Raw genomic sequence first — 57671 nt, forward strand, 5'->3', positions numbered from 1 at the left:
ATGAATACCGAGTTTCTCAAAGAGCCGCTCATGCAGTAAGTCATTGTGTAGATAAATACCCAAAACTCCTTGAACCATACATCAGCCAAATGATTGAAAATCTGAAAGCAAATCCCAAAGTAGCCATCAAAAGGAATACCGTAAGGCTTTTGCAAAAGCAAGAAATTCCTGAAGAGTCTCAAGGCCTTTTGCTGGATAAGTGCTTCGAATATTTAACATCAGCCAAAGAAACTACAGCTGTAAAAGCATTCTCAATGACCATTGCACACAACCTTACAAAAATCTATCCTGAGCTTAAATCAGAACTTAAAATCGTAATCAAAGACCTGATACAGCATGCCACTCCCGGCGTGATAAATAGAGGTAAAAAAATTCTTGCAGATTTGGGTTAAGCAAGCTCGTCGAAAAATGAGCATCTAAAATGAAAATATACATACATATTTTCATTAAAAAATATAAATTACTCTTCTAGCCTAGTCACTAATTTCTCAAAACAATAAAGCTAAATGCTCAATCAAGGCAGGACTGAACTGTTGAATGAAGTAGAGAAGCTCAAAGGAGAGCTAAAGGAGCTACATAATAAGTATGATCTCTTACTTGAGTCATCGGCAAGTTATTTTGTCATCTTTGAAGAAGGAAATGTAATTGAGTTTAGTCCCAAGGCAGAAGAGAAATTTGTTTTTGCCAGCGACTTTTCTGACAAGACCATCGATGAACTGATGCCGATCTTTCAGGTGAGTGGTGAAAAGAGTAGCAAGACTTGGGAAGACAATTTCAAAGTAGCACGCAGAGGAAAATCAGATACTTTCGAATTTGAATTTTTAGATAGGAATGGGCAATCGTTTGCCACTATTGCATCCATAAGTAAAGTAAAGGACGAAAGATTCTTAGTGCACTTCGATTTGGTAGAAGACACGGAGAACCTAGTTTCTACTTCTAATACAATCACTGATAGTGCTCCCGTTTTTATAAAAATTACAGACGAGAAAAATAAGGTCACCTATTTCAGTAAGGGCTGGTTCGACCTTCTAGGAACCAAAGATGAAAAATCTTATAGTACATGGATGGAAAAGATTCATCCGGATGATTTGGCGGCTTATAGTTCCACCGTTGATTTTTCCGTTTCAAAGAAAAAGAATTACGAATATTCATTTAGGATAAAAGACACAAACGGAGAATATAGATGGCTCTTAGAGTCAGGCACTCCCCGATTCTCTAAAAACAAAAAATTTATTGGTTATGCAGCTGCGGCTATCGATACCACTGAGCGAAAAACACTTGAGTTAGAAGCCACAAGAGAAGAAGCCATTTCTGAATCAGAACTTAAAATTCAGGAATCGCTTGATGAATCGGAGGTTGTAGCCATGACCACCAATACGGAAGGCAGCATTACCTTTTGCAACAATAAGCTACTGGAGACCATGGGGCTAAAAAAAGCGGACATTGTTGGTGCCAACTTATTTGATATCTTCATTCCGGACGCTTCGACTAAAATTAATCAAAAGAAATATGGTCAGATCGCTACCGATGGAAAGTACAATGGAACATTAGCAGGCAAATTTTTCACCAAAGAAAAACAGGATATCTATGTTAGGTTCAATGTCATCCTTCTCAAGGATAGTTTTAATGAGGTGTCTGGAATCAATCTGATTGGTGAGAATGTAACAGCCCAAAACAGAGTAAAAAAGCAACTAGAAAAGAGTAATGATCAACTCAAGGAACTGTTTGATAACTCGTATGATTTGATTCAAACATTTGATCATGAAGGTGTTTTCCAATTTGTAAATGAAGCCTGGATAGAAAAATTAGGTTATAGAGATAAACTGGAAAATATTCGATTCAAGGATTTGGTGCACCCCAAAAACTGGCAACAGACCGTTGAAAATCTTGATAAAATCATTAAAGGAGAAGCAATCGATCGATTCGAAACCGTTTTTGTTTCAGACATGGGTAAAAACATTTTTGTTTCTGGTCGAGTAAATTGTTCATTTGATATCAACGGCAATGCTCAATTTCGCGGAATATTTTATGATATCACTGAAAGAATCCGTGCTGAAAAAGCTCAAAGTCTCTATTACAAAATTGCAGACTTCAATATTGAGGGGCCTCAACTGGAAATATTATACTCAAAGCTGTTCGATGAGTTAAAGGGATTGTTGAATATCAAAAACCTTTCTATTGAACTCAATTTGACTGATAAGTCTAATGCTTCAGCGCCTTATGTGCGTTCGGAATTCAAAGATTCAATCGAACTTGAAAATCAAAAAACTGTCAATGATCTTATCGCCAAGCAAATGGTAGGTGATACGAGACAGCTGATTATTTATGAAGAGCAAATCAAGGAAGAAGTAGTTAAAAAGAAAAAGTCCTACAAAGGCACATTCCCAAAAGTCTGGCTTGGAGTACAAATTACTGTAGGCAACTCCCCTGTTGGCTTGCTCAGCACGCACTCGTACGACGACAGATCTGATTTTGGAGCTAAGGACTTAGAGCTCCTCTATTTCATTGCCAGCCAGATATCATTAGCCATAGAAAGAAAAATCAACGAAGAAAAGATTGTTGACCAGGCTGCAAGATTGAAGGCTATTTTTGAAAGTAGTAGTCATCAAATTTGGTCTGTAGATGACACGTACAACTTAACATCATTCAATAGCAATTTCTCCGACTGGATGAAAGATAGTTTTGACGTTAATACAGTTGTCGGTAAAGACTATGCAAAAGAACGGAAGAAATTGTCTGACTCGGTTAATAAGCTTTGGGAGTCTAAATACAATCAAGCTTTTAAAGGCAAGGCTTTAAACTTTCAAAACGAAGTAAAAATTGGAAGAAAAAATACTTATTGGTCGGAGGTATTTATCAACCCAATTGTAAAGGAAGATGGCACGATAGAAGAGGTGTCGGTTATTTCTAATGACATTACAGAAAAGAAAAGTTCAGAACTTGCTCTCTCAGAGAGTGAAGCCAAGTTTAGAGAAATATTCGAATCCATACAGGATATTTATTTCAGATGCGACCTAAATGGCAAGTTGCTCATGATGAGTCCATCCGCAACTGAGTCACTCGGACTTCATCCAGAGGATGTGTTAGGAAAGAGTATCACACACTTTTTCACCTCTGAAGAATCAGCGGAATCCATTTTAAAGACCTTACTTAAAGAACACAAATCACAAAATTTAGAGGCTTCATTTCATACCGAAGAAGGAGAGAAAATTGATTTCTTGTGTAATGTCAGAGTCTTGTTCAGAAACAAACAAGCAGTTGGTTTTGAGGGAGTTGCTCGTGATATTTCAGAAATCAAACGCGCCTATGAAGAACTCTCAAAGGCAAAAGAATTCGCCGAAAAATCTCTGGCTATCAAAGAACGTTTCCTTGCCAACATGAGTCATGAGATTCGTACGCCAATGAACGGTATCATTGGTATGATAGATCTCATTGGAAGTACTGATCTCGATACAGAACAAACGGATTATGTAAAGACCATCAAAAAGTCTTCTGAAACATTGATGGACATCCTTAATGACATTCTCGACCTTTCAAAAATTGAGGCTGGGAAAATGGAGCTTAAGCAACGTCCGTTAAAACTGCTTGGAACATTTCAAAGACTATATGATCTATTTTCGAAAGAAGCCAATGCCAATAACATCTATCTAAATTATAACCTGGACAATAAGGTACCTCCGGTGATTCTTTTGGATGAAACTAGATTGCTTCAAGTGTTATCAAACCTGATTAGCAATGCCATTAAGTTTTCAGACGGCAAGGGAATTATCGATATCAGCTTAATCCTCAAGAAGAAAGAAAAAAGTAAGTGTACCTTCAAAGTTCAGGTTAAAGACGAAGGAATTGGCATTCCAAAAGAACAAATAAAGAACCTATTCATCAATTTTAACCAGCTCGATAACTCAAGTACAAAAGTGTACGGAGGAACTGGTTTGGGCCTCGCCATTTCTAAGGAGCTTGTCAGGTCCATGGGTGGTGATATTGGTGTAGTTTCTACTCCAGGCTTAGGCAGCACCTTCTGGTTTACTTTTGAAGGAATAATTCCAGAAGGCGAAGAAACTGACAATTCCCATGAGTCAGATGAGCCAATGGAAATTACCAAGGAGTTTACGTCTGTGGTTCCTCGAATTTTAGTAGTAGACGACAACAAGGTAAATCGTACCGTGGCCAGTCAGATTTTGGAAAAGTCAGGTTGTCATGTTCATTTAGCTTCCAGTGGACCAGAAGCCATTGAGGTTGTAAAAAACAATGAATTGGATTTGGTCTTTATGGATATTCAAATGCCTAAAATGGATGGTGTAGAGACCACACAAAACATAAAAAAGCTTGGTATAAAGAACTTACCTCCTATTGTTGCTATGACCGCTTACTCCATGGAGGATGATAGAAACAAGTTTATGTCACAAGGGCTGGATGACTATGTCGCAAAACCTATCCGAGCAGTGACCATTATAGAGAAAGTAAAAGAATACATTCAATACGACACTTCTAATGTCGCTGTCCAAGAGCAAAAAGATAATGACACAGATTTATTAATCAACAAAGAAACCTTGGAACAACTCTCTAAGTTTGGAGGTGCCGAGCTTTTAGAATCAGTACTGTCAGACTTCGAATCAGAAGCCAATGAGTTGATTAAGAATTGTATGGTTCACTTTGCAGACGATCAAATTGAGGAGATCAGAAAGGAACTTCATACTTTAAAAGGGAGCGCTGGAACTCTTGGGATAGAGAAATTGGCCAATCATGTCATCAAGTTAGAACTACAACTTAAATCGGCAGATACTACCAATTTAAAACCTCAATTGGACACGATTCAAGAATGTTTTATCGAGTTTAAAGAAAATTACAAAAATATACTTCAAATGTGATTGATTTGTTTTTAACTTGACGCCTTGTTTTAGTGCTTGAGGAAGCAAGTCATATAATAATCCTTCTATGAAAAAAATAATTATTGCAGAGGACAGTTCGGTCATTCAAAACTTAACCAAAAAAATACTCGAGATTCAAAACTTTAGTATTACTTCTGTAAAGAATGGTCAGGAAGTTTTAGACAAGCTGGATGCAGAAGATTATGACTTGATTTTAATGGATATTAATATGCCTAAAATGGATGGTATGGAATGTGCCAAAGCCATAAGGAAAATGGCAGACCCTATTAAATCCAAAATTCCAATTTTGGCCATTACGGGTAATGCAAAAAACTACTCCATCAATGATTTTAAAGAAGTTGGAATTAACGAATACATTCCTAAGCCATTGAACTTTGATATCTTAGTTGATAAAGTTAAAGCATACATTTCAGCAGATGATTAAATACTCCAAGCACTTTCTGAACAAACTGGAAGATCTATTTTCAGAGTCGGACTATGTGCTTCGGTATGAAAAAGGAAACTTCCAATCAGGTTATTGTGTGCTTAAGGACACCAAAGTGGCCATTGTAAATAAATTCTATACTTTGGATGGTAAGATTAACTGTTTGCTAGAAATACTCAAAGAGGTAAAACTTGATACCACCAACCTCAACGATAAAAACAAGGCCTTATTGAAAGAGTTATCTCAAACTGCCCTTAAGATTTGAAACTCACTTTTCTTGGCACCGGTACATCGCAAGGCATTCCCGTCATTGCGTGCAAATGTGAAGTATGTAGCAGCGTAGATTTTCATGACCAACGCTTGAGATCCTCAGTGCTGATCGAAGAAAATGACACTAATCTTCTAGTAGACACCGGGCCAGACTTTAGACAACAGATGCTTACCAATCGCGTAGATCATTTGGATGCTGTACTGTATACTCATGAGCACAAAGACCACACGGCAGGACTAGATGACATTCGCAGTTTCAACTTCAAACAGAAGATGGATATGCCCCTTTATGGCAGGCCTTCTGTGCTCAATCAGATAAAACATGAATATGCTTACATGTTTGCTGAATCCAAATATCCTGGAGTGGCCAGCGTGACTTTGAATCCAATCGAAAATGAACCGTTTGAAATCAGTGGAGTTGAGATTACCCCAATTGAAGTCATGCACTATAAACTACCTGTTTATGGATTTCGAGTCAAGGACATGGCATACATCACCGATGCCAAAACGGTTTCAAATATAGAAAGAGAGAAACTCAAAAACTTGGATGTGCTGGTCGTTAATGCCTTACAAAAGAAAGCACACATTTCGCACCTTACCTTAGATGAAGCCGTGCAATTTATTGAAGAAATAAAACCTCAAAGAGCATATATCACACACATTGGTCACTATATGGGTACCCATAGAGAGGTTCAAAAGGAACTGCCCGAAAATGTATATCTGGCCCATGATGGTCTAACTTTACAAGGGTAAATGCAATTCAATTATTACTTTCTGAAAGCACTCTCCAAGGAGTTAGATGGTCACTTGACTGGAAAAACCATCGACTCGATTTTTTCGCAAAACAAAGACGAATTGATTATGTGTTTTTCCGACCGAAAGTCGGAATTTTATATCAAGGCCAATTTAGAAAGTCAATCCTCACTCCTCTCATTTCCACCCTCCTTTGCCAGGGCAAGGAAAAACTCGGTGGATTTGTTCAACGAATTATCTGGACATACTGTAGTTAAAATAAGACAGTTTGAAAATGAAAGGTCTTTTTCAATCCAATTTGAAAACGATTTTGAACTCTTGTTTAAACTGCATGGCCGCCATTCCAATGTTATTTTGTTTCAAAGCAACGAACTGTTGTCACTATTCAAAAACAATATTGAAAAGGATCAACAACTGAAACTGGACGACTTAAACAGACCCATCGATCAAAGTAAAGAAGCTATCAAAAAAGCCAACTTTGATTTATTTCAGGTTTACCCAACATTTGATAAGCACATAAAGAATCACCTTAAAGCCAAAGGTTTTTATGAAGAAAACCAGCCCTCGGCATCCAAACTAGATGTACTTGAGTCGTTGCTCACTGAGCTCAATGATTCCAATTTTTATTTACTGAAAGAAACACCTGAGTTACGGCTTATAAAGCCAGAAGAGGAGCACAATTTATTTAACAGCCCAGTTGAGATTTCGAATCAGTTGGCACGTTCTTTTTTCACCAATCAGGGATTCGCACAACTAAAAAATAAGCTGCTGACCCAAGTCAATAAGGAAATAAAGAAATGTGAATCCTATATCAGTCAGAACAAAAACAAACTAACAGAAATAGAAAATCGTCGAGGTTATGATGAGTTGGCTAATATACTGATGGCTAATCTGCATCTCAAAATTGATCCATCGAAGAAGGAAATCGAGTTATTCGATTTCTATGCTAATGAACAAATCAAGATTAAACTAAAACCTAATCTATCACTTCAGCACAATGCTGAAAACCTATACAGAAAGGCCAAAAATCAATCCAAAGAGGTCGAGGTTTTGAAAAAAAATATCCACTCAAAAGAAAGAGCTCTTGAACAATTGATCGAGCGCAAAAATGCTATCTCCACAATTGAAGACAGCAAGGAGCTAAAGACATTTGAAAAGTCGAATACAAAATCAAGCACCAAGGAACAGCCACCATTCATAGAATTTGAAATTGATGGATTTCAGGTATTTGCAGGAAAAAACGCCAAAAACAATGATTTGCTCACTCAAAAGTTTGCGAGAAAAGATGATCTCTGGTTACACGCCAGAGATGTATCTGGCTCGCATGTCATCATCCGAAATCCGAACGGAATGAAGATTCCCATTCGCGTGATAAAACAAGTGGCTCAGATTGCCGCTTGGCACTCAAAGCGTAAATCAGATACACTGTGCCCGGTGATCTATACACAAAAGAAATATGTTCGCAAACCCAAAGGCAGTTTGCCAGGTCAGGTTATACTCTCGAAAGAGGAGGTAATATTGGTGGAGCCTAAAAGAAACCAATAAAAAAGGTCCATTGCATAGCTCATGTAAATTGAGTAATTTATGTGTTGATACATTTATTATTCAACTAAACCACAGTATTATGAACAACCTACCAGTTGCTGGAAAGTACATGTTCGCCATACCCATGGCAATTTTCGGAATTTTTCATTTTATGAATGCCAACGGTATGGGCGGAATGGTGCCTTCTTTTATACCCGGAGGTGTATTTTGGGTTTACCTAACGGGAGCCGGATTAATAGCTGCCGCTGTTGCTATCATCATAGGTAAAAGAGCAAAAATGGCCACCCAATTGTTAGGCCTTATGTTGTTGCTTTTTGCTTTGCTAGTTCACCTAGTAGCTGTAACCAATGGTAATGACTCAAGTATGCCAAGCTTACTTAAGGATATGGCATTGGCCGGAGGGGCATGGTATATGTCAGGCCATTTATCTGATTAAAAATTCAGGAGGCTCATGATTCTAGTGTACCAGAATCATGAGCATATCTTTTTCAGATCCCATCATTCTTGATTGCTCTTCTTTATAGGAGATATCTCCTTTCGAAGTCTTCATTTCTTCTACAAAGTTGGCATCCACTGCATCCGGTTTTGGGTTGGTACGGATATAATGAGCCAGGCCAGTTAAGAACCCTCCGGTATAATAACCTAAAGGTGCCTTGGTATTACCTACCAATTTCAAGAAAGCATTTGTTTCAGGATTGTTAATTACGTTCACCTTGTACTCGGTCGAACTGCCTTCTACAAGCTCCCATTTTCCGCAACCGAATGCACTCATGATGTCCAAACAAGCATGCCACATACCATTAGTATCAGAACTGACTATACCTGTAATTTTTTCTTTCCAGAAATCTGAATTTAAAACTTTACCTAGAATAAAGTATGCATTTGCTTCAGCGCTTTCTATGAATATTTTCCTTATATGCCCTACTCCACCTTTACCCAATTTCTTCTCGGCTTGCATCAATAATTTGATCATAACCAAGGGATAATAATTGGCATAAATTTTTGTCCATGTCGATCCGAAATACTCGATTAGTCCTTTATCTGTCGCCAATCCAGTGAGATGTAAATCTCTGATTAGCTCAATGACTTTAAAATCATTAATTCCACTGGTGTCTGTCAATGATTCATCCTCTTCTTGCAATTTACCCACTGAAGGTGACGGGTTCAGCGTTCTTCTTCGTCCTCTAAATACTTCAAACCTACTTTTGTTATCGCCTTTGGAGATACACAAGGTCTGTTTCCCGTCGAAAGTACCAGAAGGGACTTCGTATATTGCTTCTACAGCTCCACACAAAAAGCCACAAACAAAATACCCTACACCAGCTTGGTTTTTGGGACGTTCACCAAAGTATTTGAACCATGCAGATGCAAAATGATCTGAGATCAATTCAGCATGCCCTCCTTTATTAGAGACAGATTTCATGGAGAGCTTACCAAACCCACAATGAGCGAAATAGTTTTCTACAAACTTCTTTCTATCCTCCTCACTCATTTTTCGCTGATCCTTGAAAAACTTAGAAAATTGGGCGTAACTAAGCACTTGAGCAGAAACAACCAACACAGGATTAAGATCAATCTTCCCTCCTAGTTTTTCTATTTCCTTTAAAATACTAACATTGAAATATTCACTCTGCAGTGATAAGGGCTCTTCAGCGAATTGATAGGTACTTTTATCTTCAAGATAAGTATCAAGAATCTCCATTTATTCAGGCTTCATTTAAGTCAGATAGATAAATTAAGCGCATAAGGCCTAATTCAGCAAGTTTGAAGCGAAGTTATTATAAGGGGCTAAGAAAAAAAATAGTGATTGAATATAATCAAAAGACTATTTCAAATCGTCAGAAAGTATGTATAAGTCAATTACGGCCTTGGTACGAGCCAGCAGCTCTCTTAACAATGCCCAAAGATGCGATTTCTTATCTGGAGTTTTAGCTACAAAACATTGAGCATGCAGCCCCATTTTTTCAGCAATAAAGAGACACCTATAAGCATGATACTCTTGTGTAATCAATATACACTGATCGTAACCATAGACATTTTTCAGTCTGGACAAAGATTCAATAGTTCTGTTACCATATTTGTCGAGAATTAGCAATTCAGGGTCAATACCTTGATCAATCAAAGCTACTTTCATGGCCTCGGCTTCATCATAATAGATTGAATCCTTTGAGCCACTCAATACCAATTGTTCTACCTTACCAGTACTCAACAGTTGTTTTGCAGATTCAACTCGATTGAAAAAGAAAGGATTGGACGTGCCATTCACCTGATGCTGACTAGTTCCAAATACCAGCCCTACTTCAGCACCAGTAAGTTGTCGGCTATCTTCTACGATACCGTGGTGTGTGGTGGCTACAATCCAAACATTACATATCGTGATGAAAGCGATAGTGCACAGAATGAGCCATTTAACAGTTCTTAGCATTAGATATTAATCTTTATTTTCTTCAAGAGTTTTTTTAAAGGTTCGGAGGTGGATATCAACGTTCGGTACCATCTTTTGATACCATTCCAGCTTCAACGAAAAAATTTCTTCTGGTGTTAAGCCTATTTCTTCGTTGTTCCTAATCTGTCGATTAAAATCTTCCAAGACAATAGCAGCACTTACAGAAATATTGAAACTCTCAGTAAAACCATGCATGGGTATTTGGACAAAACCATCTGCATTTTCCTTTACGTAGTCGCTTATACCAGTTTCCTCTGCACCAAACACAACGGCTGTTTTTTGAGTAATTTGAAACTCCCGATAGTCTTTAGCATACTCATGGGGAGAGGTTGCCAGTATTTGATAACCTTGATCCTTTAAATGATCAAAACAGACTTCCATGTTTTGATCAGTTTGGTTGTATTTGTGTAGTGTGAGCCATTTCCCTGCGCCTCTAAGCACATAAGGATTATAATCATAGGCATTGCGTTGCTCGACCACATGAATATCTTGAATCCCCAACCCTTCGGCTGTTCGCATCACTGCACTTGCATTGTGCGCTTTAAACAAGTCTTCGAGTACTACTGTTAGATAACGCGTGCGTTGCCCTAGGACATCTTCAAATAGCTGTTTCTTATTGTCTGTAACGTATTCAGACATATAATTCAGCCATTGCTCCTGATATGCACGGTTATTCAAAAAGTCCAAGCTGTGGTTTGTCTTCGTCGTCCTCGTCTTCAGATTTTGAACTACTCAAGTCAATCGAGCTACCGACATCAAAACCTTCTTTTTTTGTTTCTTCTTGTTCTACTTCTTTCTGCACCTCAGCTTTTAAGCCTTCCAATACTTCCGGATCTACGGCAGGTTCATCTTCTTTATCTTGCTCCTTATCAGCACTTATTTCGACCACTTTGGAAACATTCTGTACAGGAAACTTATTACCTATTGACTTCCAACCCTTTTTATCAATCAGCTCTGCCAAAGCAAACTCTTTTTCACTCTTGGCTCGCTCTCCTTTTTTCCTATAGGTTATTTTCACCTTAGGATCATCCACAACTGAGATGTGTAGCAGCTTCGAGTTTGGTGATTCGTTAATAAATGAAAATGCCTTTCCTACAGTTAGGGTCTCTATAGTAAACCGTTTGACATACACTACTTTAGACTCTCCATCTTGATGCAATACACTAAGTACCTGATCCGGTTCAAACTTATGAATACTAAAGATCTGCCCTTGATTATAGTGATTAGATAATTCAAAAGAGGTCAGTTCATAACTACCGTCCTTGTAAAAGACAATGACATAATCTTCGGCATTAAAATTACCTAAGTGGAAGCCGCGTTCGTCACGATTTAGTCTACCAATAGTATCATCATACCAGATATCCGTACCTGCCAGTGTTGATTTTCCAGCTGTTTTCAAATCGATCTTGCGAACTGGATATTTCGTCAGGATATTCCCTCCTGCTCCACGTCCTTTTATATCAATCTCAGCGAAGTCGAAATCAAATACTTTCTTTCTAGCCTTAGCTCCCGCTGTCAAATATACGGTTACCACCTCAGCTTCACCATTTGGATTGGCAGTGAAGTAATGCACTTTAGAGCCCTTTTCACTCTTTGTCAAATTGTACTCCTTGTCGCGTGTAACAGAGGTCACATTAAATCGCTTGATCATGGTACGACCTGACTTTCCATCCAGATAACACAGGTTATAAACCATCCGTTCGTCTCCTTTCTTAAAGACACCAGCGTAGATGATGTCTTTACCTACAAAGACTTTGTCTTGAATCTTAGTGACCACGCAACGGCCATCTTTCCTAAAAACGATGATATCATCCAAATCGGAACAATCAGAAATAAACTCATCCTTTTTCAAACCATAGCCAATAAATCCATCTTTGTAATTGGCGTATAGTTTGGCGTTGTTCGCAGCTACTGCTGTAGCTGCAATGGTTTCTATGGAAGATATTTCCGTTCTTCTTTCTCTGCCTTCTCCATACTTCTTCAATAGGTTATTAAAGTAGGCTACGGCATAATCTATGATATTGGCTAGGTGGTGTTCTACTTGAGCTAGTTCCTCCTGAAGCTTCCGCATTAATTCGTCTGCCTTGAACGAGTCAAACTTTGAAATGCGTTTGATTTTTATTTCCGTCAAACGAACAATGTCCTCTTGTGTAATTTCTCTATAGAATTGTGGCTTGAATGGCTCTAACCCCTTATCTATGGTTTCAATAACCGCCTCCCAGGTTTCACATTCCTCGATATCTCGATAGATGCGATTTTCAATGAATATCTTCTCTAGTGAAGAAAATAAGATCTTCTCAAGTAACTCCCCTTTTCTGATCTCTAGCTCTTGCGTAAGCAAGTCCACGGTCTGATCCGTGTTCATCTTGAGAATCTCATGCACATTGGTAAACATGGGCTTCTCATCCACGATTACACAAGCATTAGGCGAAATAGACACCTGACAATCTGTAAAAGCATACAGTGCGTCAATAGTGATGTCAGGAGAAACCCCTGGCGCTAACTGAACCAGAATTTCAATGTCTTTAGCCGTATTGTCAACTACCTTTTTGATTTTGATTTTACCCTTATCGTTGGCTTTGATAATGGATTCAATCAAACTGGTAGTTGTGGTGCCAAAAGGTATGTCTTTGATGACCAATTGCTTTTTGTCGTACTCTTCGATTTTCGCACGAACCTTGACTTTACCCCCTCGGTGACCTTTGTTGTATTCCTCTACATCAATCATCCCTCCCGTTTGAAAATCAGGATACAGCTTGAAGCTTTTCCCTTTCAAATGTTTGATGGAGGCATCGATCAATTCACAAAAATTGTGAGGTAATATTTTGGTAGATAGTCCTACTGCAATCCCTTCTACGCCTTGCGCCAGCAATAATGGAAACTTAACAGGAAGCGTAACTGGCTCCTTCTTTCTACCATCATAAGACAATTGCCATTCGGTCGTCTGAGGATTATAAAGAATATCAAGAGCTAATTTTGAAGGCCTGGCCTCAATATATCTGGAAGCTGCTGCTCTATCACCTGTACGCACATCTCCCCAGTTACCTTGCATATCAATCAACAGATCCTTCTGACCCAAGTTGACCATAGCATCACCAATTGACATGTCACCATGTGGGTGATACTGCATGGTACTTCCAATGATGTTTGCCACTTTGTTGTACCTTCCATCATCCATTTCTTTCATCGCATGAAGAATCCGACGCTGCACAGGCTTAAGTCCATCGTTGATGGCTGGTACAGCTCGTTCAAGAATTACGTATGAAGCATAGTCCAAAAACCAATTTTCATACATACCCGATACTGGAATGACATCGTGTATAGGTTCGTCAGATTGATTTGGACTGTTGATGTTATTGTTTTCTTCCATTGGTTAAACTAGTTCTTCCTCTACTAAGTCTTTTTCAACTCTTAGTTTATCAATTATGAAATTTTGTCTGTCTGGCGTGTTCTTACCCATATAGAACTTCAAAAGGTCTTCGATTTTGGTATCCTTTCTAAGAATCACTGGCTCCAGTCTAATGTCTTCGCCAATAAATTCTCCGAACTCCTCTGGTGAAATCTCCCCTAACCCTTTGAAGCGTGTGATTTCAGGCTTGCTACCCAGCTTGTGAATAGCTTTCTGTCGCTCCTCATCACTGTAGCAGTAAATCGTTTCTTTTTTGTTTCGAACCCTAAACAAGGGTGTTTCTAGAATGAACACGTGACCGCTTTTTACCAGTTCAGGAAAAAATTGTAAGAAGTAGGTTAGCAAAAGCAAACGAATATGCATTCCATCTACATCGGCATCTGTAGCAATTACAATCTTTCTGTAACGCAGACCTTCAATACCATCTTCAATGTTTAGCGCATGCTGAAGCAGATTAAATTCCTCGTTTTCATAGACTACTTTCTTGGTGTGACCAAAGCAGTTGAATGGTTTCCCTCTCAAACTAAATACCGCCTGGGTCTGAACATCTCTGGATTTAGTGATCGATCCACTGGCCGAATCACCTTCTGTGATGAACAGCATAGTTTCAGACTTCTTGTCTTCATCTCCTTTTTTATCATCAAGGTGGATACGGCAATCTCTTAATTTCTTGTTGTGCAAATTGGCTTTTTTGGCTCTGTCGTTAGCCAATTTTTTGATGCCCGCAATTTCTTTTCTTTCACGTTCTGACTGCAAAATCCGTTTAAGCAAGGCGTCTGCAACAGCCTGATTTTTATGCAAATGATCGTCCAAGGCTTTTCGTACAAAATCTAGAACAAAACTCCTCATGGTAGGCCCATCCTGTGCCACGTTCAATGATCCCAGTTTGGTTTTGGTCTGAGACTCAAACACGGGCTCCTGCACTCTGACGGCAATGGCTCCTACAATACTGGCTCTGATATCTGCGGCATCATAATCCTTCTTGTAAAAATCTCTGATGGTCTTAACCACTGCTTCTCTAAAGGCGGCCAAGTGAGTACCACCCTGTGTGGTATACTGTCCATTGACAAAAGAATAATACTCCTCTCCATACTGGTTGGAGTGTGTCATGGCAATTTCTATATCATCTCCTTTCAGGTGGATAATTGGATATCTTAAGGTATCAACATCTGATTTCCTTGTCAGAAGATCCAGAAGACCATTTTCGCTATGATACTTTTGACCATTAAAATTGATGGTCAAACCTGCGTTTAGGAAGGCATAATTCCAGATTTGATTATCTAAATACTCCGGAATAAAGTGATAGTTCTTGAATACGGTATTATCTGGCTCAAAGGCAATCAATGTTCCGTTTCGTTCGGAAGTCTTAGCAATTTTGGCATCATTCGTCAATTCGCCCGTATTGAATTCTGCCAATTTAGTTTCTCCTTCACGGAACGATTGTACTTTGAAATAGGTGGATAATGCGTTTACTGCTTTTGTACCCACACCATTCAGCCCTACAGACTTTTGGAACGCTGAAGAATCATATTTACCTCCAGTATTTATTTTAGATACACAGTCTACTACTTTGCCTAATGGAATACCACGGCCATAATCTCTCACTTCAACACGATGATCACCAACCTTCACGTGGATGGTCTTACCATGCCCCATAACATGCTCATCGATACAGTTATCAATCACTTCTTTAACCAATACATAGATTCCATCATCGACGGCTGAACCATCTCCAAGTTTACCAATGTACATACCTGGCCTTAACCTAATATGTTCTCGCCAATCAAGCGACTTAATACTATCTTCATTATATTCTACACTAGCAGCCATACGTCTCCTATTCCTAAAGATTATTAATCAAAAACTAAAAATGGGGGTTTTACACTTTCCAAAATTGGAGGTGAATATAGAGCATTTGGAGTAAAAATTTCAACCTAAAAGACCACTCCAACTATCCGAAAATCAGCATTTTATTTGATTGATTATTTAAATCAATACATATAACTAATTGACAGACAGAACCTTTTTACCTCTTAGAAAATTGTAAATAAATAAACCAAAAAATCCAACCCGCCAGAAGGATTGGCCCAATGTATATCAACGCAACGTAATTGGTGATATCGAAATGTTCCGAGTTATGATACATGCCCACAAACATGATGGAGAAAATATAAATCACATTGATCACGAACGAAAGCCCGTTTAGCCAGTGGTAAATAGTTTCAGCCGTGGTCATATCTTCGAACTCCGACTTGCCAAGATTAAGGTGTCCCCTATTCATTCTCCTGTATAGTAAAATTGATCCGTTGGTCAAGATGAAAAGACCTAAGGCAGAATAAAAGAAATCCGCTCTATGCATAGATATGGTAGCATTACCTCCGGCATCAAAGAAAATTCCAATTTGATTTGGCAAGAAGGCATACACATACAATAAAACAGCAAGAAATACGAATATAGAAAGGGTGTAAAGTAGTTTGACAACTTTGATCATTAGAACATCAAATTTAAGCGCATATATAATAGACAGTCAAAGATAGATCAATCCTACGAAACGTCATTGAAATAAGAAGTGGACCTAAAGAATGTCAGTGATTATTTAAATCATGAGTAAATAAAATAATTAGTCAATGTATTTCGACGATTCAAAAACATGACGAAAATCAGTTTGTTGAATGATTAGAATTTCTAGTTATTTCAATTCATACTGATCATTAATTCCCAACTTTATTTCGAAATAAACTAAACCTCAAGTCAATATGCCTATTTCAAGTTTTCTAGCCATACCGAAACGAGATCAATTACCATTACTAACTGATCAAATAGCTTCATTCCCTGAATGTGATGCTTTACCTAGCTCGAATAAAGATCTATTGGTAGTGGTTACCGAAACCGAGGACTCAAAGGCGGAAGAAACACTTCTTGAAAAAATTCATGCCTTAGAGAGCCTTGAGCAATTGACAATGGTTTCAGGCTTTAATGACAATAACTAACTTTTATGTGTACATCTACTCAATCCAGAAGAGAATTTCTTAAAAAATTAGCAACGGCATCTGCAATGGCTGCCGCAGCTTCGATGTTTCCAGGTATTTTGTTTGCCGAAGAGCAAGAAAAGAACCTTCCAGAAGGTGATATTACGTGGAAAAAATCTCCCTGTCGATTTTGTGGAGTGGGTTGTGGTTTGTTAATTGGACTTCAAGACAAGAAAGCAGTGGCCGTTAAAGGTGATCCACAAAACTCTGTAAACAAAGGCCTATGCTGTGTCAAAGGGTATCATTCGGTAATGGCACTTTATGCAAAGGATAGACTAACCAAACCAATGATTCGTAAAAACGGAAAATTGGTGGAAACCAGCATGGAAGAGGCTCTGGATTTGGTGGCTTCGAAAATGTCAGAAACCATAGAGAATCATGGTAAAGATTCGGTATCCATGTATGGTTCAGGACAGTGGACTATTCCAGACGGATATGTCGCTTCAAAATTCATGAAAGGTGGTATTGGAACCAATAACCTAGAAGCCAACGCACGACTGTGTATGGCTAGTGCAGTGACTGGTTTTATGACGTCATTCGGCATGGATGAGCCCATGGGTTGTTACGAAGACATTGATCATGCCGATGTTTTTGTGCTTTGGGGAAATAATATGGCTGAGATGCACCCTGTACTGTTTTCTAGAATATTGGAACAAAGACAGAAAAGAAAAAATGTCAAGATTATAGACCTTACGACCAGAGTAACAAGAACGTCTGGGGCTACTGATAAAACCATTCTGTTTAAACCTCAAAGTGATTTGGCCATAGCCAATGCCATTTGCTTTGAGATTATTAAGAACAATTGGGTCAACAAACAATTCGTTAAGGATCACTGCACTATCAAAAAAGGCAAAACTGACATTGGCTATGGCTTAGAAGATAAATTCAGTTTCAAAGACAAGGCAGAAGACATCTCGTTCCATGAACTGTTTGAATTTCTAAAACCTTATGATCCTATGAAGGTTGAAGCACTTACTGGTGTTTCAGCTAAAGATTTGAAGTATTTGGCCGCTCAATACGGTAACGCTAATACGAAGGTGATGTCGTTGTGGTGTATGGGAATGAACCAGCACACGCGTGGTACATGGATCAACAATCTGGTCTACAACATTCATTTGCTTACTGGCAAAATCTCAACTCCAGGAAATAGCCCTTTTTCACTCACTGGCCAGCCAAGTGCCTGTGGTACGGTTAGAGAAGTGGGTACACTAACTCATAAGCTACCACATGGTGTGGTAATGAACGAAGAGCATAGAAAACATGCTGCAGAGATATGGGGAGTACCCGTAGAAAAAATACCCGCAAAACCTACCTATCATACAGTGGAGATGTTCAGAGCACTAGATAGAGGAGACATAAAATTTATGTGGATTCAAGTTACCAACCCAATGGTAACTATGCCAAAATTAAATCGATACCGAGACGCAACTAAAAAAGATGGCCGATTCATCGTGGTATCTGATGTCTACCCTACTCCTACTACAGATATTGCTGATGTCATTTTGCCTTCAGCTATGTGGATAGAGCGCGAAGGTATGTTCGGTAATTCTGAGAGAAAAACTCAACACTTTGATCAAATGCTTGATGCGCCAGGTGAGGCCATGAGTGATACCTGGCAAATCATTGAAGTGGCTAGACGAATGGGGCATGAAAAACTATTCCCCTGGTCAAAAGAAGAACACATAGAAAAGATATGGGCTGAATATGCACGTCATCATGAAGGCGCAAAACACGGCATTGCTCCATATGAGGTACTCAAGAAGCAGCCAGGTGCGCAATGGCCTTATGTAGATGGGAAAAGTACTCAATGGCGTTTTCATGCCAAATATGATCCAGCTGCCAAAGGTGATGGCTATGATTTTTATGGCAAGCCTGATGGCAAAGCCTGGATCTGGGCACGGCCATATGAAGCTGCCCCTGAGAATCCCGATGGCGAATATCCATTTTTACTCAATACAGGCAGAGTGATCGAACACTGGCATAGCGGATCAATGACCAGAAGAATTCCAGTATTGCACCAAGCGGTACCCCACTCCTATGTAGAGTTGAATCCTGGAGATGCAAAAGCTATGAAAATCCAAACGGGCGATAAAGTCAGATTGACGAGTCGACGAGGCACCATTGAACTTCCAGCCTCAGTAGATGAAAGAGGCCAGCCAGTAAGTGGTGAAGTATTTGTACCTTTTTTCGATGAATCCATGTTGATCAACGAATTGACTTTAGATGCCTTCTGCCCTATTTCGAAGCAACCCGATTATAAAAAATGTGCCATTAAAGTAGAAAAGGTATGACGGCATCATCCAAATACCCGATCATATTTTTTTGGGTTATTCTGATTATTGCGGCTTTCTTCATTTTCAATAAGAGTTTAGATGAAGATTTTAAGGGCATACCGGTCAAGCAACAGTTAACTCCACCTTTATCCAGTTTGGACAAAGAACACAATGTGTTTCGGATAGCATACAATCCAGCTACTGAAGTAGATATGGAGGCTCATCCTGAACTTGAGAGAAGTTTGAATTCTTACTATGACAATCGAGCGTATGCAGGAGCACCTCCTACCATTCCTCACCCCTTACTTTCTGAAAAAGGCATTGGTGATAAGAGCTGCTTACAGTGTCATGACAATGGTGGGTATGTGGCTAAATTTGAAGCCTATGCTCCAGTAACTCCTCATCCCGAATTAATCAATTGCAAGCAGTGCCATGTCCCAACAAAAACTACCCAGCTATTCAAACCACATCAGTGGCAAGCAGCGCAAGCTCAGCCAGTGAACAATCGAGCCATGCCAGGCAGCCCTCCAGTCATTCCTCATGATTTGCAAATGCGATCCAATTGCATGGCTTGCCACAGCGGTCCGGCAGCTCCAAAAGAAATACGAGTTTCACACCCTGAACGAAGCAATTGCAGACAATGTCATGTACCTGTGGTATCTAAGGCTCAAGAAATAACCAAAGGCTATGCTGCAAGTATGACCTGGAAAAGAAATAATGAAAATGAATAAGTATACTATACTATACCTATGGTGCATGATACTCTTTCAACAGTGCACCAGTCCTACCAAGAGCCTCGAAGACGAGGAAGCACACTTGCATGGAATCATGGATAAGGTAAATCATTTGGATAAGGACTCCATTTCCTATGAAGTGAGTTCATTAGACCATGTCGGCGACATTACTTTAGTTCCTGTAGTATGGCCAGAAGGTAATGACTTCCTGGTACCAGAAAGAACCAGCCAAATCGAGCTTTTCTCATGTCTAAATTGTCATGATCGATCGATTGAATCATTGAAATCAAGTGAGTTGTCAAAATACAAGAAATCACATTGGAACATATCCATTCATCATGCGCCAAGTGAAACTATGAATTGCTTGAGTTGTCACAATGATCAAAACCTCAACGAGCTGGTATCCTTAACGAAGGAGCCAATGTCATTCAATAAAAGTTACAATCTCTGCGGGCAATGTCATTCTCAGCAGAAGAAAGACTGGCTGGGTGGCGCACATGGTAAAAGAGTGGGTGGCTGGGCACCTCCCAGGGTGAGTATGACGTGCGTGAATTGTCATAATCCACATGACCCCGCATTCAAACCCAGATGGCCGTCTAGATTAAATAAAACTAAAATAAACCAACAAGAAAACGAATAACAATATGCCAGATCAAACCAACAACAATCAAGGCTGCGGAAAATCGACTTGTGGCTGTTCACAAAATAAACCTGATGGTTTTTCTCAGGTTTTCGATAAAAAATCAGACCGAAGAGATGCCATTCGGAAGTTATCACTAGGATTGCTTACAGGAGCGGGATTGGTAAACTCCTCCTGTAGCGTAACTGCCAGTGACACCAAAAAGGAAAAGGCTGAACTAAACTGGGAAGAATATTTCAAGGGCAATTTCCGACTGATGACAGAAGACGAAAAACAAGGAACTGTAGATCGTTTGACGAGGCTTTATGAAATTAATAAAGGTAGCACCATCAATTTGTCTGCAAAAGATGCTGAACCAGATGTGCTTTATGGGTATGCCTTCAATATTTCCAAATGCCAGGGCTATATGGATTGTGTGAATGCTTGTGTAGAAGAGAATAATCAGGATCGTGACTCTGAAATGCAATACATCCGGATTCATGAACATAAAAATGGTCAGATCAATTTTGAATTTGCTGATGATGATTACTATCATGAAGTACCGGCAGAAGGACACTTTTACATGGGTACTCAATGTTTTCACTGCGACAACCCACCTTGTGTAGATGTCTGCCCTGTGGGTGCTACCTGGAAGGAAAAAGATGGCATTGTGGTCATCGACTATGACTGGTGCATTGGATGTAGATATTGTATGGCGGCCTGCCCTTACGATGGCAGAAGGTTCAACTGGTCCGACCCAAAAGTATTGGAAGAGCAAGTCAACAAAGAACAGCACTACCTCGGTAATAGAATGCGAAAAAAAGGCGTAATGGAGAAATGCACTTTCTGCATCCAAAGGACTCGCACAGGCAAAAACCCAGCATGCGTTGAAGCCTGTCCTACAGGTGCTCGTGTATTTGGCAACTTGCTTGATCCAGATAGTGAAATACGATGGGTATTGGCCAATAAAAAAGTTTTTAGACTGAAAGAAGACCTGGGTACTGAGCCTAAGTTTTGGTATTACATGGACTAAGTGATTATCGAATGAATGCACTGACACAACTTATAAAAGACGGATTCAGAGAAGCTACGAAAGGCAATCTAACCTACCACATTTGGATGGGGAGCTTGACCCTATTGATGTTAATGGGAGCTTATTGCTACTACTTGCAAATTGATCAAGGACTATCTATTACTGGCATGAGTGACAGGGTAAGTTGGGGACTTTACATTTCCAATTTCACCTTTTTGGTGGGTGTGGCTGCCGCTGCTGTTATGCTTGTGCTTCCTACCTACATCCTTAAAGACATGGATTTCCATAAAGCCGTTCTTATTGGAGAAGGTTTAGCAGTTTCTGCTTTAATCATGTGTTTGGCATTTGTGACCGTAGATCTAGGTGGGCCAGCCAGAGCTTGGCATTTGATTCCGAAATTAGGTTATTTCAATTTTCCATCCTCTATGCTGGCCTGGGATGTTTTGGTACTCAATGGTTATTTATTCATTAACATCAGTATTCCTTTTTATATTCTCTTTACCAAGTACAAAGGCAAATCGCCCAATAAAAATATTTATCTACCAGGTGTGTTCATTTCCGTTTTTTGGGCCGTGGGAATTCACATGGTAACCGCTTTTTTATATGCAGGCTTGCCAGCCAGACCCTTTTGGAACAATGCCTTACTAGGCCCTAGATTTTTAGCCTCTGCATTTGCTGCTGGGCCTGCCCTAATAGTGATTGCTTTAGGGGTAATCAACAAATTCACCAAGTATGCAATAGAGGAAAAGACGGTCAAAAAAATCACGACTATCATCACCGTAGCAGCCCAAATCAATTTGATCATGTTGTTTTCCGAATTATTCAAAGAGTTTTATGCGCCGACACACCATAGTATTAGTGCCTATTACTTATTCTTTGGTCTGGAAGGTAAAAATGCCTTGATGCCATGGATCTATTCTTCGATTGGCATGAATGTCATCGCCACAGTTATATTGACTATTCACACTTTTAGAAGCAAGCCATTTTTTATGTATTTGTCTTGTGGATTATTGTTCGTAGCGATCTGGATCGAAAAAGGAATGGGCTTGATCATACCTGGATTTATCCCTGGACCGTGGGGCGACATTGTGGAGTACACCCCTACACTAGTCGAGATCGGTGTGACTTTAGGCATATGGGCGATGGGCATATTTATTTTCACCACCTTGGTAAAGGTAGCCATTCCTATTGAAAACGGAGAGCTAAGAATAAGGAGCTAGGAATTAGCATGAAGACCAATATTAGCCATTGGCCTCATCACTACTAAATACCTTTTGAATGATATCACTGGCGTACTGTAGCGGGTCTTTCCTGATTTTCTTTTCCTCTTCCCCTACCAAATGAAAGAGTCCATCCACTGCCTTCGTAGTAGCGTATTCATCAAGAGTTTCAGGTAGGTTGAGATCCTTTCCGACGTAATCATTAACCTTTACAGTTACCGGAACTAAAAGAATAGTTTCAGTATGCTCCCAACTCAAAAAATCAACAACACCTGAATAAATATCCGTGGCGGCTGTTTCACCTAACGCGGTCTTTATGTCGGGTTGGAAGGCCGTAATCAATGCAGAGCTTGTATTGGTTTTGAAGTAATCCGTGGCGGCTGTTTCGTTGCCCTGAAGTATTTCGAGTGCATCGATAAAACTCATGCTAGTAATTGCATCCACAAATATTGGAGTCGCTTTGGTTGCTGCCTTCTCCGCCCCTCTATTCATCGCGACCACCAACTCTTCAAACGGATCAGTATCAATATCAGGATTCGTGGCCACATAGGCATCCAATAAATTTTGATAAGAAATTACGCCCAATACTTCACCGGTTTCAATTTCGGATTGAAGCTTAGTTACCTCTTCTGGAAGTATCACTTTGATGGCTTCATTTTTCAAATAACCATCTACGGCAGACCCTGAAGTAACCGCACTATCTAAACCTGTATCTAAAGCTTCTTTCAGGCCAGACACAATTTCTTCATCTGCCAGACCCAGATCTAGAACGCTTTCTAGTTCATCGCATGAAACAAATAGGAAAGCCAGAACAGTAACCAAAAGTGGAAATTTCATAATAATCAATTTTGTGTTTCTCTAATAGTTATAATCAAAAATAGAGTGATTTTGTTGTATCAAGCACGATAAAATAAAAGAATTAAATTCTAACTTCGATCCAATCAAACTATTACTCTTATTATTTCATGCAAGACAAGCTTATCATCCAAAGTGCACTTTCCGTTGGACTCCTTATCATTTATTCGGTTGCCAAGTTTCTCACGCGGCGGTATACCGAAAAATTTGCCACAAGTAGAAAATTCAAAAAAGGACGTGCTGCCGATACCGCTAAGATCATCAACAGCACCTTTACATTAGTATGTCTTATCCTGCTGGGTTTTATTTGGAACATTACCTTCGAAGGTATTGCCATCTATTTTGCTTCCTTTTTTACCGTCGCAGGTATTGCGCTTTTTGCGAGTTGGTCTATTTTGAGCAACATCACTGCCAGTGCTGTACTCTTCTTCAGTTTTCCTCATCGAATTGGTACAAAAATCAGAATAGTGGATGGAGACAATACCATTGAAGGAATTATTATGGACATGACACTCTTCTCCTTACAACTCGAAGTAGAAAAGAAAAAAACGGTATTTTACCCAAACAATCTTGCATTGCAAAAACCTATTATGGAAATTAAGGATTAGTATTTACTAACCTCCAACTAAGATAAGAATGAAGGAATTCCTCCAGTTTAAGCTTATTCACTTCGGTGAAATCAATATCATGGTATATCATATCCTCGCCATTGTGGGCGTGGTAGTAGCCACCAGGTTAGTGCTTTTTATACTCAGACGCTTCTTCAAAAGGCAGATCAAAATTGGCCAGTTTGATGAAGGCCGGGCTTGGGCCTTTTATCAGATCATAAAGTATGTGGTCATCGTTGCGGCTATCGCTATTGGTCTGGAATTGGTTGGCGTTAAGCTTACCTTGCTTTTGGCAGGTTCCGCTGCGCTATTGGTAGGCTTTGGGCTTGGAGTACAGCAACAATTCAATGATCTGGTCTCAGGTTTAGTTCTTTTGTTTGAAGGAACCGTGTCTATCGGGGATATCGTAGAACTCGAAGGTCTCGTAGGAAAAATTACAGAAATCAATATTCGAACTTCTGAAGTAGTCACGAGAGATGGCATCATTATCATTGTGCCCAACTCTAAATTGGTCAGCGACAAAGTGATCAACTGGTCTCATAACCGACAGTCTACGCGTTTCAAGGTAAGTGTGGGTGTCGCCTATGGTTCTGATGTAAAAAAAGCAACTCAACTGATTGAACAGGCTGCGGCCAACCATCCGGAAGTGGCTAAAAAACCCAAACCATTTGGACGATTCATCAACTTTGGCAACTCTTCTTTAGACCTTGAGATTCGGTTTTGGTCCAAAAACATGTGGGAAATAGAATCGATCAAAAGTGATATTAGGTTCGAAATCAACGAACTATTCAATAAAAACGGAATTGAAATACCATTCCCTCAAACAGATATTCACATTAAATCCAATCATACAAAATGAGCAAATTTTCATTGAAAGATAAGGTCGCCATTATTACTGGTGCCAGCAAAGGAATCGGCGAAGCCATGGCCTCCATTTACGCAGCAGCTGGTGCCAAAGTAGTCGTGTCAAGTAGAAAACAAGAAGCAGTTGATGCAGTGGCTGAAAAAATAACTGAAGCAGGATTTGAAGCCATAGGTGTAGCTTGTAATACTGGTGACATGGATGAAATAGGCAATCTGGTTGACAAAACACTGGAAGCTTATGGAAAAATCGATATCGTCGTGAACAATGCAGCTACCAATCCCGTTTTTGGTCCTGTCATCCAAACTAACACAGAGGCATTTGATAAGATCATGGATGTAAATGTGAAGGGGCCGTTTGAACTGGTCAAACTGTGTGTGCCTCATTTGAAAGCTGGTGGATCCATCATCAATATCAGTAGTGTCGGTGGCATTTCCCCAGAAGCACATTTAGGTATTTATAGCGTGAGCAAAGCAGCATTGATCTCACTCACAAAAGTACTGGCGAAGGAACTAGGACCACAAGGCATTCGCGCCAATGTGATATGCCCCGGCCTGATCAAAACCAAGTTTAGCGAAGCACTATGGAGTAATGATGATCTGACTAAAAAATTTGTTAAGCATCTCCCCCTTCAGCGCATTGGCGAGTCTGATGAAATCACGGGTTTGGCACTGTTCTTAGCCTCTGAAGCATCTTCCTATTGTACTGGTGGTGTTTATACAGCTGATGGTGGATTTACCATCTAAAACTTATATATTCGAATCCAATTTTTTAAGCGCATACTAATGACACTGAAAACAAAAATTATAGCTGGCCTGGTTGCCATACTTATTATCATGCAATTCTTTGGGATAGACAAAGAGAACCCATCGTATGATGTCAGCAACGATTTTATTGCCATAACTAATCCACCGCAGGAAATTTCTCAAATTATCAAAACTTCCTGCTACGATTGTCATTCTTATCATACTGAATATCCATGGTACACTAGTATAGCTCCGTTGTCATGGTGGATTGGAGACCATATCGAAGAAGGCCGTGAGCACTTCAATCTTTCAGAATGGGGTACTTATTCAGAAAAGAAAGCTTTGCACAAATTGGAAGAATTCTACGAAGAAGTAGAAGAAGGTGAAATGCCTTTACCTTCATACACACTTATTCATGGAGAAGCTAGTTTGTCCGACGAACAGGTTGAAAAATTAGTTACCTGGGTTAAAAGCTTGCCTGGAGTTGAATCTCACTAATAGCAGTCTCTTTCAATTGGCTAGTTTAATTAGTTTTAAACCACTGCATACGTCTGCACAACAAGTCGTGCGTGTCTAAATATTACCGACACCTAGTCTACATTTCTTGTTTCCAATGGAGATGCTTTTCTTCGATTTTTAGACCTATATAGGTAGGTCTAAAATTTAATCACTTCCTAGGAGTATGTGAATTAAGCTTTTCGCAACCCACTGGACACCATTGGCCTAAATAAATTATTTATACCATAAAACAGAAATTATTTACTACAATAAATATTTCAATAATTTCAAAAAAACCGCTGTAATTTTATTAATTTATCATTGATTTCAGTCGGTAAGAAAATTCCATCCAATTAAGATCATGAGATGTCGTATCCAATACTTATTGTAACTACAAACCAGAATATAATATTAGTTCTAGGCCAATTAGATGTCGATATTTAAAACTTCAGCTCTTCACTATTCTGCCATATCCGGTTAAATACCTGCCATTCTTCACTTCATTTTGGCATTTTTTTCAAGTCGATTATTATTCTTAATTATTTAATTATTTCGACTTGACATTTAATCTTAATGCCAATAACCTTGCGGAATTATTAAGTTATTTAAATCATAATTAAAAAATGAAAATTCATTTTTCTAAACTTATGGTCGTTATGCTTTCGACCATTGTCCTCTTGCCGCAGGCAAAAGCACAAGATGAAAATAAAAGCATGATTAGATATGGCCCCAAACTGGGTATGACCGTCAGTTCATTCAGCGATTCACAACCACATACCGGATATAATATCGGTTTCACTGTTGGCGGATTTGTTGAATATGGTGTAACTGACCAATTGTCTCTACAAGCAGAACCTGCATACCTCGAACAAGGTGGTAGTTATGTTCGCTTTATTGATGATAGTCGTTTCGGTACTGGAGCATTGCCTCAGCATGCCACTAGTTCGAGAACTACAGTTCGAAATATCGATTTGCCTCTTTTGGCTAAGTATCAGGTTGCGCAGTTTGGCGATTTGAAAACTACTGTTGTTTTAGGGCCTGCAGTATCATACACCATTAGTGCTACAGACGCCTACGAGACTACTTATATCGAAGATCGCAGTTACAGAACAGTCAACAATTCTCGAAATGTAACTAGTCAGTATGAACCTTTCACATTCGGTGTTACCGCTGGGTTTGGTGGTGAAGTAAACATTGGAGCAAATTCTCTTTTTATTGATTTCAGATACCGGTATGGTATTACTTCAACAAAAAAAGGCTATAGCTACATCGATCTCTACGACGTGCAGGGAGATCTAAGAACACATTCTGCATACGTCACTATTGGTATCAGCCTTTAACTGATGCCTAATCTTTAAATCATCTAATATTATTATAATGAAGACCAAAATTAATTTTTTAAAATATTCGTTAATTCTTTTCATAGCTGCATTCACAATGTCTTGTGGCGACCAATTCACCGAAGAAGATGCTTTAGAAGCTCAGCAATCTGTGGATTTGGCCTTATATATCTACAATGGTTCAACATTAGGTAACGAGCCTATTGAAGGCGCAACAGTTACAATTAATCAAGGTGGAGATCCTATGGAAGTAGTTTCTGATGCTAACGGGGTTGCTTTATTTCCTGGAATAGCCATAGGAAGCTATATCTACAAAATAGAAGCAGACAGTTTCATCACAAAAAACGGAACCAATTCTATTTCCACAAGTAACTTCCGAATCAGTCAGTTTACTCAGCAAATTTCATTAACATCTGCAACAGATGAATCAACTGCTACCATCAAGGGTACAATTTTCATTGACACAGATGTAACGAACGAAGAGAAAGAAACAGTAGCTGACCTAACGTTAAGATTTGACGTAAACCTTTCTGATGGTTATAGAACATACACCACTCAGACTGATGCCGATGGCAACTATTCTGTTACTATTCCTACGAAAGGCGTAAGCAGCAGCACGTATGTTAGGTTCTTTTACCCAGACTTAGAGTTAGACCAGACAATTGCTGTAAACAAGTTTGATAGTGAAACAGGTTCATTTCCAGAAGTACTTCCTAGAATTGAAACAATGGCAACGATATTTGGTGCCTCTACTGATGGAAACAATAATCCATATTTTTACGATAGTAATGTAAGGTCTGTTTATGCAATTGCTGATTCAGCACCTAGCGGTGGAACTACTGCCACAATCAGTGATGTATACCTTAACGCCGATGGCGAAGTGACTGGCATAGGCTTCAGTAATGGAGGAGACTATACTGGCGATGCTGATGGAGTAGTTAATGTACAAATTGTAAGTTTAGATGGTGGTACAGGAGCTTCGATTGAAATCAACCTTGGTGATCAGACTAATCTTTCTAGTGCTTACAGCCAATTTGGTACAGCTACGAGAACAATTACAGCAGGATCTGGATACCCAACTGATGATTACACGCTCAACAAGGTTGACTATAGATGGCCAAGTTTTTCTAACAACATTTATATTTATGCAGGTGATGTAAGAATCGTGAATGGTGACTACGGCACTGGCGTTTACCGCTCAGAAGGCGTTAATAATTAAAAATCACCAGTCTTAATAAATCATTACTAGAATGATACTAATGGCATCGAGTTTGACTCGATGCCATTTTTTTTATTGAAGTTCTCAATGCCGTACTCAAAGAATGGTAATTCATTTTTTTAAATAGACAACAATGATAGATTGATACTCATCCCCTTCGAACACAGAGCCCTGACGGTTTTTTGTTGTTTCTTTTTCGAATTCAAGATAAGGATCACACGGTCATGCTAGACCACCAATAATAGAAATGAAGATTAAAAAGTCCTTATAGCTTTATCCCTAAAGTCAAATAAAAGCTTCGACCATCAGATGGTATAATACCTGGACCTGGGTAGCCTGTAGCTCTTCGAGTAAAGTAACTATTATCAGTCAGGTTGTTCACTCCTGATTCCAGACGCAACATCTTATAACTATAGGACAAGGAAAAGTCAAGGATTTGATAGGCGGGTATCTCTCCTATCACTCCTTCTCTGGCATTGCCGGGTTCTGCCACACCAGAATTTTCTGCATCAGTGTACTGCTGAGACATGCTGGTAAACTGAATACTTGCTAGTAAATTCTTATAGCCCATATTGAATCCAGTTTTGATGTTTACATCTGGGATAAATTCCACCTTGTTGCCATCCACATTGTTGTTTCCTTCAATGGCGTTCAAGTATTTGGATCCAGTAAAAGCCGCATTCACAAACCAATTGAATTTAACCTTTTGATTATCCCCTTTTAAGGTTTCTATAAGGTTCCAATCGGCAAAGAACTCCAAACCATAGATCATAGCGTCTCCAATATTCGTCCTTACACGATTTGCTCTATTGTCGAAAACGATCCCGATACGATCCTTGTACATCATCACATAGCCTCCAATGTCATAGGACAAATGTCTCTTCCATTTTCCACGCAAACCAATATCTGATGTGTATCCATTTTCGTCCTGAATATCTTCGTCGATGATGAAGGATGGGTTTACGGTTCTGATGTCGCTAAATGTAACAGAACGATAGTTTTGAGAGAAATTCCAGTAAAGCTCAAAGTTCGGATTGAATTCATTGCTCAAACCTAAACCTAATAAAACAAAGGTTCTGGGTAAAGACTGAACATCGGTTGTATCTCTATAGGTGGTGTCATCCGTTGGGTCAGGAAACACACGGTAAGTCCCTTCACTTTCTGTATTAATGTGCTCAATCCTGAAACCAGGCGTTATAGATAATTTATCATTGAGGTAAAAAATATTCTCTCCAAAAAAAGCCAAATTTTGATTGGGAAAGGTGAAATCCGAAACATATGGATAAGTCGAATTATTCACATCAAATGAAAAATTCGCATCAGTATCAAACGATCCTGGGCCTTGCAATGAAGTGTTTTCTGCTTTGTAAAACTTAGCTCCTATCAAAAACACTGCATCTCGATCAAATAAGCTATATCTCGTCAGTAACCTTGTCTCTACACCCCAATTATTGAAACTGCCTTTGATTAAATCTCTTGGGTAAACATAATTTCCATTTTCATCTGTCCAATCTGGCTCGTTTACAGGGTTTCTATTAAGACCATCCGCGCCTGGAATTCCTCTAAACCCAAGTGCATTTCGCTCAGCGTCTAAACCAAAAACGTTGAGACTGAAATCCGTTCTGTTGGAAAATTTATGATCTAGTCTCATTGAATATAGTTTCCAATCTACTTCAAACCAGTTGCGTTCGCGATTACTGAACATGGGGTCTTCTGCAAATTGGCTATCCGTCAAACCTCCGGCTTGTTGTGCCAAATATTTCAAGTAAGTAAAATCGGCAGAGATACTGGTTTCGTCGCTAAAGGCATATCTGAAATTGGTAAAGAAGTTTTTAGAATCGAAATCAGAATTGGGTCGATAGCCATTTCCTTGTTTATAGTTGAAATAAGTATAATAGCTAAACTTACCTACTGTTCCAATCAGGCTATTGAAGCTAGTAAAAAGCCCAAATGACCCAACAGTTTGGCGTGATTCCAATTCAACCTTCTTATCTGCTACTGGCTCTTTCATTTTGAAATTTATCAATCCGCCGAACTGTGTACCGTATTGCAGCGATGCTGCTCCTCGAATCACTTCAATCTCTTCTAAGCCCTCTACAGGTGGTGTATAATAGCTCTCAGGATAGCCTAATACGTCTGCACTGATGTCATAGCCGTTTTGTCTGGTGTTGAAGTTGGACGTTCTGTTTGGGTCCAGTCCTCGCCCACCTATACTCAACTGTAGTCCACCGTCATTACTTTCATAAATATTTAACCCTACCACTTGAGAATAAACCTGACGTGCATTGTTACTAGCACGATTGCCTACCATCTGATCCAAAAGAATTACTTCGCTTTTCTTCCCAGCATAAATAGCAGTACCTTCCACAGGCTGGAGTCGTTTCAAGCTGAAAATCTCTTCTTTCTTTTGATTGATAACAACTTCTGAAAGCTCTGTCATCAATTCTGAGAGTTGGAAGTTTATGGTTTGGTTGCTACTAAGCTCTAGTTGAGTGGCCAGTGTTTCGTACTGATAGGAAAAAATAATCAGTGTGTATTTGCCTGCGGGTAAATTTGTGAAACGATAATACCCTTCTTTATCCGTATCAATCAGTTTCTTTAGCTCTTCTATATAAACCTGTGTGGAGGCAATCCCTTTGTTTGAAACAGCATCAGTAACTCTACCCTTCAATTCATGCTGCGCCCATGATGTTTGAGCCAACAACAGCAATACTCCAATTATGCTACAAACCTTTAATCTCATCTTCGAATGGTAAAATCCACTGCTTATGTTTGAATGATTCTTTTTCTTTCATTAAATCCACTTCAGGATCTATAAATGGACGGCTCGGTCGTCCATTGAGTGCCACGTAACTATCTACATACACTTCCAGATTTTCATGTCCCTGAGACTCAAAATGATGACCCAAGTAATGTGCATATTCCAATATGAAATCAGGTTGAAACGACATCTGCTTTTCCTGAAAAGGGGTTAGAAAATCTCTATTGTCCACATAAAACCGTTGACCGGTTTTTCCATCAACAATTTTGAAATCCGCAATACCTGCCTTTTCCATCAACATCACTCTCCAGGAAAACCGAAACCCTTCCTCCGTCCAAAATAATTCTCCCGGATACATAAGATATCGAAAAGGAATTATCAATTGGAGCGCAAAGAAAACGATTATCGCATTCAATTTGACTCTTGTCCAAAAAGATTTATTATCTATGTTCAAAGTACGACCAGCATAATTATCCGGTCGCATCCAAGAAACAGAGTGACCCAACCTTTTCAATACATTCACATGCCATTTTGGTGGAAAGAAAATGAGTGTGCAAGCTATCATGAGGTACGGAAACATACCTATGGGAAATAGCAAGCTGGTAAGTACATGAAACACAATCACCATAGTATACCCAAACCACCTGGTTGCCGAGTAAATCAGTAAAAATGGAACTGAGAGATCATACAACGTCCCTGCCCAACTCAAGGCATAGTGTACCCAAGTCTGTTGGAGCCAATAGCCTAGTATGGGCAAGTCATAACCGCCGGGAAGCCACATTTTCAAAGGCATAGCGTGGATCAACCAATCAGAATTCAGTTTTGCCAAACCAGCATAGAAATAGACAACACCTAACATCAGCTTAATCACATCGACATTCCATTGAGGGATATATTCAGATGCTATTTCTTTATGCTTGTAAGCATCAATTGCGGCATAAGCATTTGCCGGCAGAAAAATCATTACAAAACTCACCAGGCTCACGAAATAGTAGTGATTGAGATAAGTAGTCTTGTCCATTAACTCGATGTAGGTGAAGCTTAAAAAGAAAACCACTATTGCTATTCTGTATTTATATCCTACCGAAACCATCAAGGCTGACAATCCACAAATTATGAAGAGAATATAAGTAAACCCTCCTAGCGGTTTCACCCATTCAAAACCATAATAAGAAAAATGAAAAGCTGGTTCGAGGTATAAGCGTTCTATCCAGCCATAGGCCCAAAACCTAATCATACTCAAAAACATAAGCAGCCCAAATAAAACACGAAAGACCGCTAATGGGGCGGCCTGTGTGGTTTGATTCCAATATGATGATTGTGTATCAATCCCCATCTGCATCTACATAGTCCACTTTTATGTTCAAAGCCTGAAGCATGTCCAGCTTGAAATAAATCACATTCTTCTGCAACTCATCATATGTACTGAGCATCAGTGTATTATTAGCTTCTACCTGTTCGGATAGGTCAGCCAACAAACTGCTACTTGTAGTTTCTATAGTGGTGAACTGATCGTTGATCAATTTGACCAAATCCTCACCTTCTTTTATAGAGTTCAAATAATTCAAATACGAGGCAAAACTTTCTCCTTTTGACTCACTACCAAAATGTTGTCCATTAAAAAAGGCTTCGCTTGCCATTAATGCTTCATCATAAAGTGCTTTCGAAACATCTGCTCCATAATAGGCCTCTACATCACTGGCATCCTTGGTACCAGAAAAATATCCTGCAGGGATACCTATTTTGCTAGCACGTAAATGCTTTTCGAAATAAAATATGTAATCATTCGCCAACTTATTGACTGCACCAGTTGCACTTGAGCCATCATTATCTACAAACACCTCTCGATAACCATTGTTCCAGTCGTTTAGTACATCAGTGGTTTGTGAATGCAGCTTTGAAACCACTACGTCTAAATAGGTCTTGTAGGAGGCTCCTGAATTTTCATCTGTGTATACCGCAACTATTCCAGCATCAGTTGTCGCAACACCATTGATCAAGTAATCGATAGCTGGAAAACCTTGTTGATTTCTTCTTGAGGGCAAGTCTAAATTATAACTCCCGGATGCAACATTGGCTTCAATGCTTGTTGGGTCTGTTGGGTAAAAATTGGTATAACTTTGTAGGCTTAGCGTTTCAGCTTTTCCTATTTCGAACATAGCCACCCATTGCCAGGCCAAATAAGCTGATTTCCATTTGGTTCTCAGTTCTACCAAGAGGTCTTCAGATGGGTTATTTGTAAAGTTCTGCATGGCGGTAGCCAACCCTTCCAATTCCTGTACATAATTGTCATAGGCAGGAATAATGATGTTATCTGCCCAATTGACCAACATGGCTCCACGATCGAAATTATCATTGACGGACTCGTCACCTCCTGAATCACAAGAGAACAGGACAATCGAAATCACAAATAAGAGAACTCTAGAAACCTTCATAAACTTAAAAATGAGGTCAATTGAAAACTGACCTCATCCAATTTTTTAATTATCAATAATTTATAATGCTGCTTCATCCAGCACCAGACCGAAAGCATCAACAATTTCCTGTGAAATTTGGTCAAGCGTAGTTGAAGAGGCATTCCATAGACCATTTTCGTTGGCCAATATATCTTCGTAAAATTGTTCTACTTCTGCCTTAGTGAAATATGGAGAATCTGTATTTGGCTTTCTTGTAAACTGCAAACTGTACACAAACCCGAGCCCTTCGGATAAGTCGTGAAAAGCACCTCCATATTCTTGGGCTTCAAGCAATGCCTTTCCTCCCTGGAGATAATGTACAGCTCTTACTGCGATTACTTTCGAAATATTTTCTCTGATTATTTCTGCTTGAGCATCTCTCACCGTATAATCTTTAGCTACAATAGCAGCTCTTCCCAAAATAAAAGCATCTTCAATTGCATCGGCTATACCAGCATAGTTTTCATTTCCATCTACACTACCTATGTATTTGAGCAAATCACTAGGTGCATTCAGACCACCATACACATAACCATATGCCTCATCCCATTGATGTTCCATATTGGTGTAGGTTTTACCCTCTAATACCACACCAGCATCATTATCTTCAACATTCGTTCCTGCGTCCAATTTAGTAGTGCTTACATAGTTGTTCAATATTTGATCAGCTAAAAGTCCGCCAATAAGTGATTTAGCCACCACTTGGTTGTACTCAATCCCATCGGCACTTACATATCTCGTGTTATCACCATCTGCTAACTGTCCGGCTGTTCCTGCTGTAGCTATAACTTCTCCTTGCATAACTGGGAATACCTCATCTACTTGCTGACCAATCCAAGTTTCAATTTGTGTTCTTATGTCATCAGCATCAACAGCGCTACCTGAAAATTCCGCTGAAGCAGCAGTTTTGCTCTTCATGTTTTTACTCGATGCATTCAAAGCTGCATCCAAAAAATCATCATTACCTTCTTCATGCCCGTACATGGCTAACAATTCATCTTTGGTATTCACTCCTGCTTTCAGTGCTGTACCAAACTCTTGTGACATGGCTATTCTAGTGGATTGTCCGCTATAGGAAATAGTACTAGCTCCATCTCTGGTAAATGTATAAGTATCCGGTGTATCTATAGATGGAGTGGTCTCGTCATCGCTACATGACATCAACGTTGCTCCAAAAAGTAAACCGATGTAAATCTTGCTGAATTTCATAAGTCGCAAATATATTATGTTTATTAAGACTGATTATAAATAATGCAGCAAAAGTACATCACGAGTTTTCTGGAACAACCTTTATCTAGACAAATTCTAAATAGTAATTAAAAATCACTAGAACTAGTGAGCTCATATATTTCAATTCCGTCAAAATATATTTTTAGATTAATCTAAAAATTGTTTTCCTTTGTACTAAGTCATACAAAAACTCAGATGCTTAGTCACGCAGAAGAAAACTATTTAAAGGCCATATATCATTTGTCACAAGCGGACAAATCCGATGTTTCCACGAATGCCATCGCAGAGGTTTTACAAACCAAACCTGCCTCAGTAAGTGATATGATCAAGAAACTCTCAGATAAGGGATTTGTGAATTATCAGAAATACAAGGGGGTCAACGTATCAGTAAAGGGGCGAAAGGAAGCGCTACAAATTATAAGAAAACACAGACTTTGGGAGGTCTTTCTAGTTGACAAACTTCAGTTTAAATGGGATGAAGTGCATGAGATAGCTGAACAACTTGAGCATATTAAGTCCCCCCTTCTTACTCAAAAACTAGATAAGTTTTTGGGCCATCCCAGAATCGATCCACATGGAGATCCTATTCCAGACGAGCGCGGTGAAATCGTTGTTGGCAAGAAGGTGCCACTTTCAGAAATTACTATTGGCAAAATAGTTTTGGTAACTGGAGTTGATGATTCGGATTCGGAATTTTTATCGCATCTGGATAAAATTCAAATTGCTTTAGGAACTAAAATAATGCTCAAAGAGAAAAATTCTTTTGATGGCTCCATGCAAATCCAAATGGCAGATGAGCAGGTCATATTTATTTCAAAACAAGTCGCAGACAACCTATTGGTAACAGAATGAAAAACATAGTTTACGTATATCTACTATTCAACATCATAATCCTAAGTTCTTGTCAGCCTGATAACAAAACCCGAAGTGGTAAATTAAAAGTTGTAACTACTACAGGAATGATTTATGACGCTGTCCTCAATATTGCGGGTGATAGCGTAGCCGCACAAGCACTCATGGGACCAGGCGTTGATCCACATCTTTATAAAGCGACCCAGGGAGATTTAAAAAAGCTTCAGGCTGCCGATCTAATATTTTATAATGGGCTTCACCTAGAAGGAAAGATGGGTGAAGTATTTGAGAAACTTGGAAGAATAAAGCCAGTAAGTGCAGTCACAGAAAATATTCCAGATTCTCTCTTTAGGGCGAGTGAACTCTATCCAGGTACTTTTGATCCGCATATCTGGTTTGATGTTTCACTTTGGAAAGAGGCCGTAAAAAATGTACATAAACAACTTGTGGCTTCCGATGTGGCTAATAGAGATTACTATGATACAAACGCTACAACATATCTGAAACAGTTAGATTCGCTTCACAAAGCAGTTAACGAATCGATTGCTCAAATTCCTGAGACACAAAGAATGCTTATTACGGCGCATGATGCCTTTGGGTATTTTGGTGATGCCTATAGCATAGAAGTGAAAGGACTTCAAGGTATATCTACGCTTTCCGAACCTGGCCTCAAAGATGTCGCTGATCTGGTTAATTTAATAGTTGAAAACAGAATTAAAGCGGTATTCATTGAAACCTCGGTATCTAAAAAGGCCATTAATGCCGTAGTGGAAGGTTGCAAACTAAAAGGACATACAGTAGTCATAGGGGGAAGCTTATATTCTGATGCCATGGGTCCGTTTGGTCAATTTGAAGGTACTTACATAGGAATGGTTCACTCGAATGTAGAAACAATAGTAAACGCATTGAAATGATTGTAAATGTAGAAGATCCGGTTCTGGAAATTCACGACTTGACCGTAACCTACAGTCGTAAACCGGTATTATGGGGAGTTGATCTTACTTTACCCAAAGGGGCACTGGTAGGCATTATTGGACCTAATGGCGCCGGTAAATCTACCCTCATCAAGGCCGTCATGGAAATTGTACCCTTGAGTAGCGGATGGGTGGAGTTACTTGGACAACCTATTTCTGAGGTTAGAAACAAGGTGAGTTACGTACCTCAAAAAGAATCTGTAGACTGGGACTTTCCCGCCTCCGTCCGTGACGTCGTTGTTATGGGAAGGTACGCAGAATTGGGGTTATTCAAACGACCTCGAAAAGCTGATTATGAAGCCGCTGACTATGCGTTGGAACAGGTGAACATGCAGCAATTTGCCAGCAGACAAATCAGTCAACTCTCAGGCGGACAGCAGCAAAGAGTGTTTTTGGCTAGGGCGTTAGCCCAAAATGCAGAGATTTATTTCATGGATGAGCCATTCGCTGGCGTAGATGCGGCTACAGAAAAAGCTATAATCAACATCCTTAAAACGATGTCCGACGAGGGGAAAACTGTCATTGTTGTACATCATGATCTGCAGACTGTTTCTCAATATTTTGATTGGGTAGTACAACTAAACACCAGGCTGGTGGCTTCGGGACCGGTGGATCAAGCTTTTACTCAAGAATTATTGCAAGAGACTTATGGTGGTAAGTTGAGTATACTTTCAGAAGTGGGAAATCTATTAAAGAAACAACAGTTTCCAACACGAGACTTGACCTAACCATTATGGAAGATTTGATTACATTCTTTTCTTTCCAAAACCCAAACATCAGATTTGTTACGGGTGGTTCGGTATTGTTAGCCATCAGTTCAGCACTGGTGGGTTGTTTTACTTTCCTAAAGAAAAAAGCACTCGTAGGTGACGCAGTTGCTCATGCCGTATTGCCAGGTATTTGCTTGGCCTTCCTCCTATCAGGAACTAAAAATCCTATATACCTTATTACAGGTGCCTTTCTTACCGGTTGGTTGTCGCTCATCTTAATCGATGTAATTACCAGAAAATCTAAGATTAAAGAAGACACAGCTATTGGTCTTATTCTTTCTGTATTTTTCGGAATTGGTATTTTGCTTTTGACCATGATCCAACATTCTGGCAATGCCGCTCAAACTGGATTGGATTCTTTTTTATTTGGCAAAGCAGCTGCGCTCATTGGACAGGACTTGATCATTTTTAGCGTGATTAGTATTTGCTTACTCCTCGGCGTAATACTTTTTTATAAGGAATTTGCATTGATCTCTTTTGACGAAGACTTTGCCAAATCCATTGGGTTTCCAGTGAAGCGATTGGAGTTAGCCTTGACTACGCTAACAGTTCTTGCTGTTGTTACAGGAATTCAAGCCGTTGGTGTGGTACTTATGGCAGCCATGTTGATTACGCCAGCCGCTGCTGCGCGATTCTGGACCAACAGGCTTAACATCATGCTGCTATTGGCAGCCATCTTCGGCGCCTTTTCAGGAGTGAGTGGAGCATATATTTCTTATGTCGCACCCTCTATGCCGACAGGACCATGGATTGTGATGGTTATTTCTATGATTGCGCTGACATCCTTTTTTATTGCTCCCGAGAAAGGAATTCTTTATAAGCTCATTCGACAGTCCAAAATCAAAAAACGGATTCTTACAGAAAACATTCTTAAGCTCTTTTATCAGTTGGGTGAAATCGATCGCAATTTTGAAGAACAAAGAAATATTGAACAGATTCAAGCCAAGCGTCCAATTAAAACCCCTGCTCTGCTATCAGGTCTAAATCGTCTTACTCATCAAGGGTTTTTAAAACACCAGAAAGGAAACTGGCAATTGACTGACCAGGGACAAAAGAAAGGACAAAGGATAGTGAAACTACATCGTTTGTGGGAAGTATATCTGACAAAGTATTTGCGCATCGCCCCAGATCATGTGCACGAAGACGCCGACAACATTGAGCACATATTAACTCCAGAATTGGAAGCCAGATTAGAGGCGCTCTTGCAGTACCCTACCAGTGATCCACACGAATCAGTAATTCCATACAACAAACCAATTAAAAACTAATGGATGCTATTTATATCATATTAGCCGGTTCTTTGGTAGCCATCACCTGTGGGTTGTTAGGATGTTTTCTAATTCTAAGAAAAATGGCTATGGTTGGCGATGCTATTTCGCATGCTGTACTACCGGGTATCGTTCTGGCTTTTTTGATTAGCGGAAGCAGAGATTCAGTAATCATGCTGTTGGGAGCTGGTATCATTGGGATACTTACAACGGTTTTAATCGAGTTTTTTCATAAGAAAGGGAATCTTCAAACTGATGCTTCCATTGGAGTGACATTCACTTGGTTATTTGCTCTAGGAGTGATTCTGATTTCGGTATTTGCCAATGAAGTTGATTTGGATCAAGACTGTGTACTTCATGGAGAAATAGCCTATGTACCGCTTGACTTATGGATAACTGATTCAGGGTTGATCTTAGGGCCAAGAGTATTGTACGTTTCAGGATTTGTTTTTCTTGTCATCCTAGGTTTTATCACCTTAGGCTATAAAGAATTGTATCTGACCACTTTTGACCCCGCTTTTGCTACAGCCATTGGGATATCAACTGTGCTGTGGCACTATCTTCTGATGGCTGCCGTCTCTTTGACAACGGTTGCCTCCTTTGAATCAGTAGGCGCTATTTTGGTAGTGGCACTATTGATTGCACCACCAGCCACTGCCTATTTACTCACTAATAGTTTTCCGAAAATGTTGATAGTAACTGCCTTGCTTGGCATCATCGTTTCAGCAGCTGGATACTATTTGGCTGTTTTAGTCGACGGATCTATTGCCGGAGCCATGTCTTCAGTGGCTGGCGTATTATTTCTATTCGCCTTTTTGTTTTCACCTTCAGAGGGGCTAATAACTTCAAGAATTCGTCAAAAAATCACGAAACCTAACACATGACTTTTTTCTCCAGCAGAAAAATGTTTTCTTTATCGAAATTGAAATTTAAAAATGCGTTCAACCACAGCTTTCATCATACTTTTTGTTTCGTGCTTTCTTCTCGCTCTTTCTCCCAAAAAGACATATAAGCATACGCCTCATGACTATCACATGAAGTATGAGAGGATTATGATACCTTCGACCAATGGTGCGCAGCTGAGTGCTTGGTACTTCCCCTCTGATTTAGGTGATCAACTGATGATCATTAGCCATGACGGTGTCGGAAACATGGGTGATTATTTAGAAAGGGTAAAGATTCTAGTTCATTATGGTTTTAGTGTAGTGATTTATGATTATCGTGGTTTTGGAGCTAGCAGTGATTTCAAAATCAACAACTATCAATATGTTTATAAAGAATTTTATGATGACTTTGATGCTGTTTACAACTATTGTGAAGAAAGATTTCATCATGAACTTATCGCCTATGGCTGGGGCATAGGTGCTGGTATATCTGTGACTCGGGGCTACCAAAAAAATGACATTGCAGGCATAATTGCTGATGAACCTTTTGTAGATTTCACGACTTTAAAAACCCAATTCAAGAATATCAATGCGGTAATGACTTTACCAGAGGGTATAGAAGATAATGACTATAATACTTTGAATGTCGTAAAGAAAGAGCCAGGCAAAAACCTTAGAGGCATTTTGTACATACATGGTTCGAAAAACTTTTTGTATACCACAGAAGATATGGATAAACTAATGAACGCAACATCCCACGACTTCAAAGAATTATATCAATTTGATGTAGCGTCAAGAATGGACAACTTTACTGTCAACGAATCAGAGTACGCCAAGCAGATTTATGCCTTTGTCCTGAATCTCTAGTTAGTCCAGTTTACGAGTGTTTCGGTACATAAAAGCTAATCCGATTCCAATGGAAGCTCCAAACGCATGTGACTCCCAGGATATATTGGATACCGTTGGCAGCATACCATAAACCAATCCGCCATACAAAATCACAACGACTATAGAAATGGCAAGCGAACGAAAATCTTTTCTAAACAGCCCAAACGAAATCAGAAAAAAGGCCAAACCATAAATCAGTCCACTTGCTCCAATGTGATAGAAAGGTCTTCCAAAAAACCAGACCAGTATTCCCGTAAGGATATAGCAATTGGCAAATACCCATAACGCAATTCGATTGTAAAACACGAACATGGTAATACCCAAGAATAGCAAAGGAAGCGTATTGGATAATATATGTTGCGTATTTCCGTGCACCAGCGGACCGGTTATGATACCGACCAGTCCATCAATTCTTCTTGGGTATATTCCCAAAAAGCCCAAATCAATATGAGAATAGAACTGAAAAGTAAATACCAGCCAAATGACAAAAGTGAGTCGAAGCGGGTAAATAATATCGGCACGGTATCTCGTATACATCGTTTAGGTTTGGAGCAAAAAAAACCCCGACTGGCGGGGTTAATAAATTCTTAGTTTTCGTAATCCGATGGATCATCAATCATGGACAACTCCATCAGCTTAGCCTCTTCATAACTTACAGACATATAACCTAGAATTCCTCCAGAAGCCTCGGCTACTTTCTTTGCCATATCTTTCAAGCTAGCATGCAGCTTCACTGCAAATTTCTTTTCAATTTTAGGCAGGATGAAATTTAATTTTCTCAATTCCTTTCCAATAATCTCAGCTCTTCCGTCAGGCGAATCTGGCATTTCGTTTACCGTCTTCTCAAATTTTTCACCAAAATCCTTACCTACTTCTTTATAGTAGTCTATAAGTTGCTCTCTTGCTCTCGACTGCTTGCTATTTGCAATTTCCACAGCTTGATGGATTTCAGTTTTGTCTATCTTGTCGTCAGCACCGGCTATTAAAATAGACACCAAAACAGGAGCCTTCAGCAACACCTCTATTTCATCATCACGCAACGTGTTGAATTCCTTAATCATCTGATTGAAATTTTATATTGGTTTAAAAAATCGAAAATAAACTAATTCGTCTAAATCAGAAAATTTTCATTACAATTTAGGTATTAAATGAGAAGGTTAAGAAAATCCCCTACTGAGATAACCTGTCCATTCTTTTCCTATCATTTATAAAGCCTTCGATTTGTTCTACATCAAGCTTCTTTGCTATGATCGTTTTGTCTTTATCTACAATATAAACCTGTGGGGTGCTCCTTACATTGTACTGCACTCTAAAGTTACTTTTATAATAAGGATCACCCAAGTGCATCCATCCTTTCAAATCAAATTTTTCGATAAACTCTTTCCACTTTTTTGTGTCAGTTCCAACAGTGACAGCCATTACATCAAAATCGCCTCCCATTTTCTTATATAAATCATATAACACAGGTGTTTTCTTCTTACAATGTCCGCAGTCCGGATCATAAAAGAACAACACCAAATAATCAGACTTAACATCATAAAGGCTCCTTCTATTCTCCAAAGTATCCAATAGATACATCTGCGGTGCTTTTGATCCTATTTGATTTTCGCGAAGAAAGGTCATCTCTTTACTGAGTTCTGCGAGCAAAGTACTATCCGCCCAATCCACCTTTCCATTCAAATAGTAGTTATCAGATAAATGGACAAACACCTTGTCCATACCCATTATTTTCGGATTTTGGTATTCCCCAAAAAAGGTACCCATCCAGAATCTATACAGCTCAGGATTGTTCTTGCACTTAGCTAGAACATAATCAACTGAGGCAATTATAGAATCTGGGTTTTGGAAAGTAACTCTATCAATATATTCCTTCACTTTTCCATAGAAACTTGGCGTCCTAAGCAATCCCTCAGAGTCGAAATCTAGACCATCAAAAAAATGGTCTTTGTAATAATTATATTGAGATTTTTTTTGTTCAATCGTGAGAGAGTCGCTATCTATTTCCAACTCTGGTGACTTGGCCATCATGATCAAAACCTGACTCATAAATGAATTCCCAAACGCCTCCAATAGACTATCTCTTTTTTGCGTATTGAGCTCACTAAGCTTGGCCATCTCCTCTCTTACTCTTACGGTGTCACTCATTACACTAGTTGAGTCTAAAGAGCCTGTCAACTCCTTCACTTTGGTTTGATGATCAATCATCACTAGCTGAAATGCCCGAAATTGTTCATTGTCTTCAGAGTTGACTATTTCCAAATCAGGATAAGTTGTGGCTTTTTTGGTACTCAATTTGAAATCCAATGAGCGATCCACAAGAAAATCCATGGTATAACTTCCTGTATATAAAAAATACACACCTGTTTTGATAGACTTATTATTTTCGAAGACCATATTACCCTTTCCGTCAATAGAAGTGGTATCCAAAACATATCGTTTGTTGCCCATATAATAACCCAAGTAAGCCACGCTATCTTCCAGGCCCTCTACTGTGATTTCAATTCGATAAGGTCTTTTTTCAGAATTAGGTGTTTGTGCCAAAGCTCCTTGACACAAGCCGAAGAACAGTATAAGAATGAATGTGTGTCTAATATGATTCATGTATTTGATTTGATTACTACAGTGTAAAACAAACAAATTTGGTGCTAGCAAATAAGGATTTAACAATTTTTTAACTAGTACTACCCTCTGCTATGCTGCTTAACAACCACATAACACAATGCCCACTTAGAATTATTAAAACAAAACATATAGTTTTTTTGATTATAAAGAATTAAGTGAACTATTTGACGACCAAATGAATGAATTTATTTGATCAAAAATTTATGTTTGACTACCTTGACCGTAATTTATTTTTCACTAAAATTTAGAATGATGAAACTTTTAAAAGAAAAGCTTTATTTAAGCAGAAAACCAGAAGATGATGATGAAGAAGAACCACCAAAGGAACCGAATGGAAGGTTTTAATTGAAAACTTATACAGCAGTATTTTGAGAATTTAATTATTTCACCACCTATCCGTGCGCCGAATTTATCTTTTAATCCTTTTTGTATCAACCCTTACTCTTAGTGCCATTCAGGCACAAAGTCCATCAATTCAAGATGATGGCTCGTACGACAGCTTCGTAAAAACATACGATTCACTAGTTTATTCGAATGAGTTGGACTTAGCCTATGATTTGCTCATAGAAGAATCTGATGACTTATTGGGCAATGAGATCTACAGCAGCTTATACTATCAATTACTATTCAAAAAATTGAAAAGGAATTATTTGGGAGGAAATTATCTCGAATCTATCTCCACAGCCAGAGAATTTCTTTCCACTTATAATAAGCAAGACACCTTAATGGCCTTAACCTATTTTTATCTCGGAATTGGATATCATAGGTTTGGTGATTATGACATCACCCTGGATTGTTATTTTAAAGCAATTAAAATTTTCCAGGAAACATCAAAGTTTGATGAAGTGTCAAACCTTACCGGAAATATTGGCTTGATTTATAAAAACCTCAAGGATTACGATCAAGCATTAACCTATTATTTGAAATCACAACAAATTCGAAGAGAGCATGCAATTCCTCCGGATCCTCATGGTTATGCCCAAATAGCAAGGTTATACTCGCGATTGGATAAGTTTGATTTAGCTAAACAATACCTTGATAGTGGGCTGTATTTTGCCAAAGCTTATAATTATATAGAGGAAGAGTATTTTATATACAGGTCTTTGGCCTTAGTATATAATGCTCAAGGTCTAGATCAGAAAGCTAAACAATTCTATAAAAAAGCTTATGATGGATACATTTCTATAAGTGACATGGACGATGCCTTAGACTGTGCAAGATATATAGCTGCTATCGATGTGAAGCAGGGCAATTACGACGAAGCTCTAGAAAATTGTGAAAAGCACCTGGCAATTGCTTACTCTACCAAAAATCTGAATGAGATTGCTTTTCTATCAAAAAAAATCTATGATATCCTCGTGAAACAAGAAAGGTATAAGGAAGCAATTTACATACAACAAAGTTATAGTGAAGTTCAAGATTCAATTGACCGCTCACAAAAAGAAAGAAACAAATATAAGGTTCAAATGCGGCTGGAAGCTGAAAAAAGAGCCAATGAAAATGAAGTACTAAAACAGCAAAAGGTAGCGGACGAAGAGACAATAAAAGCTCAAAACATTTTACTCGTTAGCGTTTGTATAGGACTTGTTCTTGTGATCATCATTTCGTTGATCATTTATCGATCCTACATCATAAACAAAAAACTCAGTCTCAAAATACAAGAGCAGTCTGATCGGCTCAAACAGCTCGACGAAGCTAAATCTAGATTCTTTGCCAATATATCTCATGACCTCAGAACTCCACTTACGCTCATCATGGGAGGCATCGAGCAAGTCCTTGAAAGTAAAGACCTGCTACTAACGGACAAAGCTGAACGACAGCTGAAAACTGGTTTACTAAATGGAGAAAGAATAATTCACCTTACCAACGAAATTAATGAATTGATAAAACTTGAAGATGGTAAGCTTAGTATTCATAAACAATACATCGATGTAGACAAAATGCTTAAACTCTTTGTTCAGATGTTTGACTCTATGGCCAAATTGAAAGGTATACATCTATCCTATTCGAAATCAATTTTTAAAGGCTCATCAATTCTTCACATAGACCCTTATCAGTTTGAAAAGGTGCTTTTCAACCTAATCACCAACGCACTAAAACATACAAAACAAGGTGATTCAGTTACGGTTTCTTTAAGCAAGAAGAATAATAATTTAGTTATTTCAGTAATTGATTCAGGGGAAGGTATTCCTGAACAAAACATTCCATATATTTTTGAGAGGTACTATCAGGCACCAGAAACTACCTTTAAAACGCAAGAAGGCTTTGGAATTGGACTCGCACTCGTAAAAGAAATCATTCATAAACACGACGCCAAGATAGAAGTCTTTAGCAAGCTAGGAGAAGGATCCGAATTTATAATCAATATGCCACAAGAAGCCGTGCCTTCTGAAGAGGTTACCCAATTACACGAGCTCGACTTTACGAATAAAACCAGGGGGTTATTTAAGGAAATAGATGAACCAATCTCAGAGCAAATACCTGTGGTAAATATTACCAGAAGCTCAGATGAAGAAAGGAAGACAATTTTGATTGTAGAAGATCATCCAGAAGTTCGTGAGTATATTCAAAACATCGTTGAAGTTGATTACAACGTACTAACAGCCCCCAATGGGCAACGTGCTCTAAAAGTTCTGGATAAAGAAGAAGTAGACCTTATCATTACTGATTTGATGATGCCTTGGTTTGATGGCTTTGAACTCCTCGAAAAACTGAAAAAAAATGAGAAACTAAAAAAAATACCAGCACTAGTGTTGTCCGCTAGAACATCAGAAGAAGACAAAACCAGAGTTTTGTCTCAAGGAGTAAACGACTTCCTATGCAAACCATTCAAACCCAATGAACTCATACTGAGAATAGAAAACCTCTTAAATCAGAAGGAACTGTGGAACAACAATAATGAAGGCGCTCTATTTATCAATAATCAAGAAACTCTGGATGAAATAGAAAAATCACTACTTAAGAAGGTAGAATCTTTGGTATTTGACCGAATTGACGATCCTAACTTATCTATTAGTTATTTAGCTGATCAAATTGCCGTGAGTGAACGCAAATTCTATCGCATGATCAAAAAGATGACAGACAGTACTCCTTTCGAATTCATAAAAGAAATTAGAATGCAATACGCCAACAGAATTCTCAAAGAAAAGAAGGTGACTAATGCATCTGAGGTTGCCAAAGCCATTGGCATGAACAATGTCAGCCACTTCAACACACAGTTTAAGAAACGTTTCGGTAAAACTCCCACTGAATTTATATAGCCTCAGAGCCTCCAATGGACGTTTGGCAAGATTTTTAAGAAGGTTGGCAAGATTTTGAAATGACATGTTGCGAGCTTAGAGTCATAATTAATTTTTCTCAAAATGCTGCTGGCTCCAGAATCTCTTCTGGAGCTTTTTTTATTTGGTTTTCTGTCAGGCCCCTCTCTTTTCATATTTAATCTCTAGGCAAGAATAATCTCATCAAAATTTCTTTAGGATAGCAATTTTAAATATCTTCAATTTTTATAAGTTGAGTTGTATTTTATGACTAATCAATGCTAAACGCAAGTGAAAGAAGACGAGTAAATCGCTTCATATTTGGATCAATTGTAGGCCTGGTTATCTATTTCATCTTAATTACTCTGCTAATTAATTTTGAAAAAGATAGCACGCAGTCAAGTATTACAGATTATCATCAGGCCATGTGGTTTACCATAGCTACTTTGACGACCGTTGGGTATGGAGATATATATCCTGTGACACTTTACGGAAGGTTTATTGGATTTATTTTTGTCCTAATGAGTGTAGGTATATATGGCTTACTCATTGGTCAAATCACGAACTTAATTACCACTTTAAAACAAAACAAAATGTTAGGGTACAACGGAACCTTGTTTGAGCAACATGTCGTCATGATCGGTTGGAGTGATTTTGGCCAACTGGTTGTGGAACAATTAATAGGAGCAAACAAAAAAGTGGCTATTGTCACTAATGTTAAAAGCCATATCGAACACATTCATGAAAAGTATGACACCAATATGGTTTTTACTCTTTATTCAGATTTCGAGAATACTGAAATGCTCAAAAAAGCTAATATTGAAGAATCAACGGTCGTCTTTGTTAATCTTGACGATGATACCGAAAAGTTGGTTTTTATACTCAATATGAAAAAGGTATTTGAAAGGTTGGAATTTGTCGTAACCTTGGAAAATGCTAACCTCAAAAACACCTTTATCAATGCCGGTGTCACAAATGCAATTTCTCCCCATGACATTTCCTCTAAGATATTGGCCAGTTACATGTTTGAGCCAGATGTAGCCTCCTACACAGAAGATATCATGTCATTTGCACATACCCCTACCGACTATGATATTAAACAGTTTTTGGTGACCTACGATAATCCATATCTAAACAAAGATTATCACGAGTCATTCAATAACATCAAGAAGACTTATAACGGCATCCTAATAGGAATGAGCAAAAAGGATAAAAACGGGAAACGACAACTTATTAAAAACCCTGAGAAGAAATTCACAATTGCTCTAGGGGATTATTTGATCATCATCGTTAATGGCAGCTCTTTTCAGCTGATTCAAAAAGCATTTAATGTTCAAGAAGGTTATTTTAAAGAAACCTAACATGAGGTATACAAAACGCTATTCAGTCCTTTTTGCTATTGTATTGGCTACTACGAGTAGCTGTGAAAACAGAGATGTAAATCACTCAGACGGTCCTAATTTCAGTGAAATTCATGAGGATATACAATACCACTTCGATCAGGTAGAAATTGAAGGCCATGAGTACTTTATTCTAGAAAGAGATAGGAACAATCCGCATGAAGGCTTTGGCTTTATGGCCATGAAGGCGAATAAAACTATGGCCAATCAGGATTCAATTAAAGCTTATCTCAAAACACTTATTGACCTACAGACTCAACAATTGACAGAAAAAAATAACACTTCATTGGAGGAGACAGAGGCTGAGGTCAATCAACTTTTCAAGTTCTACCTAAACCAAAGCAGAACATTGAGAGATGCGTCTAAAAAAGAAAAAAGAGCTGACAACTAGTTGCCAGCTCCTCTCAATCTAAACAGTTAATATATTGTTATAGAGTTAAAAAATACTCTTTCAAGTCATTAAGGACAGTTTGAGTTTCAGCATCTATTGCTGGGGAATTAGTTATATCCTTCGCCACCTTCACTGCGTCAATTAACTCATCCTTCTCTTGGAAAACTTCCTCCAAAATTTTGCAATTTGAAATCATAGACATCAGAATAATAATTGCAGGTGTAGGCTTTTGCCCCTTCTGAACAACGGCTTTCAAAGTATCTCTGATTTCCTGTTCGAAGGCATAATTGGCATTGTCCATTCTTTCTGAAACCGGAATCCATAAAAGTTTAGTTGACTCTACCTTCAAAATTCCTCTCTGAACCAATAGTTCGATCACATCATCCTGAATAGAATCAAATCCAGAAGCTATTTTCTTAATTGTACCAGAGACAGAATCACCGCCACCACCAACAGCTTTCAGTACACTATCAAGCACTTTGTTGCCCGTTCCAGTTGAATCCTTAACAATAATCTTATTGCTCTCGAATCCTACTCTTTTAATAAGAGATAACTCTAATATTAAAATGGCCAATAGTCCATGATCAATCGAATGTTCTGCTGCTGACAATAATCTTCCCTCTTCGTCATCCAACGCGATCAGCATCAATCCTTCTGCTAAACTTAATTTCATCTAATCGTAATTTATTTTCTACTAATTTGATTTCAACTTTAATTTTTCAGTATCCCTTTAATGGTCAACCCTTGAACCAGAATAGAAAAGACCACCACTGCATAAGTGGCTGCCAAAATAATATCCTTATGAGGTATCTCATCTGACAATGAAAGCGCCAAAGCTACAGAAATTCCTCCTCTTAAACCGCCCCAGGTCAATATAATGATACTTTTATCTTCAAATTTCTTACCTAGCATCTCCATCACTTTTATTGGAATGGATACCCCAATAAATCGAGCAAACAGCACGATAGTAATAGCAATCGGTGCAATCATTAAAAACTCCATTTTAAAGTCTTGAGCTATAATGATTACCTCTAAGCCAATTAAAATGAAGAGAATTGCATTCAACGCTTCATCTAGCAGATGCCAGAACTTAAAAACATATTCCCCAGTCGCGTTGGCCAGATGTTCACTTCTTCCTTCATTACCAATAAACAGTCCCATCACAACCATACCCAGTGGCCCAGAAACATGGATCAGTTCAGCAACTCTACCACCTACCATTACCAGCGTAAGCGTAACTAAAACCTCCAACTCCACATGGTCATTGTCGATATAATTTAAGAGCTTGAAACCCATATAGCCGAATGCCGCGCCCAGCAACAAACCGCCAGCAACCTCCTTGACAAATAAACCAGCTACACTCATTGCGGTAATTTCCTCACCCCCACCGTGCGCTCCATGATCACCACCATGTCCGGCCATTGCAATGCTGGAAATAGTTAGGAATATAACAACACCAACACCATCATTAAACAATGACTCTCCGGCAATTTTAATCTCTAGGTTTTTATCTAAGCCGAACTCTTTAGTGAGAGCCAATACAGCAATTGGGTCAGTCGGTGAAATCAATGCACCGAATAACAAACAATAGATAAGATCTACCTCACTCCCGACTAAGCCGAATCCAAATTGCATCAAAAATCCCACAATGAATGTAGACATTAATGTTCCAATTGTTGCCAATACAATAATTGGTAAACGCTCCTGAAGTAGTTTGCTCAAATCGACAGACAAGGCGCCTGCAAATAACAAGAAGTTAAGCATTACATTCAATAGCACTTCCTTAAAGTCAAATTCTTCAACAATGTGACTAGCACCATTCATTACAGCCGGTACAGCAAAACCTAAAAACACAATCGCGACAGAAGACATCAATGCGATTGCCATAAGGCCAATAGTAGAAGGTAATTTGAGGAATGTAATATTGATCAGTGTAAAAGCGGCGGCTAGGAAAATAAGTAAGGTGATGAGGTCTAAAATACCCATTTGAGCAAAGTTTAAGTTTTAGTTGCTAAATAATTCCACTTTCAATTTTCTTCCAATAGTGCAATTATACAATTTGTTAAGAATATCACCAATATACTACAAATAAACTATCGATACACTTCTTATTCTCCAATTTAGCAATTCTCAAATAGATACTCAATAGCACACAAACAACCACCGCTACTGCGATCAAAAAATATACCGTATTCAATTGTTTGACCTAATGTTTCATCAAATCAAATCCTTAACTTAAACCAAAAGAATATCCTTTGGTTCAGATGCTTTTTTTTGTAAAATTATTAATGGATGGAAGTATTTTTATAGATTCATCAAAATATCTCAGCAGCCATTATAAATTCCACCATAAGTGACCATTTATAAGAAGAATCAAAATAATTTTACCCAACCAAACCCAAGGTGATCAAAACAGGTTAATACTCATTCATTATAAAAGGAGTTTTATAGCATGACTGAAACAGTTACAAAAAATTTTGTGATTGACTTTGACAGTACATTTACAAGTGTCGAAGCACTAGACGTACTTGGTTCTATTTCACTAAAGGGTCACCCGGAAAAGCATGAGCGGCTGAAGAGAATTGCAGACGTTACAGATCTGGCCATGAGTGGGGAGTTATCATTTAGAGAATCCTTAAATCAGCGCCTACAAATCCTGGATGCCAAGAAAGAGCACCTACCCATTCTCATTACCATGTTAAAAAAACTGGTATCCAAATCTTTCAAAAGGAATAAGGCCTTTCTAAAAGAGCATGCAGATCATGTTTATATTCTTTCTAATGGATTCAAAGAATTCATATTCCCAATAGTAGAAAAGTATGGAATAAAAGAAGAAAATGTTCATGCCAACTCTTTTGTCTTTGATGAAAACGGAAACATTGTTGGCTTTGACGAAGACAACATTTTATCCCAAAGCAAAGGAAAACCGGCGAAAATTGAAGCACTAAAACTGGAAGGTGAAATTCATGTTATTGGTGATGGATACAATGATTACGAAATACGAAAAGAAGGTAAAGCCAACAGGTTTTATGCTTTTACTGAGAACGTTTCGCGAGAAAACGTGGTTAAAAACGCCGACCACGTAGCACCTTCGCTAGACGAAATACTTTATCATAACAAAATGGAAGGAGCATTATCATACCCTAAGAACAGAATCAAAGTCTTGCTTTTGGAGAATATCCATGAGAACGGGGTAAAAATTGTAAAAGAAGAAGGGTATCAAATCGAAATTTACCCTGCGGGCATCGATGAAGACGAGCTTTGTGAAAAAATCAAAGATGTATCCATCTTAGGTATCCGTTCCAAAACAATGGTCACCAAAAAAGTATTGGAACATGCGAATAGACTGATGGCTGTTGGGGCATTTTGTATAGGTACAAACCAAATCGACCTGGCTGAATGTACCAAACGAGGCATCGCGGTATTCAATGCGCCATTTAGCAATACAAGATCGGTGGTTGAATTGGCTATAAGCGAAATGATCATGCTGATTAGAAATCTTCCAGACAAGATCTTTTCTATGCACCAGGGTAAGTGGGATAAATCTGCTAATGGAAGTTTTGAGATCAGAGGAAAAAAGCTAGGCATTATCGGATATGGAAATATTGGAAAGCAACTTTCTGTTCTGGCCGAAGCACTAGGCATGAATGTCTACTATTATGACTTGGATGAAAGATTGGCACTGGGAAATGCAACCAAGTGCAAATCTTTAAAAGAGCTTCTAACCAAGGTTGATGTTGTTTCCCTACATGTTGATGGTCGCAAAACCAACATCAATGTCATCGGCAAAAAAGAATTTGGTTATATGAAAGATGGTGTCATTTTTATGAACCTCTCTCGAGGCCATGTAGTAGATATCAAAGAACTTAAAAAGAATATTGAAAGTGGAAAAATTGCAGGAACTGCAGTAGATGTATTTCCCGAAGAGCCACTGAGTAATGCCCATGAATTTGTCTCTGAACTAAGAGGCCTACCAAACGTGATACTTACTCCTCATATTGGTGGAAGCACATTAGAAGCTCAGGAAAATATCGCAGAGTTTGTACCAACCAAGATCATCGATTACATCAATACAGGAACAACCACTAATAGCGTTAATTTCCCAAACCTTACACTACCGATTCTACAGGATGCACATCGATTTATTCATGTTCACCACAATCAACCTGGCGTGTTAGCTAATATCACAAATACGCTCGCCAAGCATGACATCAATGTCATGGGGCAGTATTTGAAAACTAATGACACGGTTGGTTATGTAATTACAGATATCAATAAGGACTATAATAAAGAGGCTATTTCAGACCTCAAAAAAATAGAAGGTACGATTAGATTCAGAGTGCTTTATTAAAAGAAAAAGTCTTCCTGATAAATCGGGAAGACTTTTTTGGTAAAATCTCTGAGTTTAGGGTTTAAATTAAACCTGTAAATGTAAGGATTTGAGCTATCCATGCGATTCAATCTTCCTCTGTTATCTCCAAAGAGTTCCGATCATAGATCGAAATGAGGCCCGATTTAGCCGCCGAAATCACTCGGTCATTTTTATAGTTATAGTTTAAATAAACATACAAAAACCCAGAGATTTGTCCAACAAATGTATTCATTTTGTAGCGAATTATGGAAGGTAATTTTGTCTTTATCTTTTATTTATATATTAAATAATTCTAATGAAAAACATCTTCTTCACTCCTGGGCCATCAGCGCTTTATTTCACTGTTGAACAGCATATTAAAGATGCCTTAAAGTCTGACATTCCATCCATCAGTCATAGAAGCAAGGCTTATGTAAAAATGCACCAGGAAACCACTGAAGTGCTTAGAGAATTACTACAGTTGCCTGAAAATTTCACCGTAGGGTTTACCTCTTCAGCTACTGAGGTTTGGGATCGTATGAGTGAAAATTTGATTCGTAATCATTCAGTACATTTTGTAAATGGGGATTTCTCTAAAAAGTTCTACACTGCCGTTTCGGCTCATGAAAAGAATGCCGATGGACGTATCGTTGAAGCTGGTACACATCACGATTTGCAATTAGCAGAAATCAATTCAGAGGTGGAACTTATTGGGCTGGCACAAAATGAAACAAGCACTGGCGCAGCCATGCCCGTTGAAGATATCAACCGACTGCGTGCGAAGTATAAAGATCCTCTTTTAGTAGTTGATGCCGTGAGCTCCCTCCCTATTCCTGAATTTGACTTCAATAATCTTGACAGTCTATACTTCTCTGTTCAAAAGTCATTTGGCCTTCCAGCGGGTTTGGGTGTTTGGACATTTAATGAAAGATGCCTGGAAAAAGCTGAACGACTAAAAGCTGAGGGCCATTATCACGACTCCTACAATAGCATATTGAAAATTGCCAAAATGGCCACAAAACATCAAACCACTTGTACACCCAATGTGCTCAATATTTACTTACTAGGAAAGGTAGCCAAGGATATGCTCACCAAAGGCCTTGATCAAATTCGGCAAGAAGCAAAGTACAAAAGTGCCCTATTATACAACCTATTCGAAACACACCCAAAATTAAACGCATTTGTAAGCGAGAAAAAATTCAGATCTCAAACGGTGGGTGTCGCTGAAGTGAATGGTGGGTCTGAAACTTTGATTCAAGGCTTGGCTAAGAAAGGATTGAATATCGGAAATGGTTATGGTGAATTTAAGAATAGACATATTCGAATTGCCTCATTTCCAACTCACTCTAAAGAACAAATAGAAATGCTTGTAGATGAGATAAATCAGTTGGATTTCTAAAAATTGATTTATCTTTTTGCATAAATTGAAATCCATTACAAAGATATACTACCTGAACGAACGAATCTGATGTATAAATTCGAAAAAATATTAGTAGCTCTCGATCATTCCGACTTGGATAAAGAATTGATCTATTCGGCCTCTATGATTGCTAAACTAGCTGGTACTAAGCAAGTTAAATTTATCAATGTAATTAAAGACTTAAACGTTCCTGCGGCTGTAAAAAAGGAATTTCCGAATATCATTAATGATGCATTGGCAGAACGAAAAAAGGAGATTGAACGCGAAATTGATCGGTATTACATACATAATGACTCAAAGGTAAGTGTTGAGGTCAATTCAGGACAACCTACTAAAGCCATTCTAAAGTTTAGTGCTAGCAAAGAAGTTGACCTGATCATTGTGGGTAGAAAAAATGAAAAACCAGGTGGTGGAGTGACGATCAGTAGATTAGCACGTAGAGCAGCATGTTCTCTACTCATTATTCCAAAAGGCTTTGATAAGAGAATCAGTAAGGTTTTGGTTCCAGTTGATTTTTCTGATAATGCACTAGCCGCTGTCAATCAAACCATCGACTTACTTAATATTGATCATTTCCCAAAGCCAAAATGTTTAATCCAACATGTTTATCAAGTACCAAGCGGATATCATTACACTGGTAAATCATTCGAGGAATTTGCGGCGATTATGGAAGAGCATGCCAAGAAAGACTACGAAGTATTCAAAAAGAAATTTGATGAAACGAATTTGACGATCGAACCAATTTACACATTGGATCGTCATGAAGATATTATCTCTTCCATCTATAAAACAGCCAAAAAAATGCAGGCTGGTGCAATCGTGATTGGAGCAAAGGGAATTACTGCCGCAGCCTCTCTATTTATAGGTGGAAGTGCAGAAAAGCTAGTTCAGTTGCATTCAGAGATCCCAATTTTAGTAGTACGATCAAAGGATAAGAAAAAAGGGTTATTAGATATATTGAAAGGTATTTAATCAGGTTCAGTACCTCTAAAGCGGTCTAAAAAGTCGTTGACCAGACTACATTCTTCATCTGAAAAGGAATTGATTTTTTCAAAAAGTTCTTGAAAGGAGTCATCTAGCTGCTCAAGTATATTCAGCCCCTGATCAGTAATGAATACATCAACGGCTCTTCTATCCTGTAGATTTGGTATCCTAGATACTAACTCTTTGGACACTAGTTTGTCTACAATTCTTGATACGTTGGACATCCGATCAAGCATTCTTTCAATGATCAAATTTACTGTGCAGACTTCTGGGTGCTGTCCCCTAAGAATTCGCATAACGTTATATTGAGGAACGGTTAGCCCAAAAGGTTTAAGCACTTTTTGCTGCTGCTCATCCAACCAATTTCTACTGAACATCAGATTCACTACTACCTTTTCAAACTCTGACTTGAATTTTTTTTGCTTAATATCCTTATTCAACCCCATCCCTATATCTTTATATGTATCTAATGTAGATACATTAATGTTAGTCACTAAAATTTTGAAGTCCAAAATAGACTTTCATTTTATTAGTTTCTTGTAACTTATACGTCAAATACACACATCGAAGAAATGACACTCAAGAACATCATCAAATATCTCCCCAGATTCATAGCTTCTATCATACTACTTGAGACCTTACTTTTTAAATTTGGTATTGGTGGTGAAGCTTTTTTGAACGAATCGAAAGCCCTATTTACAAATCTCACGATTTCAATTTTTGGTCACGGAGATTATGAGGCGTTCTTTAGAGTCGGTACGGGGATTTTGGAATTGGTTGCTTCTATTCTATTACTTTGGCCAAAACATGCAGGATTAGGCGCCCTTATGGGTGTAATGCTTATGATAGGTGCCATTCTTTCTCATCTATTTTTTATTGGTATAATCGTAGGCAATGACGGAGGTCAATTGATGGTCATGGCACTTATTGTCATGATGTGCTGTACGAAAGTTCTCCTCGATGAAAAAGCCAAAGTCATGGCCCTTTTCGGAAAATAACTACTTAACTATAAAAGAAGCCGACCCCATCCTATAGTCATCAGTAAAGACTTCTAAAGTATACTTACCCAGATCATAGTCACTACCCTTGCTATAGAGGAATGTGAGTGCCTGACTGTTTCTATCAAAAAGAATATCTTTTTTCACAGTATAGAAGCTTTCTCGCCCTTCAAAAACAAAAGTACCAGAACCAGATGCTACGTCAAAAATAACATTACCATCCGGGCCAGTGATTTTAACCAAGATGCCCTTTCCTTCTATAGGTGCAACTCTGTTCTCCACTATTTCAAAATCGATCTTCAAATGATCAATGTGTCTGTTTTTGAATGGTGATGCTCTTTCTTTACCGCTAGAACTCACGGCCAATATCTCAACTTTTTCAACTTTAAGCTTTGAAGCAGTAGCCACCTTTTCTTCCAACTTGGCCTTACTTTGATTGAGATCTTTAATCGACTCGTTTAGGTTATTTGCTTCTACCTTTAACTCTGTGTTCTCAACCATCAAAGAATCATTCAACACCTTCAAACGCTCAATCTCCTCATCTTGAGCCACCAACAATTCTTTATAGCCATCAACTTTTCCTTGCAAATCATTAATCTGCCTATAGGCTTTTTTTCTAAAAGCCTTCTTTTCCTCTTCCAGCTGAGTCTTGATTTGCAACAGCGTATCTATCTCTCCTCCAAGTTGAGCAATTTTTAGTATCCTGGTATCAAGTTCGTTACTCATAGAGTCCAAATCATTATAAGCCTGATCCAACTGCGCCTGAGTCAATTGATTTTGCCTCGCTAACTCCGAAGATTCTAAGTACTTGTATATAAAAGCTCCACTTGCCGCTATAAGCAGAAGTACCAGTATTACTGTGAAAATTCTTTTATTCTGACCTTTTTCAGGCGTTGGATTTGCCGAAGATTTGTTTTCCATAGTTGAATTATATAGCTGCAAAAATATAAGATAATTGCACATACGCAATTACGTCAAAAAGCACTCATTTTGAAATTTAAAAACTTAAAATGTAATGTCCTTTTACCGACTCCACATTCACAAATACTATTCCAATCTTGTCATTTTCTACATAAAGGTATTCGGGGTAATCATGTTGTATCTCCAGCCAGGCTTTGGACATTTCGGGAGACCAATTGATGTCGTCAATAACAATTGTTCCTGAATTGGATAAATGACCCAACGTCATAGAAAAATATCGCATAGTAGCTTCATAAGTATGATTCGCATCAATATAGACAAAATCAAAAGTTTGATTTGTTTGAAGTAGGTATGTATCTATATCTGAATTAATGTGCTCAACGTTTTTCAATTCCAGCTCAGAAAAATGCTCCTTGGCAATTTTGCACAATTCGGCATTTCCATCTATGGTCACAACACGCTCCACACAGCT

At 38.6% G+C, this 57671-nt stretch carries 51 protein-coding genes (2 of these 51 running past the window's edge); 32 read left to right on the forward strand and 19 right to left on the reverse strand.

The features are described from left to right. The 7 genes from ACO6S2_RS12820 to ACO6S2_RS12850 form a co-directional block, all read left to right on the forward strand. Positions 1-392, forward strand: partial view of a hypothetical protein gene (locus ACO6S2_RS12820; protein WP_422358953.1) — the 3' portion only. The gene continues 118 nt to the left of window position 1, outside the view; the window shows 392 of its 510 coding nt (coding positions 119-510); the start codon falls outside the window, past its left edge; it ends in the stop codon at positions 390-392. A 114-nt stretch (positions 393-506) separates the two neighbouring features. Continuing rightward, positions 507-4868 carry a PAS domain S-box protein gene (locus ACO6S2_RS12825; protein WP_422358954.1) on the forward strand — a complete coding sequence of 1454 codons (4362 nt, stop codon included), beginning with the start codon at positions 507-509 and terminating at the stop codon, positions 4866-4868. Positions 4869-4935: 67 nt separating this feature from the next. Beyond that, positions 4936-5313, forward strand: coding sequence for a response regulator (locus ACO6S2_RS12830; protein WP_422358955.1), 378 nt, complete (start codon positions 4936-4938; stop codon positions 5311-5313). Beyond that, complete coding sequence (locus tag ACO6S2_RS12835; RefSeq protein WP_422358956.1) at positions 5306-5578, forward strand: hypothetical protein; 273 nt, start codon at positions 5306-5308, stop codon at positions 5576-5578. Before ACO6S2_RS12830 ends, ACO6S2_RS12835 begins: the two co-directional genes overlap by 8 nt. After that, positions 5575-6336: an MBL fold metallo-hydrolase gene (locus ACO6S2_RS12840; RefSeq protein ID WP_422358957.1), complete on the forward strand. Its 762-nt coding sequence runs from the start codon at positions 5575-5577 to the stop codon at positions 6334-6336. The genes ACO6S2_RS12835 and ACO6S2_RS12840 overlap by 4 nt, the downstream gene beginning before the upstream one ends. Next, complete coding sequence (locus tag ACO6S2_RS12845; RefSeq protein ID WP_422358958.1) at positions 6337-7881, forward strand: NFACT RNA binding domain-containing protein; 1545 nt, start codon at positions 6337-6339, stop codon at positions 7879-7881. It begins immediately after the preceding gene. A 79-nt stretch (positions 7882-7960) separates the two neighbouring features. Next, entirely contained in the window at positions 7961-8317 is a 357-nt protein-coding gene (locus ACO6S2_RS12850) for a DoxX family protein (RefSeq protein ID WP_422358959.1), read from the forward strand. A gap of 21 nt (positions 8318-8338) precedes the next feature. Here the strand turns inward: ACO6S2_RS12850 and ACO6S2_RS12855 are convergent, their stop codons facing one another. The 6 genes from ACO6S2_RS12855 to ACO6S2_RS12880 form a co-directional block, all read right to left on the reverse strand. Continuing rightward, the gene (locus tag ACO6S2_RS12855) at positions 8339-9583 is read right to left on the reverse strand and encodes a hypothetical protein (protein ID WP_422358960.1); all 1245 of its coding nucleotides are present in this window, start codon (positions 9581-9583) and stop codon (positions 8339-8341) included. A 123-nt stretch (positions 9584-9706) separates the two neighbouring features. Next, the gene (locus ACO6S2_RS12860) at positions 9707-10306 is read right to left on the reverse strand and encodes a SanA/YdcF family protein (protein ID WP_422358961.1); all 600 of its coding nucleotides are present in this window, start codon (positions 10304-10306) and stop codon (positions 9707-9709) included. Between the two features lie 6 nt (positions 10307-10312). Further along, entirely contained in the window at positions 10313-11005 is a 693-nt protein-coding gene (locus ACO6S2_RS12865; protein ID WP_422358962.1) for a TrmH family RNA methyltransferase, read from the reverse strand. Then, positions 10998-13697: a DNA gyrase/topoisomerase IV subunit A gene (locus ACO6S2_RS12870; RefSeq protein WP_422358963.1), complete on the reverse strand. Its 2700-nt coding sequence runs from the start codon at positions 13695-13697 to the stop codon at positions 10998-11000. Before ACO6S2_RS12870 ends, ACO6S2_RS12865 begins: the two co-directional genes overlap by 8 nt. Positions 13698-13700: 3 nt before the next feature. Then, on the reverse strand, positions 13701-15566 hold the full coding sequence (locus ACO6S2_RS12875; protein ID WP_422358964.1) for a DNA topoisomerase IV subunit B: 1866 nt from the start codon (positions 15564-15566) through the stop codon (positions 13701-13703). A gap of 196 nt (positions 15567-15762) precedes the next feature. Continuing rightward, positions 15763-16227 carry a hypothetical protein gene (locus ACO6S2_RS12880; RefSeq protein WP_422358965.1) on the reverse strand — a complete coding sequence of 155 codons (465 nt, stop codon included), beginning with the start codon at positions 16225-16227 and terminating at the stop codon, positions 15763-15765. A gap of 265 nt (positions 16228-16492) precedes the next feature. On the opposite strand from ACO6S2_RS12880, the gene ACO6S2_RS12885 reads away from it, so the two are divergent. The 6 genes from ACO6S2_RS12885 to dsrP are packed head-to-tail and all read left to right on the forward strand — an operon-like array spanning position 16493 to position 22644. Then, positions 16493-16726: a chaperone NapD gene (locus ACO6S2_RS12885; protein ID WP_422358966.1), complete on the forward strand. Its 234-nt coding sequence runs from the start codon at positions 16493-16495 to the stop codon at positions 16724-16726. Positions 16727-16731: 5 nt separating this feature from the next. Then, on the forward strand, positions 16732-19056 hold the full coding sequence (locus tag ACO6S2_RS12890; RefSeq protein ID WP_422358967.1) for a molybdopterin-dependent oxidoreductase: 2325 nt from the start codon (positions 16732-16734) through the stop codon (positions 19054-19056). Further along, a complete protein-coding gene (locus ACO6S2_RS12895) occupies positions 19053-19769 on the forward strand; it encodes a cytochrome c3 family protein (protein ID WP_422358968.1) in 717 nt (238 codons plus the stop codon). The genes ACO6S2_RS12890 and ACO6S2_RS12895 overlap by 4 nt, the downstream gene beginning before the upstream one ends. A 25-nt stretch (positions 19770-19794) precedes the next feature. Next, a complete protein-coding gene (locus ACO6S2_RS12900) occupies positions 19795-20412 on the forward strand; it encodes a cytochrome c3 family protein (RefSeq protein ID WP_422358969.1) in 618 nt (205 codons plus the stop codon). Positions 20413-20416: 4 nt separating this feature from the next. Continuing rightward, positions 20417-21424: a sulfate reduction electron transfer complex DsrMKJOP subunit DsrO gene (gene dsrO, locus ACO6S2_RS12905; RefSeq protein ID WP_422358970.1), complete on the forward strand. Its 1008-nt coding sequence runs from the start codon at positions 20417-20419 to the stop codon at positions 21422-21424. A gap of 11 nt (positions 21425-21435) precedes the next feature. Then, positions 21436-22644, forward strand: coding sequence for a sulfate reduction electron transfer complex DsrMKJOP subunit DsrP (gene dsrP / locus ACO6S2_RS12910; protein ID WP_422358971.1), 1209 nt, complete (start codon positions 21436-21438; stop codon positions 22642-22644). Positions 22645-22665: 21 nt separating this feature from the next. Here the strand turns inward: dsrP and ACO6S2_RS12915 are convergent, their stop codons facing one another. Beyond that, positions 22666-23481 carry a DUF4197 domain-containing protein gene (locus ACO6S2_RS12915; RefSeq protein ID WP_422358972.1) on the reverse strand — a complete coding sequence of 272 codons (816 nt, stop codon included), beginning with the start codon at positions 23479-23481 and terminating at the stop codon, positions 22666-22668. Positions 23482-23609: 128 nt separating this feature from the next. Here ACO6S2_RS12915 and ACO6S2_RS12920 point away from each other — a divergent pair, with 128 nt between their 5' ends. The 6 genes from ACO6S2_RS12920 to ACO6S2_RS12945 all read left to right on the forward strand — a co-directional run bounded on the left by ACO6S2_RS12920 (position 23610) and on the right by ACO6S2_RS12945 (position 28772). Beyond that, positions 23610-24107: a mechanosensitive ion channel domain-containing protein gene (locus ACO6S2_RS12920; protein WP_422358973.1), complete on the forward strand. Its 498-nt coding sequence runs from the start codon at positions 23610-23612 to the stop codon at positions 24105-24107. 28 nt (positions 24108-24135) lie between these two features. Then, positions 24136-24966 (forward strand): mechanosensitive ion channel family protein, encoded by an 831-nt coding sequence (locus tag ACO6S2_RS12925; RefSeq protein ID WP_422358974.1) that lies wholly within the window; start codon positions 24136-24138, stop codon positions 24964-24966. After that, complete coding sequence (locus tag ACO6S2_RS12930; RefSeq protein WP_422358975.1) at positions 24963-25715, forward strand: glucose 1-dehydrogenase; 753 nt, start codon at positions 24963-24965, stop codon at positions 25713-25715. The genes ACO6S2_RS12925 and ACO6S2_RS12930 overlap by 4 nt, the downstream gene beginning before the upstream one ends. Before the next feature lie 39 nt (positions 25716-25754). Next, positions 25755-26213 (forward strand): heme-binding domain-containing protein, encoded by a 459-nt coding sequence (locus tag ACO6S2_RS12935; protein WP_422358976.1) that lies wholly within the window; start codon positions 25755-25757, stop codon positions 26211-26213. A 623-nt stretch (positions 26214-26836) separates the two neighbouring features. Beyond that, positions 26837-27553 carry a porin family protein gene (locus tag ACO6S2_RS12940; RefSeq protein WP_422358977.1) on the forward strand — a complete coding sequence of 239 codons (717 nt, stop codon included), beginning with the start codon at positions 26837-26839 and terminating at the stop codon, positions 27551-27553. Positions 27554-27590: 37 nt separating this feature from the next. After that, the gene (locus ACO6S2_RS12945; protein ID WP_422358978.1) at positions 27591-28772 is read left to right on the forward strand and encodes a hypothetical protein; all 1182 of its coding nucleotides are present in this window, start codon (positions 27591-27593) and stop codon (positions 28770-28772) included. A gap of 265 nt (positions 28773-29037) precedes the next feature. Here the strand turns inward: ACO6S2_RS12945 and ACO6S2_RS12950 are convergent, their stop codons facing one another. From ACO6S2_RS12950 to ACO6S2_RS12965, 4 genes are read right to left on the reverse strand one after another with little or no spacing between them, the layout of a single operon-like run. Beyond that, on the reverse strand, positions 29038-31515 hold the full coding sequence (locus ACO6S2_RS12950) for a TonB-dependent receptor domain-containing protein (protein WP_422358979.1): 2478 nt from the start codon (positions 31513-31515) through the stop codon (positions 29038-29040). After that, a complete protein-coding gene (locus ACO6S2_RS12955) occupies positions 31496-32875 on the reverse strand; it encodes an HTTM domain-containing protein (RefSeq protein ID WP_422358980.1) in 1380 nt (459 codons plus the stop codon). Before ACO6S2_RS12955 ends, ACO6S2_RS12950 begins: the two co-directional genes overlap by 20 nt. Beyond that, positions 32859-33968 (reverse strand): imelysin family protein, encoded by a 1110-nt coding sequence (locus ACO6S2_RS12960; RefSeq protein ID WP_422358981.1) that lies wholly within the window; start codon positions 33966-33968, stop codon positions 32859-32861. Before ACO6S2_RS12960 ends, ACO6S2_RS12955 begins: the two co-directional genes overlap by 17 nt. A gap of 60 nt (positions 33969-34028) precedes the next feature. Continuing rightward, positions 34029-35198 (reverse strand): DUF4856 domain-containing protein, encoded by a 1170-nt coding sequence (locus tag ACO6S2_RS12965; RefSeq protein ID WP_422358982.1) that lies wholly within the window; start codon positions 35196-35198, stop codon positions 34029-34031. Between the two features lie 216 nt (positions 35199-35414). Between ACO6S2_RS12965 and ACO6S2_RS12970 the strand changes: the two genes are divergently transcribed. Genes ACO6S2_RS12970 through ACO6S2_RS12995 form a run of 6 tightly spaced genes read left to right on the forward strand, consistent with a single transcriptional unit; the run spans position 35415 to position 40834 of the window. Beyond that, the gene (locus ACO6S2_RS12970) at positions 35415-36071 is read left to right on the forward strand and encodes a metal-dependent transcriptional regulator (protein WP_422358983.1); all 657 of its coding nucleotides are present in this window, start codon (positions 35415-35417) and stop codon (positions 36069-36071) included. Then, positions 36068-36985 carry a metal ABC transporter solute-binding protein, Zn/Mn family gene (locus tag ACO6S2_RS12975; RefSeq protein WP_422358984.1) on the forward strand — a complete coding sequence of 306 codons (918 nt, stop codon included), beginning with the start codon at positions 36068-36070 and terminating at the stop codon, positions 36983-36985. Before ACO6S2_RS12970 ends, ACO6S2_RS12975 begins: the two co-directional genes overlap by 4 nt. Further along, the gene (locus tag ACO6S2_RS12980) at positions 36982-37773 is read left to right on the forward strand and encodes a metal ABC transporter ATP-binding protein (RefSeq protein ID WP_422358985.1); all 792 of its coding nucleotides are present in this window, start codon (positions 36982-36984) and stop codon (positions 37771-37773) included. Before ACO6S2_RS12975 ends, ACO6S2_RS12980 begins: the two co-directional genes overlap by 4 nt. A gap of 5 nt (positions 37774-37778) precedes the next feature. Further along, the gene (locus ACO6S2_RS12985; RefSeq protein ID WP_422358986.1) at positions 37779-39083 is read left to right on the forward strand and encodes an iron chelate uptake ABC transporter family permease subunit; all 1305 of its coding nucleotides are present in this window, start codon (positions 37779-37781) and stop codon (positions 39081-39083) included. Next, positions 39083-39967 carry a metal ABC transporter permease gene (locus tag ACO6S2_RS12990; RefSeq protein WP_422358987.1) on the forward strand — a complete coding sequence of 295 codons (885 nt, stop codon included), beginning with the start codon at positions 39083-39085 and terminating at the stop codon, positions 39965-39967. The genes ACO6S2_RS12985 and ACO6S2_RS12990 overlap by 1 nt, the downstream gene beginning before the upstream one ends. A 51-nt stretch (positions 39968-40018) precedes the next feature. After that, complete coding sequence (locus ACO6S2_RS12995) at positions 40019-40834, forward strand: alpha/beta hydrolase (protein ID WP_422358988.1); 816 nt, start codon at positions 40019-40021, stop codon at positions 40832-40834. On the opposite strand, the gene ACO6S2_RS13000 is transcribed toward ACO6S2_RS12995, so the two are convergent. From ACO6S2_RS13000 to ACO6S2_RS13010, 3 genes are all read right to left on the reverse strand, one after another. Beyond that, a complete protein-coding gene (locus ACO6S2_RS13000) occupies positions 40835-41392 on the reverse strand; it encodes a rhomboid family intramembrane serine protease (protein ID WP_422358989.1) in 558 nt (185 codons plus the stop codon). Between the two features lie 50 nt (positions 41393-41442). Further along, entirely contained in the window at positions 41443-41916 is a 474-nt protein-coding gene (locus ACO6S2_RS13005; RefSeq protein ID WP_422358990.1) for a hypothetical protein, read from the reverse strand. A 109-nt stretch (positions 41917-42025) separates the two neighbouring features. Beyond that, complete coding sequence (locus ACO6S2_RS13010) at positions 42026-43456, reverse strand: thioredoxin-like domain-containing protein (protein WP_422358991.1); 1431 nt, start codon at positions 43454-43456, stop codon at positions 42026-42028. Between the two features lie 419 nt (positions 43457-43875). Here ACO6S2_RS13010 and ACO6S2_RS13015 point away from each other — a divergent pair, with 419 nt between their 5' ends. From ACO6S2_RS13015 to ACO6S2_RS13025, 3 genes are all read left to right on the forward strand, one after another. Continuing rightward, positions 43876-46737 carry a response regulator gene (locus ACO6S2_RS13015; protein WP_422358992.1) on the forward strand — a complete coding sequence of 954 codons (2862 nt, stop codon included), beginning with the start codon at positions 43876-43878 and terminating at the stop codon, positions 46735-46737. A gap of 275 nt (positions 46738-47012) precedes the next feature. Further along, on the forward strand, positions 47013-48095 hold the full coding sequence (locus ACO6S2_RS13020; protein WP_422358993.1) for a potassium channel family protein: 1083 nt from the start codon (positions 47013-47015) through the stop codon (positions 48093-48095). A gap of 1 nt (position 48096) precedes the next feature. After that, positions 48097-48525 (forward strand): hypothetical protein, encoded by a 429-nt coding sequence (locus ACO6S2_RS13025; protein ID WP_422358994.1) that lies wholly within the window; start codon positions 48097-48099, stop codon positions 48523-48525. Between the two features lie 37 nt (positions 48526-48562). On the opposite strand, the gene ACO6S2_RS13030 is transcribed toward ACO6S2_RS13025, so the two are convergent. Then, positions 48563-49198 (reverse strand): GOLPH3/VPS74 family protein, encoded by a 636-nt coding sequence (locus tag ACO6S2_RS13030; RefSeq protein ID WP_422358995.1) that lies wholly within the window; start codon positions 49196-49198, stop codon positions 48563-48565. A 38-nt stretch (positions 49199-49236) separates the two neighbouring features. Further along, positions 49237-50511 carry a cation:proton antiporter gene (locus ACO6S2_RS13035; protein ID WP_422358996.1) on the reverse strand — a complete coding sequence of 425 codons (1275 nt, stop codon included), beginning with the start codon at positions 50509-50511 and terminating at the stop codon, positions 49237-49239. Between the two features lie 466 nt (positions 50512-50977). On the opposite strand from ACO6S2_RS13035, the gene serA reads away from it, so the two are divergent. The 3 genes from serA to ACO6S2_RS13050 all read left to right on the forward strand — a co-directional run bounded on the left by serA (position 50978) and on the right by ACO6S2_RS13050 (position 55268). Continuing rightward, positions 50978-52876, forward strand: a complete 1899-nt coding sequence (serA, locus tag ACO6S2_RS13040; protein WP_422358997.1) for a phosphoglycerate dehydrogenase — start codon at positions 50978-50980, stop codon at positions 52874-52876. A 316-nt stretch (positions 52877-53192) separates the two neighbouring features. Further along, positions 53193-54275: an aminotransferase class V-fold PLP-dependent enzyme gene (locus ACO6S2_RS13045; RefSeq protein ID WP_422358998.1), complete on the forward strand. Its 1083-nt coding sequence runs from the start codon at positions 53193-53195 to the stop codon at positions 54273-54275. 69 nt (positions 54276-54344) lie between these two features. Next, positions 54345-55268, forward strand: coding sequence for a universal stress protein (locus ACO6S2_RS13050; protein ID WP_422358999.1), 924 nt, complete (start codon positions 54345-54347; stop codon positions 55266-55268). Here the strand turns inward: ACO6S2_RS13050 and ACO6S2_RS13055 are convergent. Continuing rightward, entirely contained in the window at positions 55265-55774 is a 510-nt protein-coding gene (locus ACO6S2_RS13055) for a MarR family winged helix-turn-helix transcriptional regulator (RefSeq protein WP_422359000.1), read from the reverse strand. The genes ACO6S2_RS13050 and ACO6S2_RS13055 overlap by 4 nt on opposite strands. 78 nt (positions 55775-55852) lie before the next feature. Between ACO6S2_RS13055 and ACO6S2_RS13060 the strand changes: the two genes are divergently transcribed. Continuing rightward, the gene (locus tag ACO6S2_RS13060) at positions 55853-56278 is read left to right on the forward strand and encodes a DoxX family protein (RefSeq protein ID WP_422359001.1); all 426 of its coding nucleotides are present in this window, start codon (positions 55853-55855) and stop codon (positions 56276-56278) included. Here ACO6S2_RS13060 and ACO6S2_RS13065 read toward each other — a convergent pair whose 3' ends face one another. Both ACO6S2_RS13065 and ACO6S2_RS13070 read right to left on the reverse strand, forming a co-directional pair. Beyond that, positions 56279-57199, reverse strand: a complete 921-nt coding sequence (locus tag ACO6S2_RS13065) for a coiled-coil domain-containing protein (protein WP_422359002.1) — start codon at positions 57197-57199, stop codon at positions 56279-56281. A 76-nt stretch (positions 57200-57275) separates the two neighbouring features. After that, positions 57276-57671, reverse strand: partial view of an O-methyltransferase gene (locus tag ACO6S2_RS13070; protein ID WP_422359003.1) — the 3' portion only. It continues 255 nt past the right edge of the window; 396 of the gene's 651 nt are visible here — the last part of the coding sequence; its start codon lies off the right edge, out of view; the stop codon is at positions 57276-57278.

Source organism: Reichenbachiella sp., from assembly GCF_965233835.1.
Classification (GTDB): Bacteria; Bacteroidota; Bacteroidia; order Cytophagales; family Cyclobacteriaceae; genus Reichenbachiella.

Bases quoted from the DNA above. Each gene is read 5' to 3' on its own strand.
- ACO6S2_RS12825 (WP_422358954.1), top strand. From the start codon at position 507: ATGCTCAATCAAGGCAGGACTGAACTGTTGAATGAAGTAGAGAAGCTC.
- ACO6S2_RS12830 (WP_422358955.1), top strand. From the start codon at position 4,936: ATGAAAAAAATAATTATTGCAGAGGACAGTTCGGTCATTCAAAACTTA.
- ACO6S2_RS12835 (WP_422358956.1), top strand. From the start codon at position 5,306: ATGATTAAATACTCCAAGCACTTTCTGAACAAACTGGAAGATCTATTT.
- ACO6S2_RS12845 (WP_422358958.1), top strand. From the start codon at position 6,337: ATGCAATTCAATTATTACTTTCTGAAAGCACTCTCCAAGGAGTTAGAT.
- ACO6S2_RS12850 (WP_422358959.1), top strand. From the start codon at position 7,961: ATGAACAACCTACCAGTTGCTGGAAAGTACATGTTCGCCATACCCATG.
- ACO6S2_RS12855 (WP_422358960.1), bottom strand. From the start codon at position 9,583: ATGGAGATTCTTGATACTTATCTTGAAGATAAAAGTACCTATCAATTC.
- ACO6S2_RS12860 (WP_422358961.1), bottom strand. From the start codon at position 10,306: ATGCTAAGAACTGTTAAATGGCTCATTCTGTGCACTATCGCTTTCATC.
- ACO6S2_RS12870 (WP_422358963.1), bottom strand. From the start codon at position 13,697: ATGGAAGAAAACAATAACATCAACAGTCCAAATCAATCTGACGAACCT.
- ACO6S2_RS12875 (WP_422358964.1), bottom strand. From the start codon at position 15,566: ATGGCTGCTAGTGTAGAATATAATGAAGATAGTATTAAGTCGCTTGAT.
- ACO6S2_RS12880 (WP_422358965.1), bottom strand. From the start codon at position 16,227: ATGATCAAAGTTGTCAAACTACTTTACACCCTTTCTATATTCGTATTT.
- ACO6S2_RS12885 (WP_422358966.1), top strand. From the start codon at position 16,493: ATGCCTATTTCAAGTTTTCTAGCCATACCGAAACGAGATCAATTACCA.
- ACO6S2_RS12890 (WP_422358967.1), top strand. From the start codon at position 16,732: ATGTGTACATCTACTCAATCCAGAAGAGAATTTCTTAAAAAATTAGCA.
- ACO6S2_RS12895 (WP_422358968.1), top strand. From the start codon at position 19,053: ATGACGGCATCATCCAAATACCCGATCATATTTTTTTGGGTTATTCTG.
- ACO6S2_RS12900 (WP_422358969.1), top strand. From the start codon at position 19,795: ATGATACTCTTTCAACAGTGCACCAGTCCTACCAAGAGCCTCGAAGAC.
- dsrO (WP_422358970.1), top strand. From the start codon at position 20,417: ATGCCAGATCAAACCAACAACAATCAAGGCTGCGGAAAATCGACTTGT.
- dsrP (WP_422358971.1), top strand. From the start codon at position 21,436: ATGAATGCACTGACACAACTTATAAAAGACGGATTCAGAGAAGCTACG.
- ACO6S2_RS12915 (WP_422358972.1), bottom strand. From the start codon at position 23,481: ATGAAATTTCCACTTTTGGTTACTGTTCTGGCTTTCCTATTTGTTTCA.
- ACO6S2_RS12920 (WP_422358973.1), top strand. From the start codon at position 23,610: ATGCAAGACAAGCTTATCATCCAAAGTGCACTTTCCGTTGGACTCCTT.
- ACO6S2_RS12925 (WP_422358974.1), top strand. From the start codon at position 24,136: ATGAAGGAATTCCTCCAGTTTAAGCTTATTCACTTCGGTGAAATCAAT.
- ACO6S2_RS12930 (WP_422358975.1), top strand. From the start codon at position 24,963: ATGAGCAAATTTTCATTGAAAGATAAGGTCGCCATTATTACTGGTGCC.
- ACO6S2_RS12935 (WP_422358976.1), top strand. From the start codon at position 25,755: ATGACACTGAAAACAAAAATTATAGCTGGCCTGGTTGCCATACTTATT.
- ACO6S2_RS12940 (WP_422358977.1), top strand. From the start codon at position 26,837: ATGAAAATTCATTTTTCTAAACTTATGGTCGTTATGCTTTCGACCATT.
- ACO6S2_RS12945 (WP_422358978.1), top strand. From the start codon at position 27,591: ATGAAGACCAAAATTAATTTTTTAAAATATTCGTTAATTCTTTTCATA.
- ACO6S2_RS12950 (WP_422358979.1), bottom strand. From the start codon at position 31,515: ATGAGATTAAAGGTTTGTAGCATAATTGGAGTATTGCTGTTGTTGGCT.
- ACO6S2_RS12955 (WP_422358980.1), bottom strand. From the start codon at position 32,875: ATGCAGATGGGGATTGATACACAATCATCATATTGGAATCAAACCACA.
- ACO6S2_RS12960 (WP_422358981.1), bottom strand. From the start codon at position 33,968: ATGAAGGTTTCTAGAGTTCTCTTATTTGTGATTTCGATTGTCCTGTTC.
- ACO6S2_RS12965 (WP_422358982.1), bottom strand. From the start codon at position 35,198: ATGAAATTCAGCAAGATTTACATCGGTTTACTTTTTGGAGCAACGTTG.
- ACO6S2_RS12970 (WP_422358983.1), top strand. From the start codon at position 35,415: ATGCTTAGTCACGCAGAAGAAAACTATTTAAAGGCCATATATCATTTG.
- ACO6S2_RS12975 (WP_422358984.1), top strand. From the start codon at position 36,068: ATGAAAAACATAGTTTACGTATATCTACTATTCAACATCATAATCCTA.
- ACO6S2_RS12980 (WP_422358985.1), top strand. From the start codon at position 36,982: ATGATTGTAAATGTAGAAGATCCGGTTCTGGAAATTCACGACTTGACC.
- ACO6S2_RS12985 (WP_422358986.1), top strand. From the start codon at position 37,779: ATGGAAGATTTGATTACATTCTTTTCTTTCCAAAACCCAAACATCAGA.
- ACO6S2_RS12990 (WP_422358987.1), top strand. From the start codon at position 39,083: ATGGATGCTATTTATATCATATTAGCCGGTTCTTTGGTAGCCATCACC.
- ACO6S2_RS12995 (WP_422358988.1), top strand. From the start codon at position 40,019: ATGCGTTCAACCACAGCTTTCATCATACTTTTTGTTTCGTGCTTTCTT.
- ACO6S2_RS13000 (WP_422358989.1), bottom strand. From the start codon at position 41,392: ATGTATACGAGATACCGTGCCGATATTATTTACCCGCTTCGACTCACT.
- ACO6S2_RS13005 (WP_422358990.1), bottom strand. From the start codon at position 41,916: ATGATTAAGGAATTCAACACGTTGCGTGATGATGAAATAGAGGTGTTG.
- ACO6S2_RS13010 (WP_422358991.1), bottom strand. From the start codon at position 43,456: ATGAATCATATTAGACACACATTCATTCTTATACTGTTCTTCGGCTTG.
- ACO6S2_RS13020 (WP_422358993.1), top strand. From the start codon at position 47,013: ATGCTAAACGCAAGTGAAAGAAGACGAGTAAATCGCTTCATATTTGGA.
- ACO6S2_RS13025 (WP_422358994.1), top strand. From the start codon at position 48,097: ATGAGGTATACAAAACGCTATTCAGTCCTTTTTGCTATTGTATTGGCT.
- ACO6S2_RS13030 (WP_422358995.1), bottom strand. From the start codon at position 49,198: ATGAAATTAAGTTTAGCAGAAGGATTGATGCTGATCGCGTTGGATGAC.
- ACO6S2_RS13035 (WP_422358996.1), bottom strand. From the start codon at position 50,511: ATGGGTATTTTAGACCTCATCACCTTACTTATTTTCCTAGCCGCCGCT.
- serA (WP_422358997.1), top strand. From the start codon at position 50,978: ATGACTGAAACAGTTACAAAAAATTTTGTGATTGACTTTGACAGTACA.
- ACO6S2_RS13045 (WP_422358998.1), top strand. From the start codon at position 53,193: ATGAAAAACATCTTCTTCACTCCTGGGCCATCAGCGCTTTATTTCACT.
- ACO6S2_RS13050 (WP_422358999.1), top strand. From the start codon at position 54,345: ATGTATAAATTCGAAAAAATATTAGTAGCTCTCGATCATTCCGACTTG.
- ACO6S2_RS13060 (WP_422359001.1), top strand. From the start codon at position 55,853: ATGACACTCAAGAACATCATCAAATATCTCCCCAGATTCATAGCTTCT.
- ACO6S2_RS13065 (WP_422359002.1), bottom strand. From the start codon at position 57,199: ATGGAAAACAAATCTTCGGCAAATCCAACGCCTGAAAAAGGTCAGAAT.